55 protein-coding genes and 2 pseudogenes are annotated in these 55,013 nt (G+C 71.4%); 24 read left to right on the plus strand and 33 right to left on the minus strand.

Annotated elements, in window-relative coordinates:
• Positions 1–304: 304 nt before the first annotated feature.
• The 3 genes and pseudogenes from ACFYPJ_RS27945 to ACFYPJ_RS27955 all read right to left on the minus strand — a co-directional run.
• Positions 305–652: pseudogene (locus ACFYPJ_RS27945) on the minus strand (DNA-3-methyladenine glycosylase); the annotation flags it as partial.
• A 510-nt stretch (positions 653–1,162) separates the two neighbouring features.
• A complete protein-coding gene (locus ACFYPJ_RS27950; protein ID WP_389022739.1) occupies positions 1,163–1,774 on the minus strand; it encodes a DNA-3-methyladenine glycosylase in 612 nt (203 codons plus the stop codon).
• A 20-nt stretch (positions 1,775–1,794) separates the two neighbouring features.
• Positions 1,795–1,923, minus strand: a pseudogene (locus ACFYPJ_RS27955) (3-methyladenine DNA glycosylase); the annotation flags it as partial.
• A 137-nt stretch (positions 1,924–2,060) separates the two neighbouring features.
• On the opposite strand from ACFYPJ_RS27955, the gene ACFYPJ_RS27960 reads away from it, so the two are divergent.
• The 3 genes from ACFYPJ_RS27960 (at position 2,061) to ACFYPJ_RS27970 (ending at position 4,099) form a co-directional block, all read left to right on the plus strand.
• Positions 2,061–2,843 (plus strand): sporulation protein, encoded by a 783-nt coding sequence (locus ACFYPJ_RS27960; RefSeq protein ID WP_389022743.1) that lies wholly within the window; start codon positions 2,061–2,063, stop codon positions 2,841–2,843.
• Positions 2,844–2,883: 40 nt separating this feature from the next.
• Positions 2,884–3,423: a YbhB/YbcL family Raf kinase inhibitor-like protein gene (locus ACFYPJ_RS27965; protein WP_389022746.1), complete on the plus strand. Its 540-nt coding sequence runs from the start codon at positions 2,884–2,886 to the stop codon at positions 3,421–3,423.
• Between the two features lie 169 nt (positions 3,424–3,592).
• On the plus strand, positions 3,593–4,099 hold the full coding sequence (locus tag ACFYPJ_RS27970; protein WP_389022748.1) for an HNH endonuclease: 507 nt from the start codon (positions 3,593–3,595) through the stop codon (positions 4,097–4,099).
• Between the two features lie 149 nt (positions 4,100–4,248).
• Here ACFYPJ_RS27970 and ACFYPJ_RS27975 read toward each other — a convergent pair whose 3' ends face one another.
• The 3 genes from ACFYPJ_RS27975 to ACFYPJ_RS27985 form a co-directional block, all read right to left on the minus strand.
• On the minus strand, positions 4,249–5,202 hold the full coding sequence (locus ACFYPJ_RS27975) for an SPFH domain-containing protein (protein ID WP_389022751.1): 954 nt from the start codon (positions 5,200–5,202) through the stop codon (positions 4,249–4,251).
• 130 nt (positions 5,203–5,332) lie between these two features.
• Positions 5,333–5,764, minus strand: a complete 432-nt coding sequence (locus ACFYPJ_RS27980) for an NfeD family protein (RefSeq protein ID WP_389022754.1) — start codon at positions 5,762–5,764, stop codon at positions 5,333–5,335.
• A 49-nt stretch (positions 5,765–5,813) separates the two neighbouring features.
• On the minus strand, positions 5,814–6,611 hold the full coding sequence (locus ACFYPJ_RS27985; protein ID WP_389022757.1) for an ABC transporter ATP-binding protein: 798 nt from the start codon (positions 6,609–6,611) through the stop codon (positions 5,814–5,816).
• A 153-nt stretch (positions 6,612–6,764) separates the two neighbouring features.
• Here ACFYPJ_RS27985 and ACFYPJ_RS27990 point away from each other — a divergent pair, with 153 nt between their 5' ends.
• Complete coding sequence (locus ACFYPJ_RS27990) at positions 6,765–7,553, plus strand: hypothetical protein (protein ID WP_389022759.1); 789 nt, start codon at positions 6,765–6,767, stop codon at positions 7,551–7,553.
• 234 nt (positions 7,554–7,787) lie between these two features.
• On the opposite strand, the gene ACFYPJ_RS27995 is transcribed toward ACFYPJ_RS27990, so the two are convergent.
• The 5 genes from ACFYPJ_RS27995 to ACFYPJ_RS28015 form a co-directional block, all read right to left on the minus strand.
• On the minus strand, positions 7,788–8,027 hold the full coding sequence (locus tag ACFYPJ_RS27995) for a chaplin family protein (protein WP_389022762.1): 240 nt from the start codon (positions 8,025–8,027) through the stop codon (positions 7,788–7,790).
• A 187-nt stretch (positions 8,028–8,214) separates the two neighbouring features.
• Complete coding sequence (locus ACFYPJ_RS28000; protein ID WP_389022766.1) at positions 8,215–8,460, minus strand: chaplin; 246 nt, start codon at positions 8,458–8,460, stop codon at positions 8,215–8,217.
• A 171-nt stretch (positions 8,461–8,631) separates the two neighbouring features.
• Positions 8,632–9,273, minus strand: a complete 642-nt coding sequence (locus ACFYPJ_RS28005) for a response regulator (RefSeq protein ID WP_389022768.1) — start codon at positions 9,271–9,273, stop codon at positions 8,632–8,634.
• Entirely contained in the window at positions 9,266–10,435 is a 1,170-nt protein-coding gene (locus ACFYPJ_RS28010; RefSeq protein WP_389022771.1) for a GAF domain-containing protein, read from the minus strand. The genes ACFYPJ_RS28005 and ACFYPJ_RS28010 overlap by 8 nt, the downstream gene beginning before the upstream one ends.
• Before the next feature lie 90 nt (positions 10,436–10,525).
• Complete coding sequence (locus tag ACFYPJ_RS28015; protein ID WP_389022774.1) at positions 10,526–11,107, minus strand: transposase domain-containing protein; 582 nt, start codon at positions 11,105–11,107, stop codon at positions 10,526–10,528.
• Positions 11,108–11,309: 202 nt separating this feature from the next.
• Between ACFYPJ_RS28015 and ACFYPJ_RS28020 the strand changes: the two genes are divergently transcribed.
• The 3 genes from ACFYPJ_RS28020 (at position 11,310) to ACFYPJ_RS28030 (ending at position 14,315) form a co-directional block, all read left to right on the plus strand.
• Positions 11,310–12,002 carry an SDR family NAD(P)-dependent oxidoreductase gene (locus ACFYPJ_RS28020; protein ID WP_389022776.1) on the plus strand — a complete coding sequence of 231 codons (693 nt, stop codon included), beginning with the start codon at positions 11,310–11,312 and terminating at the stop codon, positions 12,000–12,002.
• A complete protein-coding gene (locus tag ACFYPJ_RS28025) occupies positions 12,002–13,291 on the plus strand; it encodes an S-adenosylmethionine:tRNA ribosyltransferase-isomerase (RefSeq protein WP_389022779.1) in 1,290 nt (429 codons plus the stop codon). The genes ACFYPJ_RS28020 and ACFYPJ_RS28025 overlap by 1 nt, the downstream gene beginning before the upstream one ends.
• Before the next feature lie 304 nt (positions 13,292–13,595).
• The gene (locus ACFYPJ_RS28030; protein WP_389022782.1) at positions 13,596–14,315 is read left to right on the plus strand and encodes a transglycosylase SLT domain-containing protein; all 720 of its coding nucleotides are present in this window, start codon (positions 13,596–13,598) and stop codon (positions 14,313–14,315) included.
• A gap of 86 nt (positions 14,316–14,401) precedes the next feature.
• Here ACFYPJ_RS28030 and ACFYPJ_RS28035 read toward each other — a convergent pair whose 3' ends face one another.
• Positions 14,402–16,882 carry an FHA domain-containing protein gene (locus tag ACFYPJ_RS28035; RefSeq protein ID WP_389022785.1) on the minus strand — a complete coding sequence of 827 codons (2,481 nt, stop codon included), beginning with the start codon at positions 16,880–16,882 and terminating at the stop codon, positions 14,402–14,404.
• A 238-nt stretch (positions 16,883–17,120) separates the two neighbouring features.
• Here ACFYPJ_RS28035 and ACFYPJ_RS28040 point away from each other — a divergent pair, with 238 nt between their 5' ends.
• The gene (locus ACFYPJ_RS28040) at positions 17,121–19,247 is read left to right on the plus strand and encodes a streptophobe family protein (protein ID WP_389022788.1); all 2,127 of its coding nucleotides are present in this window, start codon (positions 17,121–17,123) and stop codon (positions 19,245–19,247) included.
• 644 nt (positions 19,248–19,891) lie between these two features.
• Positions 19,892–21,127, plus strand: a complete 1,236-nt coding sequence (gene serB, locus ACFYPJ_RS28045) for a phosphoserine phosphatase SerB (RefSeq protein ID WP_389022791.1) — start codon at positions 19,892–19,894, stop codon at positions 21,125–21,127.
• A 248-nt stretch (positions 21,128–21,375) separates the two neighbouring features.
• Here the strand turns inward: serB and ACFYPJ_RS28050 are convergent, their stop codons facing one another.
• From ACFYPJ_RS28050 to ACFYPJ_RS28065, 4 genes are all read right to left on the minus strand, one after another.
• A complete protein-coding gene (locus ACFYPJ_RS28050; RefSeq protein WP_389022794.1) occupies positions 21,376–21,894 on the minus strand; it encodes a SixA phosphatase family protein in 519 nt (172 codons plus the stop codon).
• A 78-nt stretch (positions 21,895–21,972) separates the two neighbouring features.
• Complete coding sequence (locus tag ACFYPJ_RS28055; RefSeq protein WP_389022797.1) at positions 21,973–22,176, minus strand: hypothetical protein; 204 nt, start codon at positions 22,174–22,176, stop codon at positions 21,973–21,975.
• Positions 22,177–22,345: 169 nt separating this feature from the next.
• Entirely contained in the window at positions 22,346–22,462 is a 117-nt protein-coding gene (locus ACFYPJ_RS28060; protein ID WP_389022800.1) for an SGM_5486 family transporter-associated protein, read from the minus strand.
• A gap of 240 nt (positions 22,463–22,702) precedes the next feature.
• Positions 22,703–24,121 carry a CynX/NimT family MFS transporter gene (locus ACFYPJ_RS28065; RefSeq protein WP_389022802.1) on the minus strand — a complete coding sequence of 473 codons (1,419 nt, stop codon included), beginning with the start codon at positions 24,119–24,121 and terminating at the stop codon, positions 22,703–22,705.
• 82 nt (positions 24,122–24,203) lie between these two features.
• Between ACFYPJ_RS28065 and ACFYPJ_RS28070 the strand changes: the two genes are divergently transcribed.
• Positions 24,204–24,896 carry a FadR/GntR family transcriptional regulator gene (locus ACFYPJ_RS28070; RefSeq protein WP_389022805.1) on the plus strand — a complete coding sequence of 231 codons (693 nt, stop codon included), beginning with the start codon at positions 24,204–24,206 and terminating at the stop codon, positions 24,894–24,896.
• A gap of 310 nt (positions 24,897–25,206) precedes the next feature.
• Here the strand turns inward: ACFYPJ_RS28070 and fabI are convergent, their stop codons facing one another.
• Together fabI and fabG are read right to left on the minus strand one after the other, a co-directional pair.
• Positions 25,207–25,974, minus strand: coding sequence for an enoyl-ACP reductase FabI (gene fabI / locus ACFYPJ_RS28075; RefSeq protein WP_389022808.1), 768 nt, complete (start codon positions 25,972–25,974; stop codon positions 25,207–25,209).
• A gap of 5 nt (positions 25,975–25,979) precedes the next feature.
• Positions 25,980–26,684, minus strand: coding sequence for a 3-oxoacyl-[acyl-carrier-protein] reductase (gene fabG, locus ACFYPJ_RS28080; RefSeq protein WP_389022810.1), 705 nt, complete (start codon positions 26,682–26,684; stop codon positions 25,980–25,982).
• A gap of 276 nt (positions 26,685–26,960) precedes the next feature.
• On the opposite strand from fabG, the gene ACFYPJ_RS28085 reads away from it, so the two are divergent.
• The 3 genes from ACFYPJ_RS28085 (at position 26,961) to tyrS (ending at position 31,209) form a co-directional block, all read left to right on the plus strand.
• Positions 26,961–28,484: a TldD/PmbA family protein gene (locus ACFYPJ_RS28085; protein WP_389022813.1), complete on the plus strand. Its 1,524-nt coding sequence runs from the start codon at positions 26,961–26,963 to the stop codon at positions 28,482–28,484.
• The gene (locus ACFYPJ_RS28090; RefSeq protein ID WP_389022816.1) at positions 28,481–29,875 is read left to right on the plus strand and encodes a metallopeptidase TldD-related protein; all 1,395 of its coding nucleotides are present in this window, start codon (positions 28,481–28,483) and stop codon (positions 29,873–29,875) included. Before ACFYPJ_RS28085 ends, ACFYPJ_RS28090 begins: the two co-directional genes overlap by 4 nt.
• Positions 29,876–29,940: 65 nt before the next feature.
• Complete coding sequence (tyrS, locus tag ACFYPJ_RS28095) at positions 29,941–31,209, plus strand: tyrosine--tRNA ligase (RefSeq protein WP_389022819.1); 1,269 nt, start codon at positions 29,941–29,943, stop codon at positions 31,207–31,209.
• An 89-nt stretch (positions 31,210–31,298) separates the two neighbouring features.
• Here the strand turns inward: tyrS and ACFYPJ_RS28100 are convergent, their stop codons facing one another.
• Positions 31,299–31,583, minus strand: a complete 285-nt coding sequence (locus ACFYPJ_RS28100; RefSeq protein WP_389022822.1) for a GlsB/YeaQ/YmgE family stress response membrane protein — start codon at positions 31,581–31,583, stop codon at positions 31,299–31,301.
• 324 nt (positions 31,584–31,907) lie between these two features.
• Between ACFYPJ_RS28100 and ACFYPJ_RS28105 the strand changes: the two genes are divergently transcribed.
• From ACFYPJ_RS28105 to ACFYPJ_RS28115, 3 genes are all read left to right on the plus strand, one after another.
• Complete coding sequence (locus ACFYPJ_RS28105) at positions 31,908–32,306, plus strand: DUF3099 domain-containing protein (protein WP_389022825.1); 399 nt, start codon at positions 31,908–31,910, stop codon at positions 32,304–32,306.
• 424 nt (positions 32,307–32,730) lie between these two features.
• The gene (locus ACFYPJ_RS28110; RefSeq protein ID WP_389022828.1) at positions 32,731–32,940 is read left to right on the plus strand and encodes a hypothetical protein; all 210 of its coding nucleotides are present in this window, start codon (positions 32,731–32,733) and stop codon (positions 32,938–32,940) included.
• Positions 32,941–32,966: 26 nt separating this feature from the next.
• A complete protein-coding gene (locus ACFYPJ_RS28115) occupies positions 32,967–33,206 on the plus strand; it encodes a hypothetical protein (RefSeq protein WP_389022831.1) in 240 nt (79 codons plus the stop codon).
• A gap of 258 nt (positions 33,207–33,464) precedes the next feature.
• Here the strand turns inward: ACFYPJ_RS28115 and moaA are convergent, their stop codons facing one another.
• The 3 genes from moaA to ACFYPJ_RS28130 all read right to left on the minus strand — a co-directional run bounded on the left by moaA (position 33,465) and on the right by ACFYPJ_RS28130 (position 36,584).
• Complete coding sequence (gene moaA / locus ACFYPJ_RS28120) at positions 33,465–34,454, minus strand: GTP 3',8-cyclase MoaA (RefSeq protein WP_389022833.1); 990 nt, start codon at positions 34,452–34,454, stop codon at positions 33,465–33,467.
• Between the two features lie 157 nt (positions 34,455–34,611).
• Positions 34,612–36,231 (minus strand): cation acetate symporter, encoded by a 1,620-nt coding sequence (locus tag ACFYPJ_RS28125; protein ID WP_389022836.1) that lies wholly within the window; start codon positions 36,229–36,231, stop codon positions 34,612–34,614.
• A complete protein-coding gene (locus tag ACFYPJ_RS28130) occupies positions 36,228–36,584 on the minus strand; it encodes a DUF485 domain-containing protein (protein WP_389022839.1) in 357 nt (118 codons plus the stop codon). The genes ACFYPJ_RS28125 and ACFYPJ_RS28130 overlap by 4 nt, the downstream gene beginning before the upstream one ends.
• Positions 36,585–36,831: 247 nt before the next feature.
• On the opposite strand from ACFYPJ_RS28130, the gene ACFYPJ_RS28135 reads away from it, so the two are divergent.
• Positions 36,832–38,403: a S8 family serine peptidase gene (locus tag ACFYPJ_RS28135; protein WP_389022842.1), complete on the plus strand. Its 1,572-nt coding sequence runs from the start codon at positions 36,832–36,834 to the stop codon at positions 38,401–38,403.
• Positions 38,404–38,498: 95 nt separating this feature from the next.
• Positions 38,499–40,028 carry a S8 family serine peptidase gene (locus ACFYPJ_RS28140; RefSeq protein WP_389022845.1) on the plus strand — a complete coding sequence of 510 codons (1,530 nt, stop codon included), beginning with the start codon at positions 38,499–38,501 and terminating at the stop codon, positions 40,026–40,028.
• Between the two features lie 108 nt (positions 40,029–40,136).
• Here the strand turns inward: ACFYPJ_RS28140 and ACFYPJ_RS28145 are convergent, their stop codons facing one another.
• Both ACFYPJ_RS28145 and ACFYPJ_RS28150 read right to left on the minus strand, forming a co-directional pair.
• On the minus strand, positions 40,137–41,180 hold the full coding sequence (locus ACFYPJ_RS28145) for a zinc-dependent alcohol dehydrogenase family protein (RefSeq protein ID WP_389022847.1): 1,044 nt from the start codon (positions 41,178–41,180) through the stop codon (positions 40,137–40,139).
• A 155-nt stretch (positions 41,181–41,335) separates the two neighbouring features.
• Positions 41,336–42,055 carry a VIT family protein gene (locus ACFYPJ_RS28150; RefSeq protein WP_389022850.1) on the minus strand — a complete coding sequence of 240 codons (720 nt, stop codon included), beginning with the start codon at positions 42,053–42,055 and terminating at the stop codon, positions 41,336–41,338.
• A 223-nt stretch (positions 42,056–42,278) separates the two neighbouring features.
• Here ACFYPJ_RS28150 and ACFYPJ_RS28155 point away from each other — a divergent pair, with 223 nt between their 5' ends.
• The 5 genes from ACFYPJ_RS28155 (at position 42,279) to ACFYPJ_RS28175 (ending at position 47,239) form a co-directional block, all read left to right on the plus strand.
• The gene (locus ACFYPJ_RS28155) at positions 42,279–43,277 is read left to right on the plus strand and encodes a DEDDh family exonuclease (RefSeq protein WP_389022853.1); all 999 of its coding nucleotides are present in this window, start codon (positions 42,279–42,281) and stop codon (positions 43,275–43,277) included.
• A gap of 271 nt (positions 43,278–43,548) precedes the next feature.
• Positions 43,549–43,782 carry a hypothetical protein gene (locus ACFYPJ_RS28160; RefSeq protein ID WP_389022856.1) on the plus strand — a complete coding sequence of 78 codons (234 nt, stop codon included), beginning with the start codon at positions 43,549–43,551 and terminating at the stop codon, positions 43,780–43,782.
• Between the two features lie 49 nt (positions 43,783–43,831).
• Entirely contained in the window at positions 43,832–44,626 is a 795-nt protein-coding gene (locus tag ACFYPJ_RS28165) for an SURF1 family protein (protein ID WP_389022858.1), read from the plus strand.
• A gap of 70 nt (positions 44,627–44,696) precedes the next feature.
• On the plus strand, positions 44,697–46,478 hold the full coding sequence (locus tag ACFYPJ_RS28170) for a glycoside hydrolase family 15 protein (RefSeq protein ID WP_389022861.1): 1,782 nt from the start codon (positions 44,697–44,699) through the stop codon (positions 46,476–46,478).
• Positions 46,479–46,483: 5 nt separating this feature from the next.
• A complete protein-coding gene (locus ACFYPJ_RS28175; RefSeq protein ID WP_389022863.1) occupies positions 46,484–47,239 on the plus strand; it encodes an SDR family oxidoreductase in 756 nt (251 codons plus the stop codon).
• Positions 47,240–47,271: 32 nt separating this feature from the next.
• Here ACFYPJ_RS28175 and amaP read toward each other — a convergent pair whose 3' ends face one another.
• Genes amaP through ACFYPJ_RS28200 form a run of 5 tightly spaced genes read right to left on the minus strand, consistent with a single transcriptional unit; the run spans position 47,272 to position 49,675 of the window.
• Positions 47,272–47,850 carry an alkaline shock response membrane anchor protein AmaP gene (gene amaP, locus ACFYPJ_RS28180; RefSeq protein ID WP_389022866.1) on the minus strand — a complete coding sequence of 193 codons (579 nt, stop codon included), beginning with the start codon at positions 47,848–47,850 and terminating at the stop codon, positions 47,272–47,274.
• Positions 47,851–47,855: 5 nt separating this feature from the next.
• On the minus strand, positions 47,856–48,533 hold the full coding sequence (locus ACFYPJ_RS28185) for a DUF6286 domain-containing protein (protein WP_389022869.1): 678 nt from the start codon (positions 48,531–48,533) through the stop codon (positions 47,856–47,858).
• A complete protein-coding gene (locus tag ACFYPJ_RS28190) occupies positions 48,530–48,949 on the minus strand; it encodes an Asp23/Gls24 family envelope stress response protein (protein WP_389022872.1) in 420 nt (139 codons plus the stop codon). The genes ACFYPJ_RS28185 and ACFYPJ_RS28190 overlap by 4 nt, the downstream gene beginning before the upstream one ends.
• Positions 48,946–49,140 (minus strand): hypothetical protein, encoded by a 195-nt coding sequence (locus tag ACFYPJ_RS28195; RefSeq protein ID WP_389022875.1) that lies wholly within the window; start codon positions 49,138–49,140, stop codon positions 48,946–48,948. The genes ACFYPJ_RS28190 and ACFYPJ_RS28195 overlap by 4 nt, the downstream gene beginning before the upstream one ends.
• Before the next feature lie 49 nt (positions 49,141–49,189).
• Positions 49,190–49,675 (minus strand): Asp23/Gls24 family envelope stress response protein, encoded by a 486-nt coding sequence (locus ACFYPJ_RS28200; protein ID WP_389022878.1) that lies wholly within the window; start codon positions 49,673–49,675, stop codon positions 49,190–49,192.
• Between the two features lie 90 nt (positions 49,676–49,765).
• Here ACFYPJ_RS28200 and ACFYPJ_RS28205 point away from each other — a divergent pair, with 90 nt between their 5' ends.
• The gene (locus tag ACFYPJ_RS28205) at positions 49,766–50,485 is read left to right on the plus strand and encodes a nucleopolyhedrovirus P10 family protein (protein WP_389022881.1); all 720 of its coding nucleotides are present in this window, start codon (positions 49,766–49,768) and stop codon (positions 50,483–50,485) included.
• A 169-nt stretch (positions 50,486–50,654) separates the two neighbouring features.
• Here ACFYPJ_RS28205 and ACFYPJ_RS28210 read toward each other — a convergent pair whose 3' ends face one another.
• The 4 genes from ACFYPJ_RS28210 to ACFYPJ_RS28225 all read right to left on the minus strand — a co-directional run bounded on the left by ACFYPJ_RS28210 (position 50,655) and on the right by ACFYPJ_RS28225 (position 54,801).
• Positions 50,655–51,458: an enoyl-CoA hydratase/isomerase family protein gene (locus tag ACFYPJ_RS28210; protein WP_389022883.1), complete on the minus strand. Its 804-nt coding sequence runs from the start codon at positions 51,456–51,458 to the stop codon at positions 50,655–50,657.
• Between the two features lie 162 nt (positions 51,459–51,620).
• Entirely contained in the window at positions 51,621–51,842 is a 222-nt protein-coding gene (locus ACFYPJ_RS28215; protein ID WP_004002281.1) for a helix-turn-helix domain-containing protein, read from the minus strand.
• A gap of 335 nt (positions 51,843–52,177) precedes the next feature.
• Positions 52,178–53,776 (minus strand): ABC-F family ATP-binding cassette domain-containing protein, encoded by a 1,599-nt coding sequence (locus ACFYPJ_RS28220; protein ID WP_389022886.1) that lies wholly within the window; start codon positions 53,774–53,776, stop codon positions 52,178–52,180.
• Positions 53,777–53,919: 143 nt separating this feature from the next.
• A complete protein-coding gene (locus ACFYPJ_RS28225) occupies positions 53,920–54,801 on the minus strand; it encodes a hypothetical protein (protein WP_389022889.1) in 882 nt (293 codons plus the stop codon).
• Between the last annotated feature and the right edge of the window lie 212 nt (positions 54,802–55,013).

The raw sequence follows: 55,013 nt of genomic DNA on the forward strand, positions 1-55,013 counted from the left end.
GCTTCCTTCGTACTCACCCTCTCGGGCTTTCCTCCGGGCGCTTCCCTTCGGTGTTTCCGACTCTATCAGATCCTTTCGGCGTCTGATTCCCAGTCGGCGGGGCCTTTCGACATTCACTACGTTAACCGATTCCCTCGGTAGCTCATAATCGAGCTTTGCGAGTTCCGAATTCAGACGTGCAGGCACGCTGAATTGACCCTCGCTGAGGGGTGTTGCAGTAGTGGGTTGGCCGCTTCCGGCTGCTGGCGAATGCCGTACCCGGTTCAAGCGGCTCGGGCTACGTTACGCACCCTCCAGGGACGCGTCAACTTGAGCGACGCCTCCGTACATGGGCCCGATAAGGGCTCACCGTCGGATCGTCGAAGGTCCAGAAGCGCCACGGGTGGACGCCGCCGTCGCCGGAGACTCCGGTGCGCGGCCCGTTGCGTGCCTGGTCGGAGGGGACGGGGGTACCGGCGGTCACGCGCAGCGGCGTCTCCCCGGAGGCGCAGGCGTCCGTGCCGTCCAGAGCGCGGTCCACCCGCGGTGCCGTAGCGAGGAGCGCAGGCCCTTTGGCCAGTTCTCTGTCATTTCGGGCCGATAGTCGACGTTTACGTACCAGCTCGGCACCCTCGACGATCTCGCCGGCACGGAGCAGCACGGCACTCGCCCTCCTGGCTCGCTGCGCCCTCGGTGACGACCCCTGCCCACTTCCCCCGTGGCCGTCGTTCACTCGATACGGCCGAGCCAGTGGCGGTACACCGAGGCGAAGGGTTCGACGCCATCACCATCGCGGCGACCCGCCTCCGTCAACCACTCACAGGATCGGTTCATCCAGCCGCCCGTCGCTGAACTGACAGGGACACCCTGAGCGGTGCGCAGCCAAACGCCGTGCTTGTCCTCACCGAGCCGGGTAGCAGTCCCCTGCGCGCTCAGGCGTTGTCGTACTTCCGGATCTCGACCAGCACGGACGTGCTCTCTGGGGTCATGCCAAGACGCTGACCCGACGAAGCTCGCCAAACCCGCGCCTCCGCCGCGACGATCGCCATGGGGCCAGAACCCTCAAGCGTCCCGGGGGGTTGTGTCCGTACACACACGCGCCACGCTCGCGAGCCATCACGCGTCTGCGGACCCCAACTCCGCGCCGGCTCACCAGAAGGCCGCGAGCGAGGCACACAGCGGTTCAGGCTCCCGCGGACGGCTTGGCTCTCGGGCTCAGTCGGTACGCCGAGACTGTCGGATCACCGGCGAGGTAGAAGCGGTGTTGCCAGTCGTGGGCTCTGCTCACGCCTACCCGGGGACCGACCCGGATGAGTGCGGCGGGTACCGGCTCGCCCTCGGACAGTGCGACCGGGGCACCCTTCAGCAGGTCTACGCCGTTGTGCACTGCCGTGATGCCGAGTGCCTGGCAGAAGTTCCCCGGCCCCCGCGCAAGGCCTGCGCTCTCCACCTTCGCCCCTCGCCGCTTGCGTGCCAGGTCTTCCCCTTCGATGACCCTGCCTGCGCGAATGAGGACGGCCGAGGCGATGCCGTCTGTCCCCGTGACGATGTTGGCGCACCAGTGAAGACCGTGAGACCGGTAGACGTACAGGTGCCCTGCAGGTCCGAACATGACGGCGTTTCGGGGAGTCCTGCCCCGGTAGGCGTGGGAGGCCGGGTCGGCCGTGCCCGAGTAAGCCTCGGTCTCCGTGATGGTGATGCTCACGGTTCCCTCGGGAGTCTCGTGGATGAGGATGGCACCGAGCAGCTTCGGGGCGACTTCTTCAGCAGGGTGAGCCAGCTTCACGACGTTCATGCTGACCGACTTGGCATGCGGCGCACCGCGATCGGCCCCGTCGGCGTCGTCCGCACCAGGCTGCGCCCGACAAGGTCCGGAGCCACCTCCAGTACGGGGCGGTCGAAGAAGCTCCTGGGGAGCGGCGTACGGGCCGGGGGCACGATCATGGGCTACGAGCCTAGTCCAGTCGGGTGCGCCCCAAGGGGTGGTCAAAGGATGCCCCGATTGCCAGGGTGAGGCGCGGAACCGGCTGTGCCCGGATCGCGTTTGTAGGGATCAAGGGTCCGTTCGTAAAGGGAGAGTCATGGCGTTCAGGAAGCTGCTCGCGAGTCTGGGGGCCGGCGGGGCCTCGGTCGAGACGGTGCTCGCCGAGGAAAACGTCGTGCCGGGCGGCGTCGTCCAGGGTGAGGTGCGGATTCAGGGCGGATCCGTGAACCAGGACATCCAGGGGCTGTGCGTCGGCCTCCAGGCGCAGGTCGAGGTGGAAGGCGGTGACCAGGAGTACAAGCAGAACATCGAGTTCGCCAAGGTGCGGCTCGGCGGCGCGTTCGAGCTGCAGGCCGGGGCCGTGCACGCGGTGCCGTTCGGTCTTGAGATCCCCTGGGAGACGCCCATCACGATGATCGACGGGCAGGCGCTGCGCGGGATGCACATCGGGGTGACGACCGAACTGGAGATCGCCCGCGCGGTGGACTCCGGCGATCTGGACCCGGTCAACGTGCACCCCATGCCGGCGCAGAAGGCGCTCCTGGACGCGTTCATCCAGCTGGGATTCCGTTTCAAGAACGCAGACATGGAGCGCGGCCACATCCGGGGCACGCGGCAGCAGCTGCCGTTCTACCAGGAGATCGAGTTCCACCCGCCGTCGCAGTACCACGGGCTGAACCAGGTCGAGCTGAGCTTCGTGGCCGACGGGCAGGCCATGGACGTCATCCTCGAAATGGACAAGAAGGGCGGACTGTTCACCGAGGGCAGCGACACCTTCCGGTCCTTCCAGGTGGGGCTGCACGACTTCCACGGGACCGATTGGGCGGGGTATCTCAATCAGTGGCTGGCCGAGGTCGGGAGCAGGCGGAACTGGTTCTAGGCTCGGGTTCCTCTGCAGGAACGGATCAGGAGGTACCGAGGTGACCGAGCTCAAGCGGCGGCCACTCCCCCATGACTTCCACCCGCCCGTGCCGTCGTTCACGGTGACGAGCGAGGACGTCCAGGAGGGTGCGACGCTCAAGGACGCTCAGGTCTACGCGGCCGGCAACACCTCACCGCAGTTGCGGTGGGAGGGCTTCCCGCCCGAGACCAAGAGCTTCGCCGTGACGTGCTACGACCCGGACGCGCCGACGGGCAGCGGGTTCTGGCACTGGACCGTGTTCGACATCCCGGTCTCGGTGACCGAGCTGCCCGCGGGCGCGGGCAGCGGAGGCTTCCCGGGTCTGCCCGAGGGTGCGGTGCAGGTGCGCAACGACTACGGGACGAAGGACTTCGGGGGCGCCGCGCCGCCGCCCGGGGACGGCCCGCACCGGTACGTCTTCACGGTGTACGCGGTGGACCAGGAGAAGCTCGGTCCGGACTCCGATGCCTCCCCCGCCGTCGTCGGCTTCAATCTGCGGTTCCACGCGACCGCGCGCGCCCAGCTCGTGGGCGAGTACGAGAATCCCGCAGGGGGCTGATCCGGCTCCTCGCTGAATCGGCCGAGCGTTCATGGAACGTTTGCCCGCCTCCGGTCTTGGAAGTGATCGGGGGCGGGCGTTTTTTATTGCGTTGTCCATCTCGGCCTGCCCGTCCAGAGTTGGTCCGAGCCCGCCGGGGGGTGGGCGGTGCGCACGGGAGGTGGGCTGGATGCGGGACACGCTGGTGCTCAACGCGAGCTTCGAGCCGCTGTCGACGGTGACGCTGAACCGAGCCGTCGTGCTGGTGCTCCAGGACAAGGCCGTGGTCGAGCAGGCCCATCCCGTACTGCGCATGCGCGGCGCCGATGTGGACATACCTGCGCCTCGGGTGATCAGACTGTGCAGGTATGTACGGGTGCCCTTCCGGAGACAGGCGCCGTGGTCGAGGCGGGGTGTGCTGGTGCGGGACAGGCACCGCTGCGCCTACTGCGGGCGGCGGGCGACGACCGTGGACCATGTGGTGCCGCGGTCGCGGGGCGGGCAGGACACCTGGCTGAACACGGTGGCCTCGTGCGCCGAGGACAATCACCGCAAGGCCGACCGGACTCCGGAGCAGGCGGGGATGGCGCTGCTGCGGGCGCCGTTCGAGCCGACGCCGGCCGATGCGATGCTGCTGGCGCTGGGGGTCGAGGAGTTCGAGGCGCTTCCGGAGTGGCTGGCGCGGGACGCGGCCTAGCGGACGTCCGCCGGGCTGGGGCTGTCTCGCCGCCCATGCCTGCCGCTGTGCGGCCGCCCGGCCGTCTGCAGGCCGTGTGGGGCTGAACGCAAGGTTCCCCGCACCCCCCAGAAGGGTGCGGGGAACCTTGCGTGGTACGGCTGTGGGCCTCAGTCGATCTGGGGCTTCTCCCGGCGCTCCGCCTTCCCGCCGTTGCCCGACGAGCCGCCGCCTCCCGGACCGCCGGCCAGAGGGCCGAAGTTGCCCATGGCGCCGGACAGTCCCTTGAGGGCGTCGCCGATCTCGCTCGGGACGATCCAGAGCTTGTTGGCGTCTCCCTCGGCAATCTTCGGGAGCATCTGGAGGTACTGGTAGGACAGGAGCTTCTGGTCCGGGTCGCCCGCGTGGATCGCCTCGAACACGGTGCGGACGGCCTGGGCCTCACCTTCGGCGCGCAGGGCGGCGGCCTTGGCCTCACCTTCCGCGCGCAGGATCTGGGACTGCTTCTCGCCCTCGGCGGTGAGGATGGCGGCCTGGCGGGTGCCCTCCGCGGTGAGGATCGCCGCGCGCTTGTCACGGTCGGCGCGCATCTGCTTCTCCATCGAGTCCTGGATGGAGGTCGGCGGCTCGATGGCCTTCAGTTCGACGCGGTTGACGCGGATGCCCCACTTTCCGGTGGCCTCGTCGAGGACGCCGCGCAGGGCCGCGTTGATCTCCTCGCGGGAGGTCAGGGTGCGTTCCAGGTCCATCCCACCGATGATGTTGCGCAGCGTGGTGACGGTGAGCTGCTCGATGGCCTGGATGTAGCTGGCGACCTCGTAGGTGGCGGCCCGGGCGTCGGTCACCTGGTAGTAGATGACCGTGTCGATGTTCACGACCAGGTTGTCCTGGGTGATCACCGGCTGCGGCGGGAACGGGACAACCTGTTCACGCAGGTCGATGCGGTTGCGGATGGTGTCGATGAACGGGACGACGATGTTGAGGCCCGCGTTCAGCGTTCGCGTATAACGGCCGAAGCGCTCGACGATGGCCGCGCTGGCCTGTGGGATGACTTGGATCGTCTTGATCAGGGCGATGAAGACCAACACCACCAGAATGATCAAGACGATGATGACTGGTTCCATCGTCGCTCCCTGTACCCTTCTCCGCCTCGGCGCTTTCGGAAGATCTTATGTTGTTGAAGATCTTGCTGATCGAGTCTGGCAGACTGCCGGACAACTCGTGGCCTGTTCCTTGCAGTTGGGTCCCGCAGGATCAGATGACGATCGCCGTGGCCCCCTCGATGTCCACGACGTCCACTTCCTGCCCCACGTCGTACGCCTGGCCGGCGTCGAGCGCGCGCGCCGACCAGATCTCTCCGGCGAGCTTGATCCGGCCGCCGGCGCCGTCGACACGTTCCAGTACGACGGCCTGCTTGCCCTTCAAGGCGTCGACGCCGGTGCGCAGTTCGGGGCGCTGCCGGCCGTGCCGGGCCGCGATGGGCCGTACGACGGCGATGAGCGCGACCGAGACGATGAGGAAGGCGAGTACCTGGATCACGACGCCGAAGCCGAGGCCCGCGAGCGCGGCCGCGGCGATGGCGCCCACCGCGAGCATGCCGAACTCCGGCATCGCGGTGATCACGAGCGGGATACCGAGCGCCGCCGCCCCGATCAACCACCAGACCCATGCGTCGATGTTGTCCACATGGTCATGGTAGGGCCGCGGTCCTGCCACGGACAGGGTGCAAAGGGGGTCAGGACAGCGGCAGGCCCTGGGCGGTCCAGCGGTCGCCGACCTGCTCGACGACGAGCGGGAGGCCGAAGCAGAGGGAGAGGTTGCGGGAGGTCAGTTCCAGCTCCAGCGGTCCGGCGGCCAGGACCTTGCCCTGACGGATCATGAGGACGTGAGTGAAGCCGGGAGCGATCTCCTCGACATGGTGGGTGACCATGATCATGGAGGGGGCGATCGGGTCGCGGGCGAGCCGGCCGAGGCGGCGTACCAGGTCCTCGCGGCCGCCGAGGTCGAGCCCCGCGGCGGGCTCGTCGAGGAGGAGCAGTTCGGGGTCGGTCATCAGGGCGCGGGCGATCAGTGTGCGCTTGCGCTCGCCCTCGGAGAGCGTGCCGAACTTCCGGTCGAGGTAGTCGCTCATGCCGAGGCGGTCCAGGAAGGCGCGAGCCCGTCGCTCGTCGACCTCCTCGTAGTCCTCCTGCCAGTGGGCCGTCATCCCGTAGGCGGCGGTCAGCACGGTCTGCAGGACGGTCTGGCGCTTGGGGAGCTTCTCGGTCATGGCGACACCGGCCACACCGATGCGCGGGCGCAGTTCGAAGACGTCCGTGCCGGGCTTGCCGAGGGTCTCGCCGAGGATGCTTGCGGTCCCGCTGCTGGGGAAGAGGTAGCTGGAGGCGACGTTCAGCAGGGTGGTCTTGCCGGCGCCGTTGGGGCCGAGGATGACCCAGCGCTCGCCCTCCTTGACCGACCAGGAGACCTGGTCCAGCAGGGCCCGGCCCTCACGGACCACCGATACGTCCTGAAGTTCCAGAACATCGCTCATGAGCGCGTAGTCTCCCCTTGCATTGTGGCCGGTCTCGGCGCTGTCGCGGTCACCCGTGGCTCGGTCCGCCGCGCCGGTGGGCGCAGCCCCTCCGAAAATCTACGCCACCGGTGCAACGGTCCTTTCCATCGGTCCTGTCCTTAGGGTGGGGGCATGCTCTCGGAACCGCGTTCAGGACGCCTTACCGCGTGGGGAAACGCCCTCTTGGCCGGCCTTGTCTCGCCGGATGACGCCGTGGGCGCCATCGTGGGCGAGGACGCGGTGCACCGGCTGGAGGGGCTGCCGGGCGATCCGGCACCGGTCGGCCTCACGCTCGGGCTCGGGCGGCTGCGGACGCTGGGGGCGACGGGCCTGCGGGTGGCCCTGCCGCAGCCCGGGCACCCCCTGGGGCTGAGCGGCCCGCCCGAGTTCAACGCGCGGGCGCTGGAGGCCGAGGAGGCGGTGGTGTGTCACGGCGCCGCGTTCGGGCTGGTGCCCGAGGTGTACGAGGCGGGGCCGGACGGCGATGTCCATGTCGAGGTGGTCTGGCACTGTCTGCCGGTACGGGAGTCACCGCCCGCCGACGTGCCGTCGCTGGGCGAGGCGGAGCGGGAGCTCGCGGAGGCGCTGCGGGACGCGACGGCCCTGCTGTCGCGGCTGGACGTCGCCGGGTCGGGCCCGGTGGCCGAGGCGGCGATCGACGCGTACCGGGCGCGCGCCGAGCGGGGGCGTGAGGTGCTGGCGCCGGGATACCCGCCGCGGGCGGTGCGGGTGCTGGAACTGGCGCAGCGGGTGACCCTGCTGGTCTCGCTGGCCTGTGAGAATGGACACGGCGGGGCGGTCAGCGCGTCGGAGATGGCGGCCCGGGGCGACGCGCTGCGCCCGGTGGAGCGGACGGCCCGGCGGGCGCAGGTGGCTGCGTACAACTCCGTTGTGGAGGAGCGGGAGCGCGGGGTGCGGTGAGCGAGGGTTGCGGCGCCTGCGTCGACCGGCGGGCGCACCGGGGGCGCGGCGAGAGCTGCGCCCCCGGGGCCCGGCCGGCTGAGCAGTGCGTCCGGCCGGTCCAGCCGCACGGTCCCGCGGGTGGCGTCGGCTGCGGCCGGGCGGCCGTCCGCTGAGTGCGGTCCGGTCGACGGGCCCCGCTTGCGGCCGCCGTCGGCCGGCGGGGCCCTGGTAGGTCCGCTCGGTTCAGTTCGTTCAGTCGTTCGCGGCCTGGTTGCCGAACGCCGGGTTCAGCAGACCGACCACGTTGATGCTGTCACCGACCGCGTTCACCGGGACGTGCACGGGGACCTCGACCACGTTGCCCGAGGCGACGCCCGGGGAGTGGGCGGCGGCACCCGAGGCCCCCGAGTCGGCGAAGGCCGCGACCGCCGAAGCGCCCGTGGCGATACCGGCGACAGTCATGGCTACGGCGGCCTTCTTGGCGATGTTCATAGAAAACTTTCCTCCTGCGTATGCGTGTCCGACCCGGCGTGGGTCGCATTCTGATCAACGCCGGAGGGGTCCGGGCGGTACGGAACGGCCCGATCGACAGCCTGATCGGACCATTGGGACGAAAAGCGGACCGGCCTCCCGGGGGTTCCCGGGAGGCCGGAGACCGCTGTCGCCGAATGGCGGAACGTCAGTGGTTGAGGCCGAGGTTGCCGAAGGCGGGGTTCAGCACACCGATGACGTTCACACTGTTGCCGACCACGTTCACCGGGATGTGCACGGGGGCCTGGATGACGTTCCCGGAGACGACGCCCGGGGAGTGCTCGGCCTTGCCGCCGGCCGCCGAGCCGTCGGTGGCGGAGGCCATCCCGGCGCCGGCGGCGACCAGGCCACCCGCCACCATCGTCACGGCCACTGCCTTCTTCAGGTTCTTCACTTCTAAAGCCCTCCTTGGCGATCGCCACGGCAAGTCGCCGCGGCACGCATGGAGAACGCCGGAGCCTCCGCCGAGGGTGCGCCATCCGGGTGACATTCCCACGACGGTATGAATCTCAGCTCGGAAGGGAACCTTCCGCGCTGCCGGGGGCCACGGGGTGCGGCGGGCGTTTCAGCCGGTCACGCCATGTCGAACGGCCCACAGGGCGGCCTGGGTACGGTCCGCGAGGTCCAGTTTCATCAGGATGTTCGAAACGTGTGTCTTGACGGTCTTCTCGGACAGGACCAGGGCGCGCGCGATCTCCCGGTTGGAGCGGCCGTCGGCTATCAGGCCCAGCACCTCGCGTTCCCGTTCGGTGAGCGAACCACCGCGGCCCTGGCCGGAGTTGGCCTCCTCCTGGGAGAGCAGCGCGCCGGCCACCTCCGGCTGGAGCAGGACGTGGCCGGCGTGCACGGAGCGGATGGCGCCGGCCAGTGCGTCCGGGTCCACGTCCTTGTAGACGTATCCGGCGGCGCCGGCGCGCAGGGCCGGGACCACCGTGCGCTGCTCGGTGAAGCTGGTGACGATCAGCACGCGCGCGGGGTTGCCCAGTTCCCGGAGCCTGCGCAGCGCGTCGATGCCGTCCAGGCCCGGCATCTTGACGTCCATCAGGACGACGTCGGGGCGCAGTTCCTCGGCGCGGGCGACCCCTTCGGCGCCGTCGGCGGCCTCGCCCACGACCTCGATGTCGTCCTGCACCTCCAGGAAGGTGCGCAGTCCGCGGCGGACGACCTGGTGGTCGTCGACGAGCAGCACCCTGATTGCGTCAGCCACCGGGGACCTCCATCTCGATCGTGGTGCCCTGGCCGGGCGCCGATTCCACGGTCAGCGTGCCGCCGACGCCGCTCGCCCGGTCGCGCATGGAGACCAGGCCCAGGTGACGTCCCGCGCGGTGCACGGATGCGGGGTGGAAGCCGCCGCCGTCGTCGGTGACGCGCAGCACGGCTCCGCAGCCGCGCCGGTCCACGGTCACGGCGACGTGCGCGCCTCCGGAGTGCCGCAGGGCGTTGTGCAGCGCCTCCTGGGCGACCCGCAGCAGGGCCTCCTCCTGGGCGGCGGGCAGGGCGCGGAAGCCGGTGCTCGCGAATGTGACGCGCGCGGTGTGGGCGCGGTCGAGGACCTGGATCTGAGTGCGCAGGGTGGCGACCAGGCCGTCCTCGTCAAGGGCCGCGGGGCGCAACTCGACTACGGCGGCGCGCAGTTCGTCGACCGCCTCCGCGGCGAGCGCGGCCACCTGTTGCAGTTCGCCCTTGGCGCGCAGCGGGTCGCGGTCGACGAGTGCGGCCGCCGCCTGGGCGGTCAGGCGCAGCGAGAAGAGTTTCTGGCTGACCGCGTCGTGCAGTTCGTGGGCGAGCCGGGAGCGTTCCTCGGCGATGGTGAGTTCGCGGCTGCGTTCGTAGAGGCGGGCGTTGGTGAGGGCGATCGCGGCGTGCTGGGCGAGGATGGCGAGCAGTTCCTCGTCCTCCTGGGTGAAACCGCGGCCCCGGTCGTGTCCACCGCTTTGCGGCTGTCCTTTCTGCGGACGCCGTTTGTTGGCGAGGAACAGCGCGCCGAGGACCTCGTCCCCGTCGCGGATCGGCAGGCCGAGGAAGTCGGACAGCTCGGGGTGCGCGGCCGGCCAGCCCTCGAAGCGCGGGTCCTTGCGGACGTCCGCGAGCCGCACCGGGGCGGCCTCGTGCAGCATCGCGGCCAGGATGCCGTGCTGGCGCGGGAGCGGGCCGATGGCTTTCCACTGGGCGTCGGTGACGCCGTCGACCACGAACTGGGCGAAGCCCCCGTGATCGTCGGGAACGCCGAGGGCGGCGTACTTCGCGTCGAGCAGTTCGCGGGCCGAGGCGACGATCGTCTTGAGGACGTCGCGCACCTCAAGATGCCTGCTCATGGCGAGCAGCGCGGAACTTACGGCGGCGAGGCCGGACCGGGGGCCTTGACTCATGTCCTCACGGTACCGGCGGGGTACGACAGCGCGGATCGGACCTGTGACGGCGGGACCTACCCCGCTGGGCCTAGGCCCAATGTCGGTGACTTAAGTTCTGTCGCGCCGAGTGATGGTGATGCTGTGCGGTGCGGGTGGTGTCCAGTTGCGATGCTCGGCCCGTTTGAGCGGCCAGTTGGACATCTTGCGTCTGATCACTCGGGGGCAGGTGCGATGGCGGCGTGCGGGCAGCAGGCGCTCAGCGATCTCAGCCAGGGTGCGAGTCAGTGCCCGGGCGAGTCTGCCGGGGGGAAAACGCCGCCTGGGCCGGGACTCCGCCAGCGCCACCACCCTGGCCTGCGGGAACGCGCCCGTCCCCCGCCCGGACCCCGGGCGGCCGAAGAAGCTGTCGTTCTCCGCCGTGTCCGCCAGGTCCAACGTCGTGCCGTCCACCGCCACCAGACGCCACCGCCGATACCACGCACCCACCGTCTGCGGCACCGCCACCGGACGGCACACCCGCGCGAACAGCAACTTCAACGGCTCAACGCCCAGACGCCGACGCGCCCGCCCGATCGCGGCAGTCGTCGGCACCCGCCACGAGCGCCCCGCATCGCCCAGACCCGCGCCCAGCAACCGCGACACCTCCTCATACGGCTGCCCGAAGAACAGACACATCGCCAGTTGCCGCACCACAACCAACGAACGCAGGACATCTAAGTCACCAGCATTGGGCCTAGGCCCGCCGGGGTAGGTCCGGGGGCCCGGCCGGGTGGCGTAGGCCGAAGGGACCCCGTGGGCTGCGGCCCGCGTCCGAGGCGGCCGGAAGGGTGCCGTTCCTACGGTGAGAGCCACCCGCCGGGCCGCGGCGGGCGGGACCGAGGGGACGGTTGTCATGCCGGTAGCGATCATCACGGGCGCGTCGAAGGGGCTGGGGCGGGCGCTCGCCGGGGCGCTGGCCGCCCGTGGCTGGGATCTGGTGCTCGATGCGCGGGGCGCGGAGGCCCTCGCGCGGGCGGCGCGGGACGTCGCCACGCACGGCACGCGTGTGCAGGCCCACCCGGGGGACGTCACGGACGCCGGGCACCGGGCCGAGCTGGTGGCCCTCGCGCGGACTCTGGGCGGGGTCGATCTGCTGGTGAGCAATGCGAGCGCGCTGGGCTCCGAGCCGTTGGTGCGGCTGGCCGAGCTGCCCTTGGCGGGGCTGCGCCGGGCACTGGAGGTGAACGCGGTCGCGGCGCTCGGGCTGGTCCAGGAGGCGCTGCCGCTGTTGCGGAGGTCCGCGGCGGGCTCGGTGATCGTGGTCAGCTCGGACGCGGCGGTCGAGGCGTATCCGTCGTGGGGTGGATACGGGGCTTCGAAGGCCGCGCTGGACCTCCTCGCGGCGGTGCTGGGCGAGGAGGAGCCGGGGCTGCGGGTGTGGGCGGTGGATCCCGGGGACATGGCGACGGACCTGTACGCGGCGGCCGTACCGGACGACGACGGCCCGCGGCCGGCGCCGGACCAGGTGGTGCCGGCCTTCCTGCGGCTGCTGGAGCGGCGCCCGGCGAGCGGCCGGTACGGTGCGTCGGCCCTGCCGGAGGCGTGATGAGGTCGGCGCTGCGGATTCCGGACGAGTTGTCCGCCCGGGTGCCGGCCGAGCAGCGCGGCCCGGGGCTGGGCCGGGACGCGGTGCGGCTCCTGGTGTCGCGCGGCCGCGAGGTGGCCCATCACACGTTCGCCGAGCTGCCGCGACTGCTGCGGGCCGGGGACCTGCTGGTCGTGAACACGTCGCCGACGCTGGCCGCGGCGGTGGACGGGCGGATCGGGCACGCGCGCGTGGTGGTGCATTTCTCGACGCGCGGGGACGACGGGCGGTGGGCGGTCGAACTGCGGGAGCCGGACGGCAGGGGCACCACGCGCCCGTGGGATCCGAGCGGGGTGCGAAGTGCTCCTCGTAGGGATGGCCGGACCGGACAGGCGGGCGGGCCCGCGGGGGCGGCGGTGCGGCTGCCCGGTGGCGCTCGGCTGGTAGTGGAGGAGCCGCTGAGCGAGCGCGGGGTGCGGCTGTGGTGGGCTTGGGTGTCCGGGGCGGAGGTCACCGGGCTGCTGCGCGAGTACGGGCGGCCCATCCGTTACTCCTATACGGACCGGGACCAGCCGTTGTCGGCGTACCAGACGGTGTTCGCACTGCCGACGCCGGACGGGACGGGCAGTGCGGAGATGCCGAGCGCGGCACGGCCCTTCACGGCGGGCCTGGTGGCGGAGCTGGTGAGCCGGGGCGTGCTGTTCGCGCCGGTCACGCTGCACACCGGGGTGGCCTCGGCGGAGGCGCACGAGCCGCCGTACCCGGAGCGGTTCGCGGTGCCCGAGACCTCGGCGCGGCTGGTCAACGCCGTGCGGGCGGGACGCACGGCGTTGCCTTTGCCGGCCGGCGGCCCACGATCTGGCGATGGCGTCGGGCAGCCGGACGGCGGAGGACGACCGAACGGCGCAGAGCGGCAGGGCGGAGGAGGACCGCAGGGCGGCGGAGGGCGAGCGGACGGTCGTGGCGGGCAGCCGGGCGGTCGGGTGATCGCGGTCGGTACGACGGCGGTGCGGGCCCTGGAATCGGCGACGGGGCCGGACGGGGTGGTGCGGGCGGCCGAGGGGTGGACGGATCTGGTGGTGACGCCCGAGCGCGGGGTGCGGGTCGTGGAGGGGCTGCTGACCGGGCTGCACGAGCCGGCTGCCTCGCACCTGCTGATGCTGGAGGCCGTCGCGGGGCGGCCGGCGGTCGACCGTGGCTACGAAGCGGCGCTGAGCCGTCTGTACCTGTGGCATGAGTTCGGGGACGTGCACCTCATCCTCCCGGACGAGAACACTCACAGAGAGCATTGCTCCAGCAACTTTTGGTGAGACTAGCACCGCCACCATGTGACGCCTCGCATAGGACGCACATCACGTACGAAGGCATATAGTAGACAAATAGGACTACCCCGACAGGGAAAGATGGTGCAATCTGTCCCGATTTACCCCCAGCTGATCCACTATCGCGAATCGTACGTCACATCTTTGCCATAGGTTTTTGCGACCGCTAAGAATGGCTGCCGTCGCTCAGCACCGAGGGTTCTTCGCCCGCGGTGTGCATGTGGAGAAGAACCGATTCCTCCACAGGAACGAGTGAGCGACCTCCCGCGCTATTCGAAGAGGTCCATCTGCCATGCCGAAGAACATCGTCATTCGCGGTCACGATCTTGCACTGACCAAACAGCACAGGATCGCGATCGCCGGCGTCAGCGCCATCGGTGTCGCCGCCGTAGCCTTCACCGCGGTTTCTCCCAGTACGCAGACGGTCACCACCGCAGCCCCCGTTTCCACCGCGCACGTGGCGTACAGCAACAAGCCGATCCAGGACGTCAAGAGCAGCGTCACCGACCAGCTCGTCGGCCGGAACGCCGAGCTGGACTCCGTCGTCGCCCACCAGAAGGCCGACGCCGCCGTGTACCGCAAGGCCGACGCCGGGGTGAAGCAGGAAGCCACCGAGCAGCACACCGCCCAGAAAGCCGCGAGCCGGTCCGCCCAGCGCGTCCACGCGCAGCCCGCCGCCGCGAAGAAGTACCGCAACAACCTCGACGGCTGGATCCGCCAGTCCCTCGACATCATGCGGGCCAAGGGCATTCCGGGCAGCTACTCGGGGCTGCACCGCAACATCATGCGGGAGTCCTCCGGCAACCCGAACGCCATCAACAACTGGGACATCAACGCCATCAACGGCATCCCGTCGAAGGGACTGCTCCAGGTCATCCCCCCGACCTTCAGGACCTACCACGTCAAGGGCACGTCCTGGAACATCTACAACCCGGTCGCCAACATCACCGCCGCGGCCAACTACGCGGCCCATCGGTACGGTTCGATCGACAACGTCAACAGCGCGTACTGAGGTAGGCGCGGGCCTCAGTCGTGAAACGCCACAGGGCGGCACCCGTAATCCGGGTGCCGCCCTCGGCCCGACTCCGCCCCGAGCGCCTACTTGCGCATGACCTCCGGCTCGTGCCGCCGCAGGAAGCGGGACACGAAGAAGCCGAAGACCACGCCGAGGCCGATCAGCGCGGCCATGTCCATGCCCCAGGCGCCGATGGTGTGGTCCCACAACGGATCGGTGGCCCCCGGCGTCGTGGGCGGGCTGATCAGGTTCAGGTCCAGCGTGGTCCCCGCGGCGGCGACGGCCCACCGCGACGGCATCAGATACGAGAACTCGTTGACGCCGAGCGAGCCGTGCAGCATGAACAGACAGCCTGTGAACACGACTTGGACGATCGCGAACATCACCAGCAGCGGCATGGTCTTCTCGGACGTCTTCACCAGCGCGGAGATGATCAGGCCGAACATCATCGAGGTGAAGCCCAGCGCCATGATCGGGAGCGACAGTTCGAACATCGTGGCAGTGCCGAGCAGCAGCCCCTGCGTGGGGATCTGCCGGTTCACGAAGCCGATCACACCGATCAACAGGCCCTGCAACAGGGTGATCGTGCCCAGGACGAACACCTTGGACATCAGGTACGCCGAGCGTGACAGGCCGGTCGCACGCTCCCGCTCGTAGATGACCCGTTCCTTGATCAGTTCACGGACGGAGTTCGCCGCGCCCGAGAAGCACGCGCCCACCGCCAGGATCAACAGGACCGTGGTGGCTGTGCTGTTGGGGATCAGCACACCGGTCGGCGTGGGCGGGAAGGGCAGCAGGCCCTTGCCCACGTCGATGAGCATGCTCACCGCGCCGAGGACGGCCGGCAGGATCACCATCAGCGCCAGGAAGCCCCGGTCGGAGGCGATCACGGAGATGTAGCGGCGCACCAGCGTCTCGAACTGCGACAGCCAGCCCCTGGGCTTCGGCGGCTTCCTCCCGTGCCTCGGCGGCACCTGTACGGCCTGCGGTGCGACCGCGTCGATGTCCGCGGCGTACATCTGGTAGTGCTCCGAACCCTTCCAGCGTCCGGCCCAGTCGTAGTCGCGGTAGTTCTCGAAGGCAGAGAAGACGTCGGCCCAGGTGTCGTAACCGAAGAAGTTCAGTGCCTCCTCGGGCGGGCCGAAGTAGGCGACCGCGCCACCCGGGGCCATCACCAGGAGCTTGTCGCACAGGGCCAGTTCCGCGACGGAGTGGGTGACGACGAGGACCGTACGGCCGTCGTCGGCGAGGCCGCGCAGCAGCTGCATCACATCGCGGTCCATGCCCGGGTCGAGGCCGGAGGTCGGCTCGTCCAGGAAGATCAGCGACGGCTTGGTCAGTAGTTCCAGAGCGACCGACACACGCTTGCGCTGACCGCCGGAGAGTGCGGTGACCTTCTTCTTCCTGTGGACGTCCAGCTTCAGCTCGCGCAGCACCTCGTCGATCCGCGCCGTACGCTCGGCGGCCGTGGTGTCGGCCGGAAAACGAAGCTTGGCCGCGTACTTGAGGGCTTTGTCGACGCTCAGTTCCTTGTGCAGGATGTCGTCCTGCGGGACCAGGCCGATGCGCTGGCGCAACTCCGCGAACTGTTTGTAAAGGTTGCGGTTGTCGTAGAGGACTTCGCCCTGGTTGGCGGGCCGGTAGCCGGTGAGCGCCTTGAGCAGGGTCGACTTTCCGGAGCCCGAAGGACCGATGACCGCGACCAGCGACTTCTCCGGGATGCCGAAGGAGACGTCCCTGAGGATCTGTTTGCCGCCGTCGACCGTGACGGTCAGACGGCGCGCGGAGAAGGAGACCTCACCGGTGTCGACGAACTCTTCCAGGCGGTCGCCGACGATCCGGAAGGTGGAGTGGCCGACGCCGACGATGTCGTTCGGGCCGAGCAGCGCCGAACTGCCCTTGGCGATCGGCTGGCCGTTGACGAACGTCCCGTTGTGCGAGCCGAGGTCGCGGATCTCCGTGCGGCCGTCGGGCGACGCGTGGAACTCGGCGTGTCTGCGGGAGACCTGGAGGTCGCCGACGACCAGGTCGTTCTCCAGGGCACGGCCGATGCGCATCACGCGGCCGAGCGCCAGTTGGTGGATCGTGGTGGGGCGCTCGCCGTAGACCGGCGGCTCCCCCGCGCCGGCACCTGGGCCCCCGTCCTGCTGCCGCGGGATCGACGGCGTCCGGTCGGCCTGCTGCCGCTCGTGCTGGGGCGCCTGCGCCCGGTCGTCCCCCGCGCTCTGTGCCGCGTACGGCTGCTGTTGTCCGGGGCGGGTGACCCCTGCCGTGACACCGGACAGGCTCAGCAACGGCCCGTCGGTGGCACTGCCAAGGTGCACGGCCGAGCCCGGGCCGATCTCCACCTGGTGGATCCGCCGGCTCGCCACGAAGGTGCCGTTGGTGCTGCCGTGGTCCTTGATGACCCAACTGTCGCCGGTGAAAGCGACCGTGGCATGCCGCCAGGACACTCTGGCGTCGTCGAACACGATGTCCACCTGCGGGTCGCGTCCGACGGTGTAGCTCTTGGACGGGTCGAGCGTCCAGGTCCGTCCGTTTGTTTCCAGTACGAGTTCCGGCACTCCATGCCCCACTGAGTTGTCCCCCGCACATCCCCGCTTCACAGGGAGTCTGAGGTTGTCGAACACCGTGGAAAACTATTTCAGGTTCGGCCTCTGACTGAAAGACGAGCCTTGTCACGAGCTCGTAGCAGTGCCTCGACCATTCGTTGACGGGCGTTGATGCCGCCCTGGACAGTGGTGTTCCCATACAGAAGGGAACGCGCGGCCGCCTGGCCGCGCAGCGGATCGGGAGTCTGTCATGAGCGCTGTCAAGGAAGTCAGGACCGGGCCACCCGGCACAAGGTTGCCGTGGGGAAATGTCCTGCTGTCCGCGACAGCCGCCGTGTGCTGGGCATTGATCGGGATGGCGGGCACGGCCGCGCTCGGTCTGCATCTCCTGGGGGCGGACTCGGCCGGGTCGCTCGGCCCGATGACGGCGGCGGTCGTGGCGCTCGGGGCGGGTGGTTCGGTCTCGCCGTCCGGAGACATGTCGGCTTTTGGGCTGACCGGCGCTCAGGCGCACACGGCCGTCGCGATCGCGCCACTGGGCGTGAGCCTGGTGGGCGCCCTCCTGCTGTCGTGGGTCTTCCTGCGGTCGCTGCGGGCCGCCGGAGCCGTGATCGCGCCGTCCGAACTCCTCGCGCGCGCGGGTGCGGTGGTCGTACTGTTCGTGGCGCTGCTGGGCGGGCTCGCCTGGGCCGGACAGGACGTCGTCACGATCGACGGCGGTTCGCTCGGGCTCGGCGCGCTGCCGGGCGCCGGCGGGAACGACGGTGGCATCGGCATCCCCGGTCTCGGGGACCTCGGCGGCCTCGGGGACATCGGCGGGCTGCTGCCGGACCGGATAAGCGATCTGGTCGACGCGAAGGCGGCGGTCGGTTTCACGGTGGACACGGCGCCCACCCTGCTCGGCGGCCTCGGCTGGGTCGTGGGCGTCCTGCTGCTCGCACTGATCGCCACGCGCCGCGCCCCGCTGCCGCGTGGCTTCGAGTCCGTGCACCGGGTGGTCAGGCCGGCCGTCTCCGCCCTCGCCGGTGTACTGGTCATGGCCGTCGTCGCGGGTCTCGCAGCGGCGGTGTTCGCGGCGGTCGGCGACGACCACCCCGAGCGCATCACGGGCGCGGCGCTGCTCGGCGCCCCCAACGGGGTGTGGCTGGGCGTCCCGCTCGGGCTGTTCGTGCCCTTCGACGGCAAGGCGACGGGCGCCCTGACCTCGCTGCTGCCCGATCCGCTGGACCGGCTCCTCGGCGGGAATGCCGACCAGCCCGTGACGCTGTCGCGGCTGGCCGACCTGGACGGCCGGGTGTGGCTGCTCGGGGCGGCGGCGGTCCTCATGATGCTGCTGGCCGGGGTGCTGACGGCGGTGCGTACGCCGGTGGGTACGCGGGGCGGCACCGGGGTCGTGGGAGGCGTTCGGGCAGGGAGCGGCGCGCGGGGTGCGGACGGTAAGGGGGCTGTGGGGGGTACGGGGGCTGGGACCGCGGGCGGCGCGAAGGGCGCGGACAGTGCGGTTCCCCCGGGGGCGACCGGTGCCGGCCCCTCCGGTCCGGGGGCGCTCGGATTCGCCGGTCGCTGTGCGCTGCGGCTGGGGGTGACGACCGCGCTGGCGCTGCCCCTGCTCGCCTGGCTGGCGGACGTCTCCGTGGGCGGTTCGCTGTCGGTGCTGGGCTTCGACGCGTTCGGTGCCGGGATCGATCTGCACGGACGGCTCGGCACGGCCCTGCTGCTGGGCGCCGTCTGGGGTGCGGTTGCGGGAGCGGTGGGCGCGCTGCTGGCGTGGGCGGTCGGCGCGGCCGGCCGGCGGGCGGCGTCGTCGGCCATGGCTGACGGCTCGGGCGACGCGGAGCCGGTGTACGGCCCGCCCCGCGAGGGCTCCGGACCCTACACACCCCGGGCTTCCTACCGGCCGCCCAACCCTGATACCAACCCCTATCTCAAGGTGCCGGACGAACTGCGGGACCCCGGGGTCACCCGGGCACGCCGGACCGGTGGACCGGCCGGAACGGCGCAGGACGGCACCCGGCCCGGGAACGACGCCACGCCGTCCGGCGGAGGACGGCCCACGGACGACGCCATGCCCTCCGGCGAAGGACGGCCCACGGACGACGCCATGCCCTCCGGCGAAGGACGGCCGTTGGACGGAGCCACGCCGTCCGGTGGAGCACGGCCCGTGGACGGAGCCCGGCCGCTGGACGGGCCGCGACCGCCCGACGATGTGTACGGCGCCGCCACCATGGTCGGGCCGCTCGACCCGCCGTCGCGGCCGGGCAGCCCGCCCGGGCAGCGTTCCGGACCGCGCCGGGGGAACCGGCCGCCGGGGGCGCCCGACGACGGTCCGCCGCCTCCGCCGCCGGCTCCCCCGAGGAGGCCGGGCGGCCGTAGCTGAGCCGAGCCGGCTCAGAGGCGGGCACGCTGGACGAAGGCGACGTCACAGGGCTGCGGCCGGTCTCTGCGTGGGCGCGGGTGTCCGGGGTGGCGACCGGCCGACGGCACGGAGGGATTCGCTGACGGCGGCACGCAGTGACGCGGACCTCGGGACAGAGCGGACGGCAGTGGCCTCGGAACAGTGGCACTGTGCGGACGGCAGTGGACCTCTGGGCGGGGCGGACCGCACTCGGTGAGGTCGGGGTCGTACAGGGCCGGCAGCACGCGATGATGTTCGTCGCGGCGGTCCCCCGCGCGGGCGCCGTCGGCACCAGCGGGGTGCCGTCTGCCGGAGAAGGCGGAAACGAGCGGGCCGGGACCGGGCTGGGACGCGTGCCCGGCGGTGGGCCCTCGACGGCGGGCGCCCGGCGGCGGGACGGACCGCACAGCGGTGTCCCGCGGCGGTGTCGGTGTCGGTGACTCGTACGACTGCGACGATGCTCGTACTCGTACTGGTGCTGGTCAGCCGCGTGGAGCGGGCTCTCAAGGGCACAGGCGTGACCCGCCCGCAAGGCTTCCGACACCGACCCGACACCAACTGTTCCGTGTCCGCCTGCCGGACCTCAGGGGCAGCAGGCACGGAGTGCCGGATACGGTGGATGAACCATGAGCGCTTCGCGAACTTCCGAGGTCCCCACCCTCCTCGTCAAGATCTTCGGCAAGGACCGGCCCGGTATCACGGCCGGCCTGTTCGACACCCTTGCCGCCTTCTGCGTCGACGTGGTCGACATCGAGCAGGTCGTCACTCGTGGCCGGCTCGTGCTCTGTGCGCTCGTGACCGAGCCGGCCGCCGGGCTGGAGGGTGCCCTGCGGTCCACCGTGCACAGCTGGGCCGACTCGATGAAGATGCAGGCGGAGATAATCTCCGGGCACGGCGACAACCGTCCGCGCGGTCTCGGCCGGTCCCTGGTGACCGTGCTGGGCCATCCGCTCACCGCCGAGTCGACGGCCGCCGTCGCCGCCCGGATCGCGAAGACCGGCGGCAACATCGACCGGATCTTCCGGCTCGCCAAGTACCCGGTGACCGCGGTCGAGTTCGCGGTGTCCGGTGTGGAGACCGAGCCGCTGCGCACCGCCCTGGTGTCGGACGCGGCGGCGCTCGGCATCGACATCGCCGTCGTCGCCGCGGGCCTGCACCGCAGGGCCCAGCGGCTGGTCGTGATGGACGTCGACTCGACCCTCATCCAGGACGAGGTGATCGAACTCTTCGCCGCTCACGCGGGCTGCGAGGACCAGGTCGCCGAGGTGACCGCCGCCGCCATGCGCGGGGAACTGGACTTCGAGCAGTCGCTGCACGCGCGTGTGGCGCTGCTGGCGGGGCTGCACGCCTCGGTGGTGTCCAAGGTGCGCGGCGAGGTGCGGCTGACGCCGGGGGCGCGCACCCTGATCCGCACACTGAAGCGGCTCGGCTACCAAGTCGGCGTGGTGTCCGGCGGATTCACCCAGGTCACCGACGACCTCAAGGAACGGCTGGGGCTCGACTTCGCCCATGCCAACACCCTGGAGATCGTCGACGGGAAGCTGACCGGCCGGGTCATAGGTGACATCGTCGACCGGGCGGGCAAAGCGCGGCTGCTGCGCCGGTTCGCCGCCGAGGCCGGTGTCCCGCTCGCCCAGACGGTGGCGATCGGCGACGGCGCCAATGACCTGGACATGCTGAACGCGGCCGGTCTGGGCGTCGCCTTCAACGCCAAGCCGGTCGTCCGCGAGGCCGCGCACACCGCGGTGAACGTTCCCTTCCTGGACACGGTCCTGTACCTGCTGGGCATCACTCGCGAAGAGGTCGAGGCGGCGGACGCCCATGAGGAGACCGACCCGGCGGACCCGCACGACGAGGGCTGAACCGACCCGCTCACCCGGACCATCCGCACCCGGCGGTCGTACAGGACGGCCGTATCCGGCGGCGCATCCCGTGGCGCATCCCGCTCGGTCGGGGTCCGGCACCGCGGCGGCGCCGAACCCCGATCATGCCGACCCCGACCGACCGTGCCGAACCCCGATCATGCCGACCCGGACCGTGCCGGATCCCGACCGGCCCCCGACGAGGCCGACGGAGATCAGAGGCCGACGGAGATCCGGAGATCAGCCGGTCACTCGGAGGGCGCCCAGTAGTCCGCCAGCGCCGCCACGCCCGGCTCCAGGCCCTTCCAGGAGCAGTCGAAGGACAGTACGGCGAAGGCCGCGGCGGGGAAGCCGCGGCGTTCCATCCGCTCACGCGTGTCGCCGTCGGCGGTACTGGACAGGATCTCGGTCAGGCCGTGCATACCCGGGTTGTGGCCGATCAGGATCAGGTTCCGGTTGTCGTCCGGGACCTCGTTGAGCACGGCGATGATCTCGCCGGGCGACGCCTCGTAGAGCCGCTCCTCGTAGACGGTTTTCGGCCGGTGCGGGAGTTCCTGTACGGCGAGCTTCCAGGTCTCACGGGTCCGGACCGCGGTGGAGCACAGGGCCAGATCGAAGGAGATGCCGTTGTCGGCCAGTCTGCGACCGGCGACTGCGGCGTCCATGCGGCCCCGCTCGGCGAGCGGCCGCTCATGGTCGGTCACCTGTGGCCAGTCGGCTTTCGCATGCCGGAAGAGGACGATCTTACGGGGTTCTGCGACGCTCATGTGATCCAGCTTCGCATGAAACAAACCATGCGGCGCAGGGAGTTGACCGGCGGCTTCCGGGCCGACGGGCACCCCGGTCTAGCGGGTCACCAGCTGCTGCACGCGTTCGATGAGGTGGGTGACGCCCGGATCACCGGTGGCCGCCTGGGCGTCGGAGGGGTTCAGGACCAGCAGCAGGAAGACGAAGCCGAGCGTGGGCAGGGCCAGCGCCCACCAGGGCAGCCGGATGTCGAGGCCGCCCATGGTCGCCGGGCGGGGCCGGGTGCGCGTACGGGCCGACATGATCGCCTCCGCTGGTCTCCGAGTGGTGTGTGAGCGCCTGTCGCGGTCACATCTCGAAGGTAGGCAATCCGCGGGCGTCAACCCATCCGGTGATCCACCTACTTCACCCTGACACTCACCCCCTAGGGGATGGTGGGGCTGGCCCCACCCCCGGGCGGCCGGGATGTGCTCAGGGGGACAGGAGAGTCGCGACGATGGCGATGAGGGCGAAGATGGCGAAGAACGAGCCGAAGACGAGCAGCATCTTCTTCTGGCTGTTCTGAGGGTTCGGGTCGAGCACAGGCATGCCGCCCAGTCTCGCATCCCCCGGGCGCGTCCGGGTCGCCGGGGCACCGGAGACGGCTCGGGCGAGTCGCGGCGAGCGGCGGCCCGCACCCGGATTCGAGAGCGTGCCGCACCAGAACCGAGAACGGACCGCATCCAGACCCCAGACGTGCCGCACCTCGATCGAGAACGGACCGCAGACGTGCCGCCCCCGGACATCGTCCGGACGGGCCCGGCTCTCCGGGACGGGTCCGCGTGCGGTTCAGCCGGTTGCCTCCTCCTCGACGGTCCGGTTGCGGCCCGCCAGTACGCCCACCACGATCTGCGGGATCATGAGACCGGCCATGAGGGCGATGGGCAGGCCCCAGCCGCCGCTGCTCTGGTAGAGCACCCCGACCAGGAGCGGCCCGGGGATCGATATCAGGTAGCCGGTGCTCTGTGCGAAGGCGGAGAGCTGGGCGACTCCCGCGCCGGTCCTGGCCCGCATGCCGACCATGGTGAGGGCCAGCGGGAAGGAACAGTTGGAGATGCCGAGCAGCAGGGCCCAGGCCCAGGCGCCGCCCGCCGGGGCCAGGTACAGGCCCGCGTAGCCGGCCAGGCCGCAGATGCCGAGCGCGAGCACGATCGGCCCCTGGCTGGGCAGCCGGGCGGCCAGCCGCGGGATCACGAAGGCCAGCGGTACGCCCATGAACATGGTGACGGCCAGGAGCAGGCCCGCGGTGCTCGCGGAGACACCCGCGTCGCGGAAGATCTGCGCCATCCAGCCCATGATGATGTAGGCGGCGGTGGCCTGGAGCCCGAAGAAGACGGCGAGCGCCCAGGCCGTGCGGCTGCGGGCGATCCGCAGCTCGGGCGCCTGCTGCCCGGCTGCCGAGGACGCGGACGTCTGATGGCGCTCGTCCGGCGCGGGCCCGGATGACTTTTGCCGCTCGTCCGCCACGGCCCCGGATGCCGGGTGCCGGTCGTCCACTGCGGGCGCGGGCGCCTGGTCGGGGGCGGCCCGCCGGTCCCGGACCAGCGGCAGCCACGGCAGGATCGCCGCTGCGGCGAGCACCGCCCACACCCCGAGCCCGGCCCGCCAACTGCCGCCGAGCGCCTCGGTCATGGGCACGGTGACCGCGGCGGCCAGCGCGGTGCCGAGAGCGAGGGCCATCGAGTACAGGCCGGTCATGGAGCCCACCCGGTCCGGGAACCAGCGCTTGACGATGACCGGCATGAGGACGTTGCTGACCGCGATGCCCATCAGCGCCAGGGCGCTCGCGGCGAGGAACCCGGCGGTGCCCCCGGCGAACGGCCGGACGGCCAGGCCCGCGGCGATGGCGGCCATGCCGGCACACACCACCGCGGCGGGGCCGAAACGGCGGGCCAGCCTGGGGGCCATGACGCCGAAGACGGCGAAGCAGAAGGGCGGTACGGAGGTGAGCAGCCCGGTCACGCTGCCGCTCATGCCGAGGCTGTCGCGGACCTCCTCCAGGAGCGCGCCGAGGCTGGTGATGGCCGGGCGGAGATTGAGTGCGGCGAGGACGATGCCGACGACGACCAGCCGCATCGCCCACGCGCGCGTGGCGCCCGCCGGGGCCGCGGGGGTGCCGGGCGCCCCGGGGCGTGTGCCGCTCGCGGCGGGCGGCGCGGCCGTCCGCCGCTTGGTCGTGTCCGTCGGCCGGGTTTCCTTGCTCACCATGCATCTCATCATAGAATGATGGGATGATTGGCTGTCCATCCTCGAGTCTCCACGGTCCGGACCCGGCGTGCGAAGGTGTGCCATGCCCCTGAGCCATCCCCGTCGCTCGGCGCTGTCCGAGCAGGTCATCGCCGAGCTGCGGAACCAGATCGCCTCCGGCGAGTGGCCGGTCGGCTCCCGCATCCCGACGGAACCGGAGCTGGTCGAGCAGCTCGGCGTCGCCCGCAACACGGTCCGTGAGGCCGTCCGCGCGCTCGCCCACAACGGCCTGCTGGACATCCGCCAGGGTTCCGGCACCTTCGTCGTGGCGACCAGCGAGCTGGCCGGCGTGATGCACCGGCGCTTCGCCGACGCCGATCCGCGGCACATCGCCGAACTGCGTTCCACGCTGGAGTCGTCCGCGGCGAGACTGGCCGCCCAGCGGCGCACCGAGAAGGATCTGAAGCAGTTGGAGGCCCTCCTCGTGCGGCGCGAGGAGGTCTGGGAGTCGGGTGACGCGGAGGCGTTCGTGACCGCGGACGCCACCTTCCACCTGGCGGTGGTGGCGGCCTCGCACAACGACGTCATGACCGCCATGTACGCGGACCTGGGCGAGGTGCTGCGGGACTGGCTGCGCGCGGACGTGGGCACCGGTCTGACGCCGGAGACGTACATGGACCACGCCCGGCTGGTCGACGCGATCCGCACGGGCGACGCGGAGACGGCCGGGGCGGAGGCGGCGAGCTATCCGTTCCTGTGTCGTCCTGGCCGGCTCGGCCTGCAGTCCCCCGGCTGAAGAACGTGGAGAACACCACCGCCGGGACCGGTGAGGGCCGTGCGGCGCTCCGCCCGGACAGCGGTGGGCGGCCAGTACGTCATGCCACGCCGCGTCTCACGCGTCGGACCACGCATCACGTAACCCGTCGGGCCGTACGCGCGCGTGCGGCCCGACGGGTTACCCGTGCCCGGTGCCGGGCCGACGGGCCGAGCGGATGGATCCGGACCGGCAAGGGGCCGCCTTCGATCCCGAACGGACCGAGGCCCGCACCCCAGCGGGTGCGGGCCTCGGTCCACGGCCGGGCAGGCGGCCGGCCGGCGGGCTTCGGTCAGGCGCCGATGGCGTGCAGGCCGCCGTCCACGTGGATGATCTCGCCGGTGGTCTTCGGGAACCAGTCGCTCAGCAGGGCGACGATGCCCCGGCCGGCCGGCTCGGGGTCGGTCAGGTCCCACTCCAGCGGGGAGCGGTTGTCCCAGATGGCGGCCAGGCCGTCGAAGCCCGGGATGGACTTGGCGGCCATGGAGCCGATCGGGCCCGCGGAGATCAGGTTGCAGCGGATGTTCTGCTTGCCCAGGTCACGCGCCATGTAGCGGTTGGTGGCCTCCAGGGCGGCTTTCGCCGGACCCATCCAGTCGTACTGCGGCCAGGCGAACTGGGCGTCGAAGGTGAGGCCCACGACCGAGCCGCCGTTCTGCATCAGCGGCAGGCAGGCCATGGTGAGCGACTTCAGAGAGAACGCCGAGACGTGCATGGCCGTGGCGACCGACTCGAACGGGGTGTTCAGGAAGTTGCCGCCCAGGGCGTCCGGCGGCGCGAAGCCGATGGAGTGCACGACACCGTCGAGGCCGCCCAGCTCCTCCCCGACGACGTCGGCCAGCCGGCCCAGGTGCTCGTCGTTGGTGACGTCCAGCTCGATGACCTTGGTGGGCTTGGGCAGCTTCTTGGCGATGCGCTCGGTCAGCGTCGGCCGCGGGAAGGCGGTCAGGATGATCTCCGCGCCCTGCTCCTGGGCCAGCTTGGCCGCGTGGAAGGCGATGGAGGACTCCAGCAGCACACCGGTGATCAGGACGCGCTTGCCTTCGAGGATTCCGCTCATGGTGATCAGTGACCCATTCCCAGTCCGCCGTCAACGGGGATGACGGCTCCAGTGATGTACGAGGCGTCGTCCGAGGCGAGGAACCGCACCGTCGCGGCGACCTCCTCCGGCTGCGCGTAGCGGGCGAGCGGCACCTGCGCGACGATCTCCGCGCGCTGCTCGTCGGTGAGCGCCCTGGTCATGTCGGTGTCCACGAAACCGGGCGCGACGACGTTGAAGGTGATGTTGCGCGAGCCCAGCTCCCGGGCGAGGGAGCGGGCGAAGCCGACGAGCGCGGCCTTGGAGGCGGCGTAGTTCGCCTGCCCCGCGGAGCCGAGCAGCCCCACGACGGAGGAGATCAGCACGACGCGGCCCTTCCGGGCGCGCAGCATGCCGCGGTTGGCGCGCTTGACCACCCGGAAGGTACCGGTGAGGTTGGTGTCGATGACCGAGGTGAAGTCGTCCTCGGACATGCGCATCAGGAGCTGGTCCCGGGTGATGCCGGCGTTGGCGATCAGCACCTCGACCGGGCCGTGCTCGGCCTCGATCTCCTTGTATGCCTGCTCCACCTGGTCGGGGTCGGTGATGTCGCACTTGACGGCGAGGAAGCCGGACGGCGGCTCACCCGACCGGTAAGTGATCGCGACCTTGTCGCCTGCGTCGGCGAAAGCGCGGGCGATGGCGAGGCCGATGCCCCGGTTGCCTCCGGTGACGAGAACCGAGCGGCTCAACGGATCACCCTTTCATTTGCGGTCTGACACATCCGCCCGAACACCTGGATGACAGGCGGCTACGTCGAAAACCTATCGGGCCGGGCACGCCGGGGAGCGATCGGGCGCCCACAGTGGCTCGCGCGGGTCGCTGTCGGGTCCCTACAGAAAGCCCGGCACGACGGACCGGATCCCGTGGGCTCGCGGGCCCGGTGGCGCGGACCGAAACATGTGGTCCGGGGACCCGGTCGCGCGACATGATCGGATCCGACAGGCCACGACAGCAGGGAGACCTCCGTGCCCCATTCCATCGACGAAGCCTTCACGGCGCTGCCGCTACGGATCCTGGCCGACGCCGCGCTGGCACGCGCGCGTGCATTGGGGGCCGCGCACGCGGACTTCCGGTTCGAGCGGGTGCGCAGTGCGTCCTGGCAGCTGCGGGACGCCAGGCCCGCGGGAACGTCCGACACCACCGACCTCGGCTACGCGGTGCGGGTCGTGCACGGCGGCACCTGGGGCTTCGCGTCCGGGGTCGACCTGACCCCGGACGCCGCCGCCAGGGTCGCCGGACAGGCCGTCGCGATGGCGAAGCTCTCCGCCCAGGTGATCAGGGCCGCCGGGTCGGACGAGGTGGTCGAGCTGGCCGACGAGCCGGTGCACGCCGAGCGGACCTGGGTCTCGTCGTACGAGATCGACCCGTTCTCGGTGCCCGACGAGGAGAAGTCGGCGCTGCTGGCCGACTGGAGCGCGCGGCTGCTGGCGGCGGACGGTGTCAGCCATGTGGACGCCTCGCTGCTCACCGTGCACGAGAACAAGTTCTATGCCGACACGGCGGGGACCGTCACCACGCAGCAGCGGGTGCGGCTGCATCCGCAGCTGACCGCGGTGTCGGTCGACGAGGCCAGTGGCGAGTTCGACTCGATGCGCACCCTCGCCCCGCCGGCCGGCCGCGGCTGGGAGTACCTCACCGGCACCGGCTGGGACTGGGACGGCGAGCTGGAGCGGATCCCCGGGCTGCTCGCCGAGAAGATGCGCGCGCCGAGCGTCGAGGCGGGCCCGTACGACCTGGTCGTCGACCCGTCCAACCTGTGGCTGACCATCCACGAGTCCATCGGCCACGCCACCGAGCTGGACCGGGCGCTCGGCTACGAGGCCGCCTACGCGGGCACCTCCTTCGCCACCTTCGACCAGCTGGGCAAGCTGAAGTACGGCTCCGAGCTGATGAACGTCACCGGTGACCGCACCGCCGAACACGGCCTGGCCACCGTCGGGTACGACGACGAGGGCGTCGCGGCCCAGTCCTGGGACCTGGTCAAGGACGGCACGCTGGTCGGCTACCAGCTGGACCGGCGCATCGCGCGGCTGACCGGTTACGAACGTTCCAACGGGTGCGCGTTCGCCGACTCCCCCGGGCATGTGCCCGTGCAGCGGATGGCCAACGTGTCGCTCCAGCCGGACCCGGCGGGGCTGTCCACGGAGGACCTGATCGGGAGCGTCGACCGGGGCATCTACGTCGTCGGCGACCGGTCCTGGTCGATCGACATGCAGCGCTACAACTTCCAGTTCACCGGACAGCGCTTCTTCAAGATCGAGAACGGGCGGATCACCGGTCAGCTGCGGGACGTCGCCTACCAGGCCACGACCACCGATTTCTGGGGTTCCATGGCGGCCGTCGGCGGCCCGCAGACCTATGTGCTGGGCGGCGCCTTCAACTGCGGCAAGGCGCAGCCGGGCCAGGTGGCCGCCGTGTCGCACGGGTGCCCCGCCGCCCTGTTCAAGGGCGTCAACATCCTCAACACTACGCAGGAGGCCGGCCGATGAGCGCCCGTACCGACAAGCCGCACGAGATCGTCGAGCAGGCTCTCGCGCTGTCCCGGGCCGACGGGTGCGTGGTGATCGCCGACGAGCACTCGACCGCCAATCTGCGCTGGGCGGGCAACGCGCTGACCACCAACGGCGTCACCCGCGGTCGCACGCTGACCGTGGTGGCGACCGTCGACGGCAAGGAGGGCACGGCCTCCGGGGTGGTGTCCCGCTCGGCCGTGACCGCCGCGGAACTGGAGCCGCTGGTCCGGGCCGCGGAGGCCGCCGCGCTCGGCGCCGGGCCGGCCGAGGACGCCCAGCCGCTGGTCACGGGCGTGCCGGAGTCCCCGGACTTCGCCGACGCGCCCGCCGAGACCTCGTCGGCGGTGTTCGCGGACTTCGCTCCGGCGCTCGGCGAGGCGTTCGCACGCGCGCGTGCGGGCGGCCGGGAGCTGTACGGCTTCGCCCATCACGAGCTGGTCTCCACGTACCTGGGCACGTCCACGGGGCTGCGGCTGCGGCACGACCAGCCCACCGGCACCCTGGAGCTGAACGCCAAGTCGCCGGACCGTACGCGCTCGGCGTGGGCGGGCCGCTCCACGCGGGACTTCAAGGACGTCGACCCGGGCGCGCTCGACGCCGAGCTGGCCGTACGCCTCGGCTGGGCCGAGCGGCGGATGGAGCTGCCCGCGGGCCGCTACGAGACGCTGCTGCCACCGACCGCGGTGGCGGACCTGCTGATCTACCAGCTGTGGTCGGCGTCGGGCCGGGACGCGGCCGAGGGCCGGACGGTGTTCTCCAAGCCGGGCGGTGGCACCCGCCTCGGCGAAAAACTCACCGAGCTGCCGCTGACCCTGCGCAGCGACCCGGCCGAGCCCGGTCTGGAGAGCGCCCCGTTCGTCGTCGCGCACGCCTCCGGGGGCGATCAGTCGGTGTTCGACAACGGGCTGCCGGTACGGGGCACGGAGTGGATCGGCGACGGCGAGGTGAAGCACCTGACGACCACCCGGCACAGCGCGGCCCTGACCGGGCTGCCGGTGGCCCCGGCGATCGGGAACCTGATCCTGGACGGCGGCGACGAACGCTCGCTTCAGGAGATGGTCGCGGGCACCCGGCGCGGGCTGCTGCTGACCTGCCTCTGGTACATCCGCGAGGTCGACCCGGCGACGCTGCTGCTGACCGGGCTGACCCGGGACGGCGTGTACCTCGTGGAGAACGGCGAGGTGACCGGGCAGGTCAACAACTTCCGGTTCAACGAGTCGCCGGTGGACCTGCTGGGGCGGGCCGCGGAGGCCGGGCGGACCGAGAAGACGCTGCCGCGCGAGTGGAGCGACTGGTTCACCCGGGCCGCGATGCCCGCGCTGCGCATCCCGGATTTCAACATGAGCTCTGTCAGCCAGGGCGTATAACCTCGTAGGCGTTCCCGGCCGGCCGTCGGCCGGCCGGCCGAGATATCCGAGGAGACACGAGAGACGTGACGGACATCGTCGACGAGCTGAAGTGGCGCGGGCTGTTCGCCCTGTCCACCGACGAGGATGCTTTGCGCAAGGCGCTCGCGGACGGTCCCGTCACGTTCTATTGCGGTTTTGACCCGACCGCGCCGTCGCTGCACGTGGGGCACCTGGTGCAGGTGCTGACCGTGCGCCGGCTCCAGCAGGCAGGGCACCGACCGCTGGCCCTGGTGGGCGGCGCGACGGGGCTGATCGGCGACCCGCGTCCGACCGCGGAGCGCACGCTGAACGACCCGGAGACGGTGGCCGGCTGGGTGCACCGGCTCCGCGGCCAGATCGAGCCGTTCCTCTCCTTCGAGGGGGAGAACGCGGCGGTCATGGTCAACAACCTGGACTGGACCGAGGGTCTGTCCGCGATCGAGTTCCTGCGGGACATCGGCAAGCACTTCCGGGTCAACAAGATGCTGACGAAGGACTCCGTGGCCCGGCGTCTGGAGTCCGACCAGGGCATCAGCTACACGGAGTTCAGCTACCAGATCCTCCAGGGCATGGACTTCCTCCAGCTCTACCGGCGGTACGGCTGCACGCTGCAGCAGGGCGGCAGCGACCAGTGGGGCAACCTCACGGCCGGTCTCGACCTGATCCACAGGCTGGAGCCGCACGCGGACGTGCACGCGCTGGCGACGCCGCTGATGACCAAGGCGGACGGCACGAAGTTCGGCAAGACGGAGGGCGGCGCCGTCTGGCTCGACCCGGAGATGACGTCGCCGTACGCGTTCTACCAGTTCTGGCTGAACGTGGACGACCGGGACATCTCGACGTACCTGCGGATCCTGTCCTTCAAGTCCCGTACGGAGTTGGAGGAGTTGGAGCGGCAGACCGAGGAGCGGCCGCAGGCCCGGGCGGCGCAGCGCGCGCTGGCCGAGGAGCTGACGACTCTGGTGCACGGCGCCGACCAGACGGCCGCGGTGATCGCGGCGTCCAAGGCGCTGTTCGGCCAGGGCGAGCTGGCGGGGCTCGACGAGCGGACCCTGACGGCCGCGCTGTCCGAGGTGCCGCACGTCCGGGTCGCCGAGCTGGGTCAGGTGACCGACCTGTTCGCCGAGGTCGGCCTGGTGCCGAGCAAGTCGGCCGCGCGCCGCACGGTCAAGGAGGGCGGTGCCTACGTGAACAACGTGAAGATCACCGCCGAGGACGCCGTCCCCGCACCGGAGGACCTGCTGCACGGCCGCTGGCTGGTGCTGCGCCGGGGCAAGAAGAACCTGGCGGCGGTCGAGGTCACGTCCGCCTGAGGTTTTGGCCCGGATGAAGACGGAGGGCGGTCCCCACCCGGGGCCGCCCTCCGTCCTGTCCTGTGACGCCGTCCTGTCCGCCGGCGCCCTCAGGCCCTCCGCTCCTGTTTCCGCCGCCCCCAGACCGCCATGTACACCATGTCCCCGAGGAAGACGATGATGATCGCGGCGATGAGCTGGAAGAGGTGCCGGGTCCAGTCGACACCCGGGGTCGAGGCGACGCCGGCGGCGCGCGCGACCGCGTTGCCCACGATGGCGCCGAGGATGCCGAAGATGGTGGTCAGCCAGAGAGGACTGTGCTGTTTGCCCGGGATGACCGCTTTGGCGATGATGCCGAGCACGAATCCCACGATGATCGCCCACAACCAACCCATGGTCGCCTCCTCGTCCCGCTCGACGTGAGCACTACGCCCAGTTTCCGGCCGTGCGCCGTACGGCGCATGTCGGGTACGGCCATGCGGTACGGGCGCGGGCCCGGGCATCTGGTACGGGCGCGAGTGCGGCCATCGGGCACGGGCGCGAGTGCGGGCGCGCTGTGCACCAGGGCACACCAAGTCCGCCCAGGCGGGAGCCGCCCCGGTCTCGTCGACGGAACAGGGGCGGCGTAACGTGGACGCTGTCCTGGCCCGATGTGCCCACCGGGTGCGGGCCTGGTACGGGCCGGGGAGAATCCCGAGGCGGGCGGATGGTGAAAAGTGATGCGGAAGCAACGCGGTGACGGCAACGTCCAGGTGTTCCGGATCACCGGCGCCCGGACCGGCCTGGCCGAAGATGTGCGCGGCCGGCAGCGCCGGTACGTCATCTCCATGTCCATCCGGACCCTCGCGGTGATCCTCGCCGCCTCGCTCTGGAACGTCGAACGACACGTCGCGATCGTGGCGTTGGTGCTCGGGGCGATCCTCCCCTATGTCGCGGTGGTGATCGCCAACGCGGGCCGGGAGCGTCCGCCGTCGCTCCCGTCGACCTTCGTGACCACGCCTCTGCGGCCGACGCTCACGCCGCCGCCCGCTGCGGACGACCCGGCGGGGTCCGGCCCGGAACACGTCAAGGCGGATCCGGCGACAGGGGTGGGCGGTGAGCGGCCCGGCACCGTGTGAGCTGGGCGGATGCGCTCCTGGGCGTTACCGGGGACCGGTCGTACAAAAGGCGACGCCGAGCAGCCACGGGGGGAGCTGCCCGGCGTCGGTCCGTCGCTCCGACGGGGGATGCGGAGCGCGTAGGAAGTATGTCACGGGTGAGCGGCGGCCCGGCACCGGAACGACATTTTGATCTGAGCTTTTCTTGAGGCGGCCGTGAACAGGGCGTTCCCCCCGCCCCCGGGCCGCCCCGCCCCCACAGCCAGGCCATCGAGCGGCGCCTACCACACTGCCACCGAAAGCTCAAGAAAAGCTCAGCTCAATCATGCAGTTCCAGTGCCGGGCAGCGGGGTACCCATGCCAAACTTCCTGGGCGCTCCGCACCCCGCAGGAGCGACGGACCGGCAACGGCCGACTTCCCCAGCCATGCGCCAGGAGGCCTCCCATGCTCGCGATCTGGCAGAATGTCAGGTTTGCCACGGCATTCGTGGTGTTTGTGCCGCTGGCCTTCGTCTGCCTGACGCTGCTCGTCATCGGGCTGGCGGTGCTGGTCCTGCCGCAGTCACGGCATCCCAGCGCGTTCCGGACCATGGGGATCCTCCGGCAGGTGGTCGAGGTGCTGGTGTCCGGGCGGCAGTCGGCGCTGCGTTCCTGACGTGCGGATTCGGTTAGGGTCAGGGCGTGAACGCGAATGCCCCCGGCACCGGACCGACCTCTCCGCGCTGCTCCGCCAAGGGCTGCCTCGCCGACGCCGTGTGGGTGCTCGCCTGGAACAACCCAAAGATCCACACGCCGGAGCGGCGGAAGACCTGGCTCGCCTGTGAGGAGCACCGCGAGCACCTGTCCCAGTTCCTCGGGGTACGGGGGTTCCTGAAGGACGTGGTGCGGCTGGAGGCGTGGCAGGAGCAGCCGGGAGGCTGAAGTCGAGGCTCGTACGCCTGAGGCCGAGGCTCGTGCGCCGCGGGCCGGTCGTCGCCGGTCGCGCCCACCCGGCGGAGCCGCATGCCGGTACGGCTCCGTATCCTGCGATACAGCTCCGCACTCTCCGGTACGGCTCCGTACCCTCCGATACAGCCCTGGACCGTCCGACATACCGTGCCCCTGCGATATGACTCCGACTCCGGGCCCGGCCGGTACACGTGCCGCCCGCTACAGCCCCGGGCCCGGCCGGAGCCGCGCTCAGCCGCCGATCGCGGACATCGGCCTGTCCGGCTGGATGAAGTCCGGGTCGTCCAGTCCCGCTCCCGCCTTCTTGCCCCACATCGCCTGGCGCCAGATACGGGCGATCTCCTCGTCGGGCGCACCGGAGCGCAGCGCGCCGCGCAGGTCGGTCTCCTCCCGGGCGAACAGGCAGGTGCGTATCTGCCCGTCCGCGGTCAGCCGGGTGCGGTCGCAGGCCGCGCAGAACGGGCGGGTGACGGAGGCGATGACGCCGACCCGCTGCGGGCCGCCGTCGACCAGCCAGCGTTCGGCCGGGGCCGAGCCGCGCTCCTCGGCGTCCTCCGGAGTCAGCTCGAAGCAGGTGCGCAGCGCGGCCAGGATGTCCGCGGCCGTGACCATGCCCTCGCGTTTCCAGCCGTGCTGGGCGTCCAAGGGCATCTGCTCGATGAAACGCAGTTCGTAGCCGTGCTCCAGCGCCCAGGCGAGGAGGTCCGGGGCCTCGTCCTCGTTCAGGCCCGGCATCAGGACCGCGTTGACCTTGACCGGGGTGAGGCCCGCGGCGCGGGCCGCGTCGAGGCCGTCCAGGACGTCCTGGTGGCGGTCGCGGCGGGTGAGGGTCTTGAAGACGTCCGGGCGGAGCGTGTCGAGGGAGACGTTGACCCGGTCCAGGCCGGCCGTCTTCAGCGCCGCAGCCGTGCGCCGCAGGCCGATGCCGTTGGTGGTGAGGGACGTCCGGGGGCGCGGTTCGAGGGCCGCGACCCGCTCGACGATGCCGGCCAGGCCGGGGCGCAGCAGGGGCTCACCGCCGGTGAAGCGGACCTCGTCGATGCCGAGGGAGGTGACGGCGACGCCGATCAGCCGGACGATCTCGTCGTCGGTGAGCAGGTCGGGCTTGGCCAGCCACTGCAGGCCCTCCTCGGGCATGCAGTAGGTGCAGCGCAGATTGCACCGGTCGGTCAGCGAGACCCGCAGGTCGGTGGCGACTCGGCCGTAGGTGTCAATGAGCACGTGGGCCCCCTCCCTCGTCCCGGACAGTCTTCTTACGTCACCTGCGAGCCTACGTGACACCACTGACATCGGCCGGAGGCAGATCCCACGAGAGACCGCGGAAAAACACGGGGCCGCGTCGTGGTTCCCCACGACGCGGCCGTCCCTTGCCGCCGGGTCAGTGCGCTCCGGTGCCGGTCAGGGACCTCACCTCCAGCTCGGCGTACTTTCCGGTGTCCGGTGTCTCCTTCGACAGGAGGGTGCCGACGACGCCCAGCAGGAAACCGATCGGGATGGAGACGATGCCCGGGTTCTCCAGCGGGAACCAGTCGAAGTCGGCGCCGGGGAACATCGAGGTCGCCTTGCCGGAGACCACCGGCGAGAACAGCACCAGGCCGACCGCGCTGACCAGGCCGCCGTAGATCGACCACAGCGCGCCGGAGGTCGTGAACCGCTTCCAGAACAGGCTGTAGAGGATCGTCGGCAGGTTGGCGGAGGCGGCGACCGCGAAGGCCAGGGCCACCAGGCCGGCGACGTTCAGATCGCGGGCGAGGGCGCCCAGGACGATGGAGACGGCTCCGATGCCGACCGTGGCCCAGCGAGCCGCGCGCAGCTCCTGCTTCTCGTCGGCCTGCCCCTTCTTGATGACGTTGGCGTAGATGTCGTGGGCGAAGGAGGAGGACGAGGCCAGGGTCAGTCCGGCGACGACCGCGAGGATGGTGGCGAAGGCGACCGCGGAGATCGTGGCCAGCAGGATCGCACCCCAGCTGGAGTCCACTCCGCCGAGGTGGAGGGCGAGCAGGGGCGCGGCCGTGTTGCCCGCCTTGTTGGAGGCGATGATCTCGTCCGGCTTGATCAGCGCGGCGGCGCCGAAGCCGAGGGCGAGGGTCATCAGGTAGAAGACACCGATCAGGCCGATCGCCCAGATCACCGACTTGCGGGCGGCCTTGGCGGTGGGCACCGTGTAGAAGCGGATCAGGATGTGCGGCAGGCCCGCGGTGCCCAGCACCAGGGCGATGCCGAGCGAGATGAAGTCGAGCTTGGTGGTGCCCGTCGCGCCGTACTTGAGGCCGGGCTCCAGGAAGGCGGAACCCTTGCCGCTGTTGCTCGCGGCCGAGCCCAGCAGGTCGGAGACGTTGAAGTGGAACTTCAGCAGGACCAGGAAGGTCAGCAGCAGGGCGCCCAGGATGAGCAGCACGGCCTTGACCATCTGCACCCAGGTGGTGCCCTTCATGCCGCCGATCGTGACGTACACGATCATCAGGACGCCGACCAGCGCGACGATGCCGATCTTGCCGCCGTCGCTGGTGATGCCGAGCAGCAGGGAGACCAGGACGCCCGCGCCGGCCATCTGGGCGAGCAGGTAGAAGATCGACACGACGATCGTGGAGGTGCCGGCCGCGGTGCGGACGGGGCGCTGGCGCATCCGGTAGGCGAGCACGTCGCCCATGGTGTAGCGGCCGGAGTTGCGCAGCGGCTCGGCGACCAGGAGCAGCGCGACCAGCCAGGCGACCAGGAAGCCGATGGAGTAAAGGAAGCCGTCGTAGCCGAAGAGGGCGATGGCGCCCGCGATGCCCAGGAAGGACGCGGCGGACATGTAGTCGCCGGAGACGGCGAGGCCGTTCTGGAAGCCGGTGAACTGCCGTCCGCCCGCGTAGAAGTCGCTGGCGTCCTTGGTCTGCCGGCCCGCCCAGACGGTGATGACGAGGGTCGCGGCGACGAACACCGCGAACAGGGTGATGATCAGCGGTCGGTGCTCACTGGCCTCGCCTGCGGCCAGGGTGATCGCGGGGCTCATGCGCCGCCCTCCATCCGGGACTTGATGGCCTCGGCGCCGGGGTCGAGCTTGCGGGCGGCGTGCCGCGCGTACCACCAGGCGATGAGGAACGTCGTGAGGAACTGGGCGAGGCCGAGGACGAGGGCCACGTTGATGTTGCCGGCCACCTTGGTGCCCATGAAGCCGCCCGCGTAGCTGGACAGCAGCACGTACAGCAGGTACCAGACGATGAAGGCCACGGTCAGCGGGAAGGCGAAGGAGCGGTAGGAGCGGCGCAGTTCACCGAACTCCGCGCTCTCCTGCACCGCGACGAACTCCTCGGTGGAGGGGAGCCGGTGATGAGGTTCGGAGTGGGGCGGTGTCTCGGTAGCCACGGAGTCTCCTCTGGTCGCGGACAAATCGGGGAAGGGGCTCGATCGTGCTCGTGGCCCCTGCCGAAGGTCCACGGCGCCACGCGAGGACAGGTTCAAGTCCTATGAGTTCTTTCTGAAGTCGTCTCCCCAAGTCATTGCTGGCCAGCGAGGCAGGGAGATAGTTTCGACCCGCACCACCCGTCATGTACCTGCCTGGACAGCACCTGTGTCCCGGGCGGGTTTCGTTTTCGGATGATGTGGAGACCCCATGTCTCATCTGCGCTCCAGACGCAGACCTGGCGTCGCCGCGCCGGTCGTGCTGTCGCTGACCGCCGCACTGGGCCTGCTGCCGTCGGCCGCGTCTGCGGCCCCCGCACCGGTGTCGGCGGCCCGGACTGCGGACGGCCCGGCGCTCGCGTACGTCGTCAACACCGCGACGGACCACCGCACCATCGAGTCGGTACGCAAGGCGGTGGCCGCGAACGGCGGCAGCATCGTCGCGGCGTACGACCGGATCGGGGTGATCGTCGCGCACTCCGCCGACCCGGACTTCGGCCGGACCATGCGCGCCGTGCGCGGCGTGCAGTCGGCGGGCGCCACGCGCACCGCGCCACTCAGCGCCACGGGCACCACAGGCACCACGGGCACCACGGGCACCACGGGCACCACGGGCACCACGGACGAGGGTGCCGTGCAGGTCCTGTCGAAGGCCCGGGCCGCGAAGCTCGCGCAGCGCTCGGCCGCGGGCCAGGAGCCCCTGGAGGCCGACCAGTGGGACCTGCGGGCGATCGGTGCCGACCGGGCCGCGCGCATCGACCCCGGCAGCAGCTCGGTGACCGTGGGCGTCATCGACACCGGCGTCGACGACACGCACCCCGACCTCGCCCCGAACTTCTCGGCCGCGCAGTCCGCGAACTGTGTGAGCGGCAAGGCGGACACGACGTACGGCTCCTGGCGGCCGGTGGACGCCGATCACTACCACGGCACGCACGTGGCGGGTGAGATCGCCGCGGCCCGCAACGGCATCGGTGTCGCCGGCGTCGCGCCCGGTGTGAAGGTCGCGAGCATCACCGTCGCGCAGCCCGACTCGACGTCGCTGTTCTACCCGGAGAGCGTCGTCTGCGCCTTCGTCTTCGCCGCCGACCACGGCGTGGAGATAACCAACAACAGCTACTACGTTGATCCGTGGCTGTACAACTGCATGGACGATCCCGATCAACGTGCCATAGTCGACGCGGTCAACAGGGCCCAGCTGTACGCACAGCGCAAGGGCACGCTCAACGTCGCCTCGGCGGGCAACTCCAACGACGACCTCGACTCCCACGCCCTCGTCGACGACTCCAGCCCCGACGACTCGACGCCCGTCGACCGCACGGTCGACCCGCACAAGTGCTTCGACGTGCCGACCCAGTTGCCGGGTGTGGTCACGGTCGGCGCGACCGGCGTCAAGGGCGCCAAGTCGTACTACTCCAGCTATGGCAAGGGCGTCATCGACGTCGCCGGGCCGGGCGGCGACAAGTACCAGCTCCCGGACACGCCGTCGCAGAACGGCCGCATCCTGTCCACCCTGCCGAACAACCAGTACGGCTACCTGCAAGGCACCTCGATGGCCTCGCCGCACGTGGCCGCGGTGGCCGCGCTGCTGAAGTCCGCCCATCCGCACGCGACACCGGCCCGGTTGCAGGCGCTGCTCAAGACCCAGGCGGACAACCCCGGGTGCCCGACCGACCCGTACGACGGGGACGGCGACGGCGTCGTGGACGCGACCTGCGTCGGCGGCAAGCACGTCAACGGCTTCTACGGGTCCGGCGTCGTCAACGCGCTCCGCGCCGTCGACTGACGCCCCCTCCATCTCTGCGCCCCACGTCGCAGGCTCCCCCACGCCAGGAATACGCACGGCACGTCGTATCGCGAACGAACTGGAGACACACACATATGACCGCGCCCCAGCCGCGTCACCTCCGCGTCCTGTCGATCCCGGTCGGGATGGCCATGGCCACGGCCCTCGCGTTCCTGCCGAACGCCACCGCGTCCGCCACGGACGCCGCGACCACGGCGGCAGCCACGGCCACGGCGGACGGGCCCTCGCTCAGCTACGTCGTCAACGTCCGCCCCGGACCCGGCACTTCGAAGCAGGTGCAGAAGGCCATCGGCGAGGCCGGCGGCACGGTGGTGACCTCGTACGACCAGATCGGCGTGATCGTCGTCCACTCGTCGAACCCGGACTTCGCCAAGACCGTCCGCACGGTCCGGGGCGTCGAGTCGGCCGGTGCCACGCGCACCGCGCCGCTGCCCGCGCAGTCGACCACCGACGTCGGCACCCCGCAGGTGCTCGGAGCCGAACAGGTCGCGCAGGCGCAGGCGGCCGCCGGGCAGGACCCGTTGGAGCCCCTGCAGTGGGACCTGCCCGCCATCAAGGCGGACAAGGCGCACGAGAAGACCCTCGGCAGCCGGAACGTCACCGTCGCCGTCATCGACACCGGCGTCGACGACACCCACCCCGACATCGCGCCCAACTTCGACCGGCGGGCCTCCGCCAACTGCGTGAGCGGCAAGCCGGACACGGCCGACGGCGCCTGGCGGCCCGGCGCCGCCGAGAGCCCGCACGGCACGCACGTCGCGGGCGAGATCGCGGGTGCCAAGAACGGCGTGGGCATCACGGGCGTCGCACCGGGCGTCAAGGTGGCCGGCATCAAGGTCTCCAACCCGGACGGCTTCTTCTACACGGAGTCCGTGGTCTGCGGCTTCGTGTGGGCTGCGGAGCACGGCGTCGACGTGACCAACAACAGCTATTACACCGACCCGTGGTACTTCAACTGCAAGAACGACCCGGACCAGAAGGCGCTCGTGGACGCCATCACCCGGGCCACCCGGTACGCGGAGAGGAAGGGCACGGTCAACGTCGCCGCGGCGGGCAACGAGAACTACGACCTCGCCTCCGACTCGATCACCGACCCGGTCTCGCCCAACGACGGCACCCCGTCGGACCGGGTCGTCGACCCGTCCGAGTGCTACGACATACCGACCCAGTTGCCGGGTGTCGTGACCGTCGCCGCCACCGGTGCGAAGGGCATCAAGTCGTCCTTCTCCAACCACGGTCTCGGCGTCATCGACATCGCCGCGCCCGGCGGTGACTCGACGGCCTACCAGCCGCCCCGGTCCCCGGCGACCAGCGGTCTGATCCTGGGCCCGCTGCCCGGCGGCAAGTGGGGCTACATGGCCGGTACCTCGATGGCCAGCCCGCACGTCGCGGGGGTCGCCGCATTGATCAAGTCGACCCACCCGCACGCCTCCGCGGCCCAGGTCAAGGCACTGCTGTACGCCGGTGCCGACGCGACGCCGTGCACGGACCCGTACGACATCAACGGCGACGGCAAGATCGACGCGGTGTGCGAGGGACCGAAGAACTACAACGGCTTCTACGGCTGGGGCACGGCGGACGCACTGGCCGCCGTGACGAAGTAGACCGGGCGCAGGACCGGGTGCACACGGGCGGCCGGGGACGGATCCGGCCGCCGGTGTGCTCCACTCCCGAGGTCCCGGCACAGCCCCTCAGGCGGGCCGGCCGGCCGCTCAGGCGGTGATGAGCACCTTCAGGGCGGTGCGCCCGTCCATCGCCCGGTAGCCGTCCGGCACGTCCTCCAGACCGACCGTCAGGTCGAAGACCGGCGAGGGGTCGACGGAGCCGACGAGGATGTCCGGCAGCAGTTCCGGGATGTACGCGCGCACCGGCGCGACCCCGCCGCGCAGCGCGATGTTCCGGTCGAACATGACCCCGAGGTCGAGCCCCGTCGCGCTGCCGTGCGGCACACCGACGTAGCCGACCGACCCGCCGTCCCGGGTGATGTGCACAGCCGTCCTCATCGACTCCGCGGTGCCGACCGCCTCGACGACGGCGTGCGCGCCCTCGCCGCGGGTGAGCCCGCGGACGGCCTCGACCGCCGCCTCGCCGTACTCGGCGACGACGTCGTCGGCGCCGAAGCGGCGTGCGAGGTCCGTACGGTCCTTGTGCCGGCCGAGCGCGATGATCCGCTCGGCACCCAGCCGCCGGGCCGCCAGGACGGCGCACAGGCCGACGGCGCCGTCCCCTATGACGGCGACGGTGGCACCCGGACGGGCACCGGCGCCGAGAGCCGCGTGGTGGCCGGTGCCGAGGACGTCGGCGAGGGACACCAGGGCGGACAGCAGGCGGTCGTCGGAAGCCGCGTCCTTGGGCAGTCCCACGAGCGTGCCGTCGGCGAACGGCACCCGCACGGCCTCGCCCTGGCCGCCGTCGTAGCCGGCCGAACCCCAGAAGCCGCCGTGCACGCAGGAGGCCGTCAGGCCCTCCCGGCAGTAGTCGCAGACGCCGTCGGACCATTTGAAGGGTGCGACCACGAGGTCGCCGCGCCGGACGGTGGTCACCTCGGGGCCGGTCTCCTCGACGAAGCCCAGGAACTCGTGCCCGATCCGCTGCCCGGGCTGCCGGGGCGATTCGCCGCGGTACGCCCACAGGTCGCTGCCGCAGATGCAGGCCCGCAGCACCCGCACCACGGCGTCGGTGGGCAGCCGCACGACGGGCTCGGGCACGTTCTCCACCCGGATGTCGTACGGGGCGTGAATGGTGGTGGCGCGCATGGCGAGGATCCTCCTCGTGCGGTGACGAGCCCGTTTCACGGTACGCCGTCCACGCGCCGCCCGCCGTCGGGACAGCCCGTGCCGCGGACCGTCGGGACGGTCCCGTCCCGGGCTGCCGGCCGCGCGGGGCGGGCGACTGCGCTCGGGGCGGACGACTAGGTCACGACCGCTCCCAGCAGCGTTCCGACGGCATAGGTGACCCCCATGGCGAGGGCGCCGCCGGCCACGTTCCGCAGGACCGCCCGGCCGGGGGCCGCCGCGCCGAGCCGGGCGCTGCTCCAGCCGGTCAGCACCAGTGCGGCCAGGACGGAGCACACGGTGACCGGGAGCCGCCGGTCCGCGGGCGGCAGCACGATGGCGAGCAGCGGCAGCAGCGCGCCCACGGTGAAGGCCAGGAAGCTCGCCCACGCCGCGTGCCAGGGATTGGTCAGCTCGTCCGGGTCGATCCCCAGCTCCACGCGCGCGTGGATCTGCAACGCGTCCCGCGCCGTGTACTGCTCCGCCGCCTCCCGCGCCACCTCCCGGGACAGCCCGCGCTCCTCCAGCAGCCCGGTCAGCTCATCCAGTTCGGCCTGCGGCTGCTCCTTCAGCTCCCGCTTCTCCACGGCCAGCGCGGCTACCTCGGAGTCGCGCTGGGTCGACACGGACACGTATTCGCCCGCGGCCATCGACAGGGACCCGGCGAGCAGCCCGGCGAGTCCGGCGGTGAGCAGGGCGTTCCGGTCGCTCGTCGCCCCGGCCACGCCGACGACGAGTCCGGCGGTGGAGACGATGCCGTCGTTCGCCCCCAGCACGGCAGCCCGCAGCCAGTTCAGCCGGGAGCCGAGCGGACCGCCGTGGGGCTCGTCGTGCGCGGGTCGCGTCGGTTGCGTCACAGGACGGAGGATCGCACCCCGCGCGCGGGCGTGCCCGCACCGACGCTCCCGGCGGGGGCGCGGGCAACGGCCCCGGCCCGCAGGGCGCCTTGCCGGCCGGACGGCGCACACACGCCCGAACCGAGCGCCACGGGAGGAAAACTGACGTGTTCTCCGGTGCGAAGGGTGGTACCGGGAGCCTGGCGGCCAGGAGTGTCGGTCCCGGCCCGTATCCTCAATGACCATGCTCGAAGAAGGTACGACCGCAGTGTCCTCCCCCACCCGGTGGCCGGTCGCGTACCCAGGCGGATACGCGGTCGTTGACGTGGAGACCACCGGCCTGGCCAGGGACGACCGGATCATCTCCGCGGCCGTCTACCGGCTGGACGCGCACGGTGAGGTCGAGGACCACTGGTACACGCTGGTCGACCCGGAACGCGATCCGGGCCCGGTGTGGATCCACGGTCTGACGAGCGCCGTGCTGGCGGGGGCGCCGCGCTTCGCGGACATCGCCGAGGAGTTCGCCGCCCGGCTCGCGGACCGGGTGCTCGTGGCGCACAACGCCGCCTTCGACTGGCAGATGATCGCGCGGGAGTACGCGCGCGCGAAGCGCGAGGCGCCGGTGCGTCAGCGGCTGTGCACCATCGCGCTGTCCAAGGAACTGGGCCTGCCGCTGCCCAACCACAAGCTGGAGTCGCTGGCTGCGCACTTCGGCGTCGTACAGCGGCAGGCGCACCACGCGCTGGACGACGCGCGCGTGCTCGCGGAGGCGTTCCGGCCCAGTCTGCGGGCCGCGGCGGCGGGCGATGTGCGGCTGCCGCTGCTGGAGTGCCGGCCGCTGACCGAGTGGAACGACTCACCCGCGCCGCGGATCGGCCGGCAGGCGGGCGGCGGCTACGGCGGCTACCGTCCGACCAGTTGGCGTCCCGCCCGCAAACGTCCCGCGTGCCCGTACCCCAACCCGGGGCGGTACGAGGCCGGCAAGCGGCTCAAGCAGGGGATGCGGGTCGCGTTCTCCGGGGACACGTCGATCGACCGCGAGTTGCTGGAGGACCAGGCGACCGAGGCCGGGCTGCACGTGGCGACGAGTCTGTCCCGGGTCACCAGCCTGCTGGTGACGAACGACCCCGGCTCGGGCACCTCGAAGGTGGTCAAGGCGCGGCAGTTCGGGACGCCGGTGATCGACGAGGCGGCGTTCGGCCAACTGCTGAGGGACGTGGAGCCGGCGACTGGGGCGACGTGACCCCACGGCGGGCGGCCGGCGGCTGCGCCCAGGGGACCGCACGGCGGCGGCCGAGCGCGGCCGGTGACGACCGCGGCGCCCAACGGTCCTCGACACCCGCCTGCCGGCCACGGCAGCAGGCCGTGGGGGCGTACGACGACGCCCGCGCGGGAGGGGCGCCCTGACCCCTTGCGCAGATCCCGTCGCAGGCGGCCGTACGGACGGGTGATTGCCGTGCGACTCGCCCGGCGCTCCCTCGCGCGAGCGTCGGTGACCGCTCACCCTGTGCGATATGGCGAAATGCGAAGTTTGCGGTAATGAGTACGGAATGACGTTCGAGGTGCACGCCCAGGGTGTGGTCCACGTCTTCGACTGCTTCTCCTGCGCGATCCACCGCATGGCCCCGGTCTGCGAGCACTGCCACGTCCCGATCATCAGCCAGGGCGCCGAGGTCGACGGCCAGTTCTACTGCGGGGCCCACTGCGCCCGCGCCGCAGGGAAGACGGGGATCGTGGACCGGGTGTGAACCGGTACCCGACTGAATGCACCCGACGACCGAGTTGTACGGTCGATCCGTGTACCGCTTCCTGTTGACCCGCCAGTGGGTGATCCTCACGCTGATCGCCCTGCTCCTGATCCCGGTGATGATCAGACTGGGTTTCTGGCAGAAGCACCGGTACGAGGAACGCAGCGCCCGGAACCAGCTGGTCACCGAGGCCCTCTCGGCCAAGCCGGTACCCGTGGAACAGCTGACCTCGCCCGGGCACACGGTGACCAGCACCGAGCGGTACCGGACCGTCACCGCGACCGGCACCTTCGACACCGCCCGGGAGGAAGTGGTCCGCCGCCGCGTCAACTCCAATGAAGAGGTCGGCTACCACGTCCTCACCCCGTTCGTGCTGACGGACGGCAAGGTCCTGCTGGTCAACCGCGGCTGGATCCCCGCGAACGGGGCCCAGACCGCCTTCCCGAAGATCCCCGCGCCACCCGCCGGCCGCACCACCGTCACCGGACGGCTGAAGGTCGACGAGACGACCGCGGCGAGCGGCATCAAGAACGTCGCGGGGCTGCCGGACCGCCAGGTCATGCTGATCAACAGCGAGCAGCAGGCACGGCGGCTCGGCGCCCAGGTGCTCGGCGGCTACGTCGAGCAGACGGGTCCCGAGCCGGCGGACGACACGCCGCAGCAGATCTCCGACCCGGGCAAGGAAGACGCCCCGCTGAACTACGCGTACATGATCCAGTGGTGGCTGTTCGCCGCCGCGGTCCCCGTCGGCTGGGTGATCCTGGCCCGCCGCGAGGCACGGGAGCGGGCGGCCGGGGCGGCCGCCGCGAAGACGACCGCGCAGGCGGAACCGGCCGCCGTGTGACCACGGGGCGCGTCACCCGACCGGCCCCGCCCAGGATTGTCGCGGACACACACCGGGAACCCGGAATCCCGTGCATCCCCGCATCGAGGACTACGCCCTCCTCAGCGACGAGCAGACCGCCGCCCTGGTCGGCAGGGACGGCTCCATCGACTGGTTGTGCCTGCCCCGGTTCGACTCCGGGGCCTGCTTCGCCAAGCTCCTCGGCGACGAGGACAACGGGCACTGGAGGATCGCGCCGGTGGGCGCGGAGGTGTGCACCCGCCGCGGCTACCGCTCCGACACGCTGGTCCTCGACACCGAGTGGGACACCCCCGAGGGAACGGTACGGGTCACCGACCTGATGCCGCAGCGCGACCGGAGCCCCGAACTGATCCGGATCGTCGAGGGCATCAGCGGGCGCGTCACCGTGCACAGCACGCTGCGCCTGCGTTTCGACTACGGGGCGATCGTCCCGTGGATGCGCCGCTCGGACGGCCACCGGGTCGCCGTCGCCGGACCGGACTCGGTGTGGCTGCGCAGCGAGCCGCCGGTGCGGACCTGGGGCAAGGACTTCAGCACACAGTCGGAGTTCTCCGTCGCGGCGGGCGAGAAGGTCGCCTTCGTCTTCACCTGGCACCCCTCGCACCGCCCCCGGCCCCCGCTGGTCGACCCGCACGAGGCGCTCCGCTCCAGCGTGGCGGACTGGCAGCGGTGGGCCGCACGGTGCCGCTACGACGGACCGTACCGGGACGCCGTCGTCCGTTCCCTGATCACCCTCAAGGCGCTCACCTACCGGCCGACCGGCGGCATCGTCGCCGCGGCCACCACCTCGCTGCCCGAGGAACTGGGCGGCGTGCGCAACTGGGACTACCGCTACTGCTGGCTGCGCGACTCCACTCTCACCCTCGGCGCGCTGCTGTCCGCGGGCTACCTCAAGGAGGCCGAGGACTGGCGCGACTGGCTGCTGCGCGCGATCGCCGGCGACCCGGCGGACCTGCAGATCATGTACGGCGTGGCCGGTGAGCGGCGGCTGCCCGAGCTGGAGCTGCCGTGGCTCACGGGCTTCGCCGGGTCGGCGCCGGTGCGGACCGGCAACAACGCCGTCGACCAGTTGCAGCTGGACGTGTACGGCGAGGTGATGGACTCCCTGTGGCTGGCGCGGCGTTCGGGCCTGCCGCCGAAGCCGCACATGTGGTCGCTGCAGAGCGTCCTGCTGAAGTGGCTGCAGACCCAGTGGCGGCAGCCGGACGAGGGGCTGTGGGAGGTGCGCGGCGGCCGCCGGCACTTCGTGCACTCGAAGGTGATGGTGTGGGTGGCCGCCGACCGCGCGGTACGCACGCTGGAGGAGTCCCCCGAACTCCCCGGGCACGTGGAGGGCTGGCGGACACTGCGGGACGAGGTACACCGCGAGGTGTGCGAGAAGGGCTACGACCCGGACCGGAACACGTTCACCCAGTACTACGGTTCGCAGGAGCTGGACGCCGCCCTGCTGCTCATCCCCCGGGTCGGCTTCCTGCCCCCGGACGATCCGCGGGTGATCGGCACGGTGGACGCGGTCCGCGCGGAGCTGGGGCACTCCGGCTTCGTACGGCGCTATGCCGCCGACCAGGCGCTCGACGGGCTGCCGGGCGGTGAGGGCGCCTTCCTGGCCTGCTCGTTCTGGCTCGCGGACGCGCTGCATCTGACGGGCCGTACGCAGGAGGCGCGGGAGCTGTTCGACCGGTTGGTGGGTCTCGCCAACGACGTGGGCCTGCTGTCCGAGGAGTACGACCCGGCGGCCGGGCGCCTGCTGGGCAACTACCCGCAGGCGTTCAGTCACATCGCTCTGGTGAACTCCGCCCTCGCCCTCTTCGGGGACGGCGCGGCAGTATAGGCGTCATGGATCTTGGACTGAAGGACCGGGTGTACGTCGTCACGGGGGCCACCCGCGGGCTGGGCAATGCCACCGCGCGCGAGTTGGTCGCCGACGGGGCGAAGGTGGTCGTCACCGGGCGGGACGAGCGGCGGGCCGCCGAAGCGGCGGCCGAGCTGGGCCCCGACGCGGTCGGCGTGGCCGTGGACAACGCCGACCCGGACGCTCCGGGGCGGCTGATCGCGGTCGCCCGCGAGCGGTGCGGCGGCTTCGACGGCATCCTCGTCAGTGTCGGCGGACCGCCCGCGGGGTTCCTCGCGAACACCACGGACGAACAGTGGCAGGCGGGGTTCGAGTCGGTGTTCCTCGGCGCGGTGCGGATCGCCCGCGCGGCGGCCGCGGAGTTGGCGGAGGGCGGTGTCATCGGGTTCGTGCTGTCCGGTTCGGTGTACGAGCCGATCCCGGGGCTGACGATCTCCAACGGGCTGCGGCCCGGCCTCGCCGGGTTCGCCAAGTCGATCGCGGACGAACTGGGGCCGCGGGGGATCCGGGTGGTGGGTCTGCTGCCGTCCCGTATCGACACGGACCGGGTGCGCGAGCTGGACGGCCTGTCCGCGGACCCGGCGGCCACCCGCGCTGCCAACGAGTCACGCATCGCACTGCGCCGGTACGGGACACCGGAGGAGTTCGGCCGCGTGGCCGCGTTCCTGCTGTCCCCCGCCGCTTCCTATCTGACCGGCGTCATGGTGCCCGTCGACGGCGGAATGCAGCACGGCTTCTGATCCGGGACCGGGCCCCGGCCCGCGTCACACCGTCACGTCACCCGCTCCGCGCGGTGCTTGACCGCCCGCAGGCGTACCTCCGCGGGCAGCGCCGCCAGGCCCGCGGAGTCGCGGGCGCGGGCCAGGGACTCGGTGGTGAGGCCGTGCAGGGCGGCGCCGGGGTCTACGTCCGGTTCCAGTTGCAGCCAGACGCGGGCCTCGGGGGCCGCGCGGCGGCCGGTCAGCACCGCCTGGGCGTGGGCCACTCCGGGCAGCCGGGCCGCGTCGTCGACGAACGCGGTCTCCAGGGCCCGGCCCCGCAGCAGCGCGCCCGCGCCGTCGCCCGTGTCGACGAGCACTTCGGCGAGCCGACGGCGGCGCAGCAGCGCGGCCAGCCACCACAGCGCCAGCAGCACGAGCAGGGCGAGCACCGCGATGACCGCGGGCCACCACCAGTCGGTCTCCCGCAGGCGGGTCCGTTCGGCGTCGCTCAGCAGCACGTCGTGCGGCCCGCCGTGGATCCACCAGGACGGCATCCGGACGCCCAGGCCCACGGCCAGTACCGAACCGCCGAGGGCGACGAGGAACAGTCCGACGATCCCGATCAGCACCCGGTTGACGATCCGCAGCATCGCCGTCACCCCTTCCGTCCGGGCCGGGCCACATGCACCGACAGTGCGGGCGGCCGGACCAGTCCCAGTCCCCGGACCGCCTCGGCGAGCGTGAGGTCCAGGTCGGCGCGTACCTCGTCGAGTTCACGGAAGTGCGACACGGCGCGCACGTCGGCCCTCCGTCGCCGCATCCGCACCCGTACCGACCGTACGCCCGAGACCTCCATGGCCCGGTCGCGCAGCACCTGGGCGGCGGCGGCGCGCTGCAGGGCCGCCCGGACGTCGGCGTGGGTACGGCGCATCGTCAGCAGGTCGCGCAGTCCCGGTGTGACGGCGAGCGCGATCAGCCACAGGCCGAGGACCGTGGCGACAGCGGCACCGGCCAGCACCCAGGTGTCGTCGAGCGGCCGGAGCGCGAGCTGGTGGGCGAGCGCCCGGCGCAAGCGCAGGGCGGGCCGGTGGGCCCGTACGGCGGCGACGTCGTACAGGAAGACGCCCGCGCCGAGCAGGAGCAGCAGCGCGACGATGCCGGCGGGTACCCGGCGCACCGACCAGAAGCGGCCGCCCCGGCCGCCCGGCCCCTGGGCGGCGGGCGGCGGGTCGTAGTCCGCGGCCGACGCGGACTGTTCGAGTGCGGGACCGGCCGGTTTCTCGACGACCGGAAGCGGCTGGGTGCCGGTCTCGGTGCCCTGGGACTCGCTCATCGCGTCCTCCCGTCCGCGCCGTGCGCCGGTGCCGGATGCAGCCGCTCGACCTCCACCGCGACCTCCGGCACCTCCATGTTCACCAACGCGCTTACCCGCTCGGCCACATGACGACGCACGGCCGCGCACCGGGCGCCGATGTCGGTCGGGTAGTCCAGTTCCAGGTGGACACGGACCCGGGCCGAGGCGGTGGCGGTGCCCAGGGCCCGGGCGGACTCGGGGACCGGGGGGCGCACCACGACGGTCGCGTACGGGGGTGCGGCGTCCGTCGGCAGGACGCCGACGGCCTCCCGCGCCGCCTGCGCGGCGATCTTCGCGACGACCCGGTCGGCGATCCGGGTGGCGCCGCGCTCGCCGGGCACGACGACGGCAGCCGTCGCCCGGGTCCCGTCCCTCCCGTCGCTGACGGAGGTCATCGGCGCCGGCCGCGCTTGTCGTCGCGGGTCCGGAAGAAGTCACCCGGTTCGAGGTCGCCCTCCAGGAACCGGCCGACAACGAATCCGATCGCCCCCAGGGCCGCCACCAGCAGGAACGCACCGAATCCGCCGAAATACCCGGCGAAGCCCAGCGCCATCCCGGCAATCATGCCGACCACGGCCATGTTCATGCGGTCCTCCTCAGCTCCTCAACCGCGTTGTCCGGAAGCCGTCGAGGCGTCACTGGATCCGCGGCTCCGGTTCCTCATCTTCTTCCTCCGGCAGCTTCACGTCACTCACTGCGATGTTGACCTCGACGACCTCAAGACCGGTCATCCGCTCCACGGCGGCGATCACGTTCTCCCGGACGTCCCGCGCGACGTCGCCGATCGACACGCCGTAGTCCACGACGATCTCCAGGTCGAGCGCGGTCTGCACCTCGCCGACCTCGGCCTTCACTCCTCGCGTTGCCGACTTCGAACCGCCCGGCACCCGGTCGCGCACGGCCCCGAAGGTGCGGCTCAGGCCGCTCCCCATCGCGTGCACGCCCAGCACGTCCCGGGCGGCGAGCCCGGCGATCTTCTCCACCACCCCGTCGGCGATGGTGGTCCGGCCCCGGGTCGCCGGGTCACCGCCGCCGCGTTTGGTGGCCTTGCGGGCCTGCACCGGTTGCTCGTTCCCGCCCTCGGGGTCCGTCGTCCGGTTCTGCTCCGTCGCGTCGGTCATCGCCCGTACGCCCCTTCCCGATCCGTGGTCCTGCGACCACCGTATGTGCGGTGGCAGGTTCGTGCGCCGGGAATGCGGCAGGCTGGAGGAATGACGGCGGACCGATGGACCCGGGCGGTACGGCAGCAAGTGGGGCTGGGCAGACTGCTTCCGCTCGGCGGGCCGCGGGACGCCGGGTGGATCACGGAGGCGGCGGCGGAGGCGGTGCTGCGGCACGCGGCGGCGGAGGTGCCGGGTGTGCTGCTGGGCGCGCTGCGGATCGCGCGCGCCGAGCCCGACGGGGTGGGCGAGCCCGCCGTACCGCCGCCGCCGAGCGCACTGCCCGTGGGCCCGCTGCGGGTGGTGGCGGACTTCGCGGCCGTGGCCGCCGAGCCGCTGCCCGCGACGGCGGACCGGCTCCGGCAGGCGCTGGCGTCGGCCGCGGACCTGCGGCTCGGGTTGGCGGTGGCCGAGGTGGACCTGCGGGTGACCGCGCTGCTGGACGGGCCGGTGGACGTCCCGCAGGTGCGTCCACCGCAGCCGGGCCGGGCGCGGCAGAGCGCGGAGCCCGACGAGACGCGCGCGGCGACCGCGGCGCTGTCCGTCCCGGGCGTGGCCCGGCTGACCGGCAGTCTGGGCGGCCTCGGCCGGGCCGTGCGCATCGAACACGACGACCGGCCGGGTGCGTTGCCGCACCGCCATGTCCGGGTGGAGCTGGCGGTGGCCGGTGGGCACCGGCCGCTGGACGTGGCCCGCGGGGTACGGACGGCGGTGGCCGCGGAGTTGGCAGGGCGGCCGACGGTGGCGGTAGTCGTCACGGCGGTGGGCTGAGCACGTCCCGCCGGACCCGGGTCCGGCGGGTGGCCCGGCCCTTCCGTCTGCCCGACCCCGCTCGGCCGCTCACTCGACCCGACCGGCTCAGGTACTTCCCCGGCTCCGCCGGCCCGGTCCGTGCTGCCGGGCCGTTCGCCACACGGCCCGATCCGGCTCCGGACGTGGCTCAGTCGCCGATGCCGGCCAGATCCCGCAGCCGCCGTGCCTGGGCGGCCCGTTCGGCGGCGAGCTGCTCCTGGAACGTCCGCCCGCCCGCCCCGCGCAGCAGGGCCTTGGTCTCCACCACGGCATCCCGTGGCGCGGCCAGGATCGCCGCGACCAGGTCATGCACCGTGCCGTCGAGTTCGCCGACGGGCACCGCGAGGTTCGCGAGCCCAGAAGCGACCGCCTCCTCGGCGCCGACGAACCGCCCGGTCACGCAGAGCTCCAGGGCACGGGCGTATCCGACGAGTTCCACCAGCGGGTGGGTGCCCGTCAGGTCGGGGACGAGCCCGAGAGACGTCTCGCGCATCGCGAACTGCACGTCGTCGGCAACGACGCGCAGGTCACAGGCGAGGGCGAGCTGGAAACCGGCACCGATGGCATGCCCTTGTACAGCAGCGACGGTCACCAGGTCGTTCCGCCGCCACCAGGCGAACGCCTCCTGGAACCCGGCGATCACCGCGTCCAGCTCGGCGTCCTCACGGCGTGCCAGGTCGGTGAAGGTCGGCTCGCCCGGCATGCCCTCCGGGGTGAACATCCGGCGGTCCAGCCCGGCGGAGAAGGACTTGCCCTCGCCGCGCAGCACGACGACCCGCACGGAACCCGGCAGCGCCCGCCCGGCCTCGGCCAGCGCCCGCCACAGGGCGGGGCTCTGCGCGTTGCGCTTGGCCGGGTTGGTCAGCGTCACCGTGGCGAGCGTGTCGTCCACGGTGAGCCGTACGCCGTCCTTGTCGAGTGCGGGAGCAAGGTCCTGCTGGGGCGAAACCACGGGGCGCCTCCGATGAGTGCGGTCGACACGCAGTGCCGTACGGCATGCTAAGTGACTGCACAGTAACCACCCGGCCGATCTGGAGTCACCCCCAGAGCCCGTGAGGGCACTGGAGGGAGGACCGGCCGGGTGGCCACCATCGAAGCCGATGGACCGCCCGGATCAGGACGATGCGGCCTTCTTGCCCCGGGTCGCACCGCCACGCCCACGGAGCGTGACGCCCGATTCGCTGAGCATCCGGTGTACGAAGCCATACGAGCGGCCGGTCTCCTCGGCCAGCGCCCGGATGCTCGCACCGGAGTCGTACTTTTTCTTCAGGTCTGCCGCGAGCTTGTCGCGCGCGGCGCCGGTCACCCGGCTGCCCTTCTTCAGAGTCTCGGCCACCCGTGCCTCCTCATGGGAAGTGCGCTCTGGTCCCCTCATGATCACCCCTCCCGGGCCCGATGGCCACCCATTCGGCAAGGTCCGTGAGACACGGTTGTGACGACAGGAGCACATCCCCACATGCGGAATCTTTAATTCCGCACGGTGTTTCCCGTTCCGCCGAACGGGTTCATTCACGAAATGCCAGGTCAGAGACGCACGACGGCCGATCCCTTGTCGAGAAAGGGATCGGCCGCGAAATGCATGTATGACACACCCCGATACCAGGAGATCTCACACAGATGATGGATCACCGATAGGCCGAATGATCCATGGGCAGTGGATCATTCTTTTGATCAAGCCAGGGCGACCAGATCCGCATAAGCCGCTCCCCACAGGTCCTCCACGCCGTCCGGCAGCAGGATGATCCGCTCCGGCTGGAGCGCCTCCACGGCGCCCTCGTCGTGGGTGACCAGGACGACCGCGCCCTTGTAGGTGCGCAGCGCACCGAGGATCTCCTCGCGGCTGGCCGGGTCGAGGTTGTTGGTCGGCTCGTCGAGCAGCAGGACGTTCGCCGACGAGACCACCAGGGTGGCCAGCGCCAGCCTGGTCTTCTCGCCGCCGGAGAGGACGCCGGCCGGCTTGTCGACGTCGTCACCGGAGAACAGGAAGGAGCCCAGCACCTTGCGGACCTCGACGAGGTCCATGTCGGGGGCGGCCGAGCGCATGTTCTCCAGGACCGTGCGGTCGGGGTCCAGGGTCTCGTGCTCCTGGGCGTAGTAGCCGAGCTTGAGGCCGTGGCCCGGGACGACCATGCCGGTGTCCGGCTGTTCGACGCCCCCGAGCAGGCGCAGCAGGGTGGTCTTGCCGGCGCCGTTGAGGCCCAGGATGACGACCCGGGAGCCCTTGTCGATGGCCAGGTCGACGTCGGTGAAGATCTCCAGCGAGCCGTACGACTTCGACAGGCCCTCGGCCATCAGCGGGGTCTTGCCGCAGGGCGAGGGCTCCGGGAAGCGGAGCTTGGCGACCTTGTCGGACTGGCGGGCCGCTTCGAGGCCCGACAGCAGCTTCTCGGCCCGGCGGGCCATGTTCTGCGCGGCGACGGTCTTGGTGGCCTTGGCGCGCATCTTGTCGGCCTGGGCGTTGAGCGCGGCGGCCTTCTTCTCCGCGTTCTGCCGCTCGCGCCTGCGGCGCTTCTCGTCGGCCTCGCGCTGCTGCTGGTAGAGCTTCCAGCCCATGTTGTAGATGTCGATCGCCGAACGGTTGGCGTCCAGGTAGAACACCTTGTTCACGACCGTGTCGACCAGGTCGACGTCGTGCGAGATGACGATGAAGCCGCCGCGGTACGTCTTCAGGTAGTCGCGCAGCCAGGTGATCGAGTCGGCGTCCAGGTGGTTCGTCGGCTCGTCGAGCAGCAGGGTGTCCGCGTCGGAGAACAGGATCCGGGCCAGCTCGATACGGCGGCGCTGACCACCGGAGAGGGTGTGCAGCGGCTGGCCGAGCACGCGGTCGGGAAGGTTGAGCGCGGCGGCGATGGTGGCGGCCTCGGCCTCGGCCGCGTACCCGCCCTTGGTGAGGAACTCGGTTTCCTGGCGCTCGTACTGCTTCATCGCCTTGTCGCGGGTGGAGCCCTTGCCGGTGGCGATGCGCTGCTCGTTCTCGCGCATCTTGCGGAGCAGCACGTCGAGGCCGCGGGCGGACAGGATGCGGTCGCGGGCGAGGACGTCGAGGTCGCCGGTGCGGGGGTCCTGCGGCAGGTAGCCGACCTCGCCGGAGCGGGTCACGTTCCCGGCGGCGGGGATGCCCTCGCCGGCCAGGACCTTGGTGAGGGTGGTCTTCCCGGCGCCGTTGCGGCCGACGAGACCGATGCGGTCGCCCCTGGCGACGCGGAAGTTGGCGTTCTCGATGAGGATGCGGGCACCGGCGCGCAGCTCGATGCCTGAGGCGGAGATCACGGACAGACTCCAGGGCGAGTCGTTGACGGGATGGGCGGCTGAGGACGTTCCCGCCGTCTAATGCGCGAGGAGAATGGCCATGGGGACCAGTCTAACGGGGTGCTGCAAGCGCTTTATCGGTCCGGGCGGCCCGGGCCCGGGGGTCACGGATATGGATGTTCCGTGTCAGACGCTTCTGGATCTGGCTGTTCTGGGTCCATGACGTCCGGATCCGGACGTTCGGGGTCCGAGCGTTCCAGGCCCGGGACGGCGGGGTGCGGGCGTGCGGAGTCCGAGTGGCCGGGGCGCGGGCGGTCCCGGTCGTTGCCCGGTACCGCGTTGCCGAGGGGGGCGCGGTGCGGTGCGACGGGCCCGAGGTCGTCGACGGCGACCAGCTGGTCGGTCCAGGCGCCCCGTGCGCAGGGCTGGGCGACGAGCCACGCGGTGCCGCGCCACGCCGCGCGCTCGGGCCGGAACGTACAGCCCTCGCGCGCGGGCAGGATCCAGCGCAGGTCCCCGTCGGCGGTGCGGTACGCGGTGATGCGGTCCGGGGTGACCACGGCGAGCATGCCGTCGGACAGCGGGCGCAGGACGCCCGCGGCGCCGTGTGCGGTGAGCCAGCCGGCCGCCGCGGGCAGGGCGCGGTGCCAGCGCACGGAGCGGCCGTCGGTGTCGGTGACGAGTCCGTCGTCCCAGACGGCGATCGTGTGCCCGCGCGCGGGGAGCACGCCGAGCGGGCGGCGGCCGTCGCGCGCGTAGCGCCAGCGGCGCTCGCCGCCGGCCGGGTCGTACGCCTCCACGGCCGCGCCGCGGGCCCGGACCGCCGTCGCACCGTGCGTCTGGCGGCCGTACGCGGTGAGGTGGTCCCCGTAGGGAGCGGCGGGGCGCAGGTGGTGGGCCGCGAGGAGCAGTGCGGCGAGGGCGGGGGCCACGAGGGCGACGACGGGTGCCCGGCCCGGCCGGCGGCGCGAGGGGCCTTCCGTGGCGGCCGGCCGCCGGGCGGCCGGGTTCGCCCGCAGTGGCCCGCGCCGCGGTAGGACGACCACCGATCCCCGCTCCCCTCCGGCACTCGCGGTTGCGGTACCCGCGTCGTCGGCGCCCGCACCCCACTGAACAGGCGCAGAGCGTAATCAGGGACCGGCGCGGCATCGGGAGGCGGTGGTGCGACACGGCGGGCGGGCGGCGGGCGTCCCCCGTTCGGCCCTTCGCCCGGCGCCTCGTGCCGGGCGAAGGGCGAGGATGACGCGGAGGGACCGGG

It is taken from the genome of Streptomyces sp. NPDC006012, from assembly GCF_042871185.1.
In the GTDB taxonomy this organism is placed as follows: domain Bacteria; phylum Actinomycetota; class Actinomycetes; order Streptomycetales; family Streptomycetaceae; genus Streptomyces.

Coding starts and splice junctions, on each gene's coding strand:
- ACFYPJ_RS27985 (WP_389022757.1), bottom strand. CDS start 6,611: ATGAGCGATGTTCTGGAACTTCAGGACGTATCGGTGGTCCGTGAGGGC.
- ACFYPJ_RS27950 (WP_389022739.1), bottom strand. CDS start 1,774: ATGAACGTCGTGAAGCTGGCTCACCCTGCTGAAGAAGTCGCCCCGAAG.
- ACFYPJ_RS28140 (WP_389022845.1), top strand. CDS start 38,499: ATGACCGCGCCCCAGCCGCGTCACCTCCGCGTCCTGTCGATCCCGGTC.
- ACFYPJ_RS28070 (WP_389022805.1), top strand. CDS start 24,204: ATGCCCCTGAGCCATCCCCGTCGCTCGGCGCTGTCCGAGCAGGTCATC.
- ACFYPJ_RS28090 (WP_389022816.1), top strand. CDS start 28,481: ATGAGCGCCCGTACCGACAAGCCGCACGAGATCGTCGAGCAGGCTCTC.
- ACFYPJ_RS28050 (WP_389022794.1), bottom strand. CDS start 21,894: ATGAGCGTCGCAGAACCCCGTAAGATCGTCCTCTTCCGGCATGCGAAA.
- ACFYPJ_RS27960 (WP_389022743.1), top strand. CDS start 2,061: ATGGCGTTCAGGAAGCTGCTCGCGAGTCTGGGGGCCGGCGGGGCCTCG.
- ACFYPJ_RS28010 (WP_389022771.1), bottom strand. CDS start 10,435: ATGAGTCAAGGCCCCCGGTCCGGCCTCGCCGCCGTAAGTTCCGCGCTG.
- ACFYPJ_RS27995 (WP_389022762.1), bottom strand. CDS start 8,027: ATGAACATCGCCAAGAAGGCCGCCGTAGCCATGACTGTCGCCGGTATC.
- ACFYPJ_RS28205 (WP_389022881.1), top strand. CDS start 49,766: ATGACGGCGGACCGATGGACCCGGGCGGTACGGCAGCAAGTGGGGCTG.
- ACFYPJ_RS28155 (WP_389022853.1), top strand. CDS start 42,279: ATGCTCGAAGAAGGTACGACCGCAGTGTCCTCCCCCACCCGGTGGCCG.
- ACFYPJ_RS27990 (WP_389022759.1), top strand. CDS start 6,765: ATGCTCTCGGAACCGCGTTCAGGACGCCTTACCGCGTGGGGAAACGCC.
- ACFYPJ_RS28055 (WP_389022797.1), bottom strand. CDS start 22,176: ATGTCGGCCCGTACGCGCACCCGGCCCCGCCCGGCGACCATGGGCGGC.
- ACFYPJ_RS28105 (WP_389022825.1), top strand. CDS start 31,908: ATGCGGAAGCAACGCGGTGACGGCAACGTCCAGGTGTTCCGGATCACC.
- ACFYPJ_RS28135 (WP_389022842.1), top strand. CDS start 36,832: ATGTCTCATCTGCGCTCCAGACGCAGACCTGGCGTCGCCGCGCCGGTC.
- ACFYPJ_RS28195 (WP_389022875.1), bottom strand. CDS start 49,140: ATGAACATGGCCGTGGTCGGCATGATTGCCGGGATGGCGCTGGGCTTC.
- ACFYPJ_RS28025 (WP_389022779.1), top strand. CDS start 12,002: ATGAGGTCGGCGCTGCGGATTCCGGACGAGTTGTCCGCCCGGGTGCCG.
- ACFYPJ_RS27970 (WP_389022748.1), top strand. CDS start 3,593: ATGCGGGACACGCTGGTGCTCAACGCGAGCTTCGAGCCGCTGTCGACG.
- ACFYPJ_RS28020 (WP_389022776.1), top strand. CDS start 11,310: ATGCCGGTAGCGATCATCACGGGCGCGTCGAAGGGGCTGGGGCGGGCG.
- ACFYPJ_RS28100 (WP_389022822.1), bottom strand. CDS start 31,583: ATGGGTTGGTTGTGGGCGATCATCGTGGGATTCGTGCTCGGCATCATC.
- serB (WP_389022791.1), top strand. CDS start 19,892: ATGAGCGCTTCGCGAACTTCCGAGGTCCCCACCCTCCTCGTCAAGATC.
- ACFYPJ_RS28190 (WP_389022872.1), bottom strand. CDS start 48,949: ATGACCTCCGTCAGCGACGGGAGGGACGGGACCCGGGCGACGGCTGCC.
- amaP (WP_389022866.1), bottom strand. CDS start 47,850: ATGCTGCGGATCGTCAACCGGGTGCTGATCGGGATCGTCGGACTGTTC.
- ACFYPJ_RS28200 (WP_389022878.1), bottom strand. CDS start 49,675: ATGACCGACGCGACGGAGCAGAACCGGACGACGGACCCCGAGGGCGGG.
- fabI (WP_389022808.1), bottom strand. CDS start 25,974: ATGAGCGGAATCCTCGAAGGCAAGCGCGTCCTGATCACCGGTGTGCTG.
- ACFYPJ_RS28060 (WP_389022800.1), bottom strand. CDS start 22,462: ATGCCTGTGCTCGACCCGAACCCTCAGAACAGCCAGAAGAAGATGCTG.
- ACFYPJ_RS27975 (WP_389022751.1), bottom strand. CDS start 5,202: ATGGAACCAGTCATCATCGTCTTGATCATTCTGGTGGTGTTGGTCTTC.
- ACFYPJ_RS28065 (WP_389022802.1), bottom strand. CDS start 24,121: ATGGTGAGCAAGGAAACCCGGCCGACGGACACGACCAAGCGGCGGACG.
- ACFYPJ_RS28160 (WP_389022856.1), top strand. CDS start 43,549: ATGGCGAAATGCGAAGTTTGCGGTAATGAGTACGGAATGACGTTCGAG.
- ACFYPJ_RS28040 (WP_389022788.1), top strand. CDS start 17,121: ATGAGCGCTGTCAAGGAAGTCAGGACCGGGCCACCCGGCACAAGGTTG.
- ACFYPJ_RS28175 (WP_389022863.1), top strand. CDS start 46,484: ATGGATCTTGGACTGAAGGACCGGGTGTACGTCGTCACGGGGGCCACC.
- ACFYPJ_RS28125 (WP_389022836.1), bottom strand. CDS start 36,231: ATGAGCCCCGCGATCACCCTGGCCGCAGGCGAGGCCAGTGAGCACCGA.
- ACFYPJ_RS28110 (WP_389022828.1), top strand. CDS start 32,731: ATGCTCGCGATCTGGCAGAATGTCAGGTTTGCCACGGCATTCGTGGTG.
- ACFYPJ_RS28030 (WP_389022782.1), top strand. CDS start 13,596: ATGCCGAAGAACATCGTCATTCGCGGTCACGATCTTGCACTGACCAAA.
- ACFYPJ_RS28145 (WP_389022847.1), bottom strand. CDS start 41,180: ATGCGCGCCACCACCATTCACGCCCCGTACGACATCCGGGTGGAGAAC.
- ACFYPJ_RS28185 (WP_389022869.1), bottom strand. CDS start 48,533: ATGAGCGAGTCCCAGGGCACCGAGACCGGCACCCAGCCGCTTCCGGTC.